Origin of the sequence: Candidatus Nitrosopumilus salarius BD31 (genome assembly GCF_000242875.2) — an archaeon.
Taxonomy (GTDB): domain Archaea; phylum Thermoproteota; class Nitrososphaeria; order Nitrososphaerales; family Nitrosopumilaceae; genus Nitrosopumilus; species Nitrosopumilus salarius.
In genome coordinates this window covers 1-57,671 of sequence record NZ_AEXL02000090.1, presented here as the reverse complement: position 1 = coordinate 57,671, position 57,671 = coordinate 1, and the positions used below count along the sequence as shown (strand labels likewise).

General features: G+C 35.5%; 65 protein-coding genes, 1 tRNA gene and 3 pseudogenes (1 of these 69 running past the window's edge). 30 read left to right on the top strand and 39 right to left on the bottom strand.

All coding sequences use genetic code 11. From position 1 onward, the window contains the following. A protein-coding gene (locus BD31_RS04720) for a hypothetical protein (protein WP_008299419.1) crosses the window boundary here: on the top strand, positions 1-21 show its final stretch. Its footprint begins 255 nt before the window's first position; only the last 21 of its 276 coding nucleotides appear in the window; its start codon lies beyond the left edge, outside the window; the stop codon is at positions 19-21. Positions 22-63: 42 nt separating this feature from the next. Here the strand turns inward: BD31_RS04720 and BD31_RS04715 are convergent, their stop codons facing one another. The 7 genes from BD31_RS04715 to ilvB all read right to left on the bottom strand — a co-directional run bounded on the left by BD31_RS04715 (position 64) and on the right by ilvB (position 7,472). After that, positions 64-747, bottom strand: coding sequence for a hypothetical protein (locus BD31_RS04715; RefSeq protein ID WP_238536069.1), 684 nt, complete (start codon positions 745-747; stop codon positions 64-66). 243 nt (positions 748-990) lie between these two features. Then, positions 991-1,956 carry a matrixin family metalloprotease gene (locus BD31_RS04710; protein ID WP_008299412.1) on the bottom strand — a complete coding sequence of 322 codons (966 nt, stop codon included), beginning with the start codon at positions 1,954-1,956 and terminating at the stop codon, positions 991-993. A gap of 5 nt (positions 1,957-1,961) precedes the next feature. Continuing rightward, positions 1,962-2,171: a hypothetical protein gene (locus tag BD31_RS04705; protein ID WP_008299274.1), complete on the bottom strand. Its 210-nt coding sequence runs from the start codon at positions 2,169-2,171 to the stop codon at positions 1,962-1,964. Positions 2,172-2,732: 561 nt separating this feature from the next. Continuing rightward, positions 2,733-3,746, bottom strand: coding sequence for an isocitrate/isopropylmalate dehydrogenase family protein (locus BD31_RS04695; protein WP_008299424.1), 1,014 nt, complete (start codon positions 3,744-3,746; stop codon positions 2,733-2,735). A gap of 25 nt (positions 3,747-3,771) precedes the next feature. Further along, complete coding sequence (locus BD31_RS04690; RefSeq protein ID WP_008299176.1) at positions 3,772-5,286, bottom strand: 2-isopropylmalate synthase; 1,515 nt, start codon at positions 5,284-5,286, stop codon at positions 3,772-3,774. Beyond that, the gene (gene ilvN / locus BD31_RS04685) at positions 5,283-5,765 is read right to left on the bottom strand and encodes an acetolactate synthase small subunit (RefSeq protein ID WP_008299418.1); all 483 of its coding nucleotides are present in this window, start codon (positions 5,763-5,765) and stop codon (positions 5,283-5,285) included. Before ilvN ends, BD31_RS04690 begins: the two co-directional genes overlap by 4 nt. Positions 5,766-5,774: 9 nt before the next feature. Then, positions 5,775-7,472 (bottom strand): biosynthetic-type acetolactate synthase large subunit, encoded by a 1,698-nt coding sequence (gene ilvB, locus BD31_RS04680; protein ID WP_008299181.1) that lies wholly within the window; start codon positions 7,470-7,472, stop codon positions 5,775-5,777. 217 nt (positions 7,473-7,689) lie between these two features. Between ilvB and BD31_RS04675 the strand changes: the two genes are divergently transcribed. Further along, positions 7,690-8,100 carry a YybH family protein gene (locus BD31_RS04675; protein ID WP_008299281.1) on the top strand — a complete coding sequence of 137 codons (411 nt, stop codon included), beginning with the start codon at positions 7,690-7,692 and terminating at the stop codon, positions 8,098-8,100. Positions 8,101-8,104: 4 nt separating this feature from the next. Here the strand turns inward: BD31_RS04675 and lsrF are convergent. From lsrF to BD31_RS04660, 3 genes and pseudogenes are all read right to left on the bottom strand, one after another. After that, a pseudogene (gene lsrF / locus BD31_RS04670) lies at positions 8,105-9,028 on the bottom strand (3-hydroxy-5-phosphonooxypentane-2,4-dione thiolase); the annotation flags it as partial. Positions 9,029-9,062: 34 nt separating this feature from the next. Beyond that, positions 9,063-10,091: a zinc-dependent dehydrogenase gene (locus tag BD31_RS04665; protein WP_008299437.1), complete on the bottom strand. Its 1,029-nt coding sequence runs from the start codon at positions 10,089-10,091 to the stop codon at positions 9,063-9,065. A gap of 41 nt (positions 10,092-10,132) precedes the next feature. Continuing rightward, positions 10,133-10,426, bottom strand: a complete 294-nt coding sequence (locus BD31_RS04660) for a V-type ATP synthase subunit F (protein ID WP_008299335.1) — start codon at positions 10,424-10,426, stop codon at positions 10,133-10,135. 87 nt (positions 10,427-10,513) lie between these two features. Here BD31_RS04660 and BD31_RS04655 point away from each other — a divergent pair, with 87 nt between their 5' ends. Next, positions 10,514-10,810 carry a hypothetical protein gene (locus tag BD31_RS04655; RefSeq protein WP_008299178.1) on the top strand — a complete coding sequence of 99 codons (297 nt, stop codon included), beginning with the start codon at positions 10,514-10,516 and terminating at the stop codon, positions 10,808-10,810. Here BD31_RS04655 and BD31_RS04650 read toward each other — a convergent pair whose 3' ends face one another. Beyond that, entirely contained in the window at positions 10,811-11,062 is a 252-nt protein-coding gene (locus BD31_RS04650) for a hypothetical protein (RefSeq protein ID WP_008299165.1), read from the bottom strand. It lies immediately after the preceding gene. 48 nt (positions 11,063-11,110) lie between these two features. Beyond that, positions 11,111-11,413, bottom strand: a complete 303-nt coding sequence (locus BD31_RS04645; protein ID WP_008299185.1) for a hypothetical protein — start codon at positions 11,411-11,413, stop codon at positions 11,111-11,113. Positions 11,414-11,447: 34 nt separating this feature from the next. Between BD31_RS04645 and BD31_RS04640 the strand changes: the two genes are divergently transcribed. Further along, complete coding sequence (locus tag BD31_RS04640) at positions 11,448-12,197, top strand: metallophosphoesterase (protein ID WP_048097453.1); 750 nt, start codon at positions 11,448-11,450, stop codon at positions 12,195-12,197. On the opposite strand, the gene BD31_RS04635 is transcribed toward BD31_RS04640, so the two are convergent. The 6 genes and pseudogenes from BD31_RS04635 to BD31_RS04610 form a co-directional block, all read right to left on the bottom strand. Then, positions 12,194-12,646: a hypothetical protein gene (locus BD31_RS04635; RefSeq protein ID WP_008299160.1), complete on the bottom strand. Its 453-nt coding sequence runs from the start codon at positions 12,644-12,646 to the stop codon at positions 12,194-12,196. The two genes, BD31_RS04640 and BD31_RS04635, sit on opposite strands and share 4 nt — an antisense overlap. Before the next feature lie 47 nt (positions 12,647-12,693). Continuing rightward, positions 12,694-15,811, bottom strand: a pseudogene (gene carB, locus BD31_RS10465) (carbamoyl-phosphate synthase (glutamine-hydrolyzing) large subunit). A gap of 131 nt (positions 15,812-15,942) precedes the next feature. Continuing rightward, positions 15,943-17,058: a glutamine-hydrolyzing carbamoyl-phosphate synthase small subunit gene (gene carA / locus BD31_RS04625; RefSeq protein WP_193353383.1), complete on the bottom strand. Its 1,116-nt coding sequence runs from the start codon at positions 17,056-17,058 to the stop codon at positions 15,943-15,945. Positions 17,059-17,204: 146 nt separating this feature from the next. Then, a complete protein-coding gene (locus BD31_RS04620) occupies positions 17,205-18,398 on the bottom strand; it encodes an AAA family ATPase (RefSeq protein WP_008299143.1) in 1,194 nt (397 codons plus the stop codon). Between the two features lie 9 nt (positions 18,399-18,407). Next, positions 18,408-18,893, bottom strand: coding sequence for a hypothetical protein (locus BD31_RS04615; RefSeq protein WP_008299303.1), 486 nt, complete (start codon positions 18,891-18,893; stop codon positions 18,408-18,410). A 2-nt stretch (positions 18,894-18,895) separates the two neighbouring features. Next, complete coding sequence (locus BD31_RS04610; RefSeq protein ID WP_008299482.1) at positions 18,896-19,456, bottom strand: hypothetical protein; 561 nt, start codon at positions 19,454-19,456, stop codon at positions 18,896-18,898. Positions 19,457-19,615: 159 nt separating this feature from the next. Here BD31_RS04610 and BD31_RS04605 point away from each other — a divergent pair, with 159 nt between their 5' ends. The 4 genes from BD31_RS04605 to BD31_RS04590 all read left to right on the top strand — a co-directional run bounded on the left by BD31_RS04605 (position 19,616) and on the right by BD31_RS04590 (position 22,540). Beyond that, positions 19,616-20,776 carry a TrmB family transcriptional regulator gene (locus tag BD31_RS04605; RefSeq protein WP_008299208.1) on the top strand — a complete coding sequence of 387 codons (1,161 nt, stop codon included), beginning with the start codon at positions 19,616-19,618 and terminating at the stop codon, positions 20,774-20,776. 26 nt (positions 20,777-20,802) lie between these two features. Beyond that, positions 20,803-21,258 (top strand): RidA family protein, encoded by a 456-nt coding sequence (locus tag BD31_RS04600; protein ID WP_008299377.1) that lies wholly within the window; start codon positions 20,803-20,805, stop codon positions 21,256-21,258. Positions 21,259-21,326: 68 nt separating this feature from the next. Continuing rightward, positions 21,327-22,151 carry a PEFG-CTERM sorting domain-containing protein gene (locus BD31_RS04595; RefSeq protein ID WP_238536068.1) on the top strand — a complete coding sequence of 275 codons (825 nt, stop codon included), beginning with the start codon at positions 21,327-21,329 and terminating at the stop codon, positions 22,149-22,151. A 20-nt stretch (positions 22,152-22,171) separates the two neighbouring features. Then, positions 22,172-22,540: a PPOX class F420-dependent oxidoreductase gene (locus BD31_RS04590; protein WP_008299403.1), complete on the top strand. Its 369-nt coding sequence runs from the start codon at positions 22,172-22,174 to the stop codon at positions 22,538-22,540. Here BD31_RS04590 and BD31_RS04585 read toward each other — a convergent pair. Then, the gene (locus BD31_RS04585) at positions 22,537-23,637 is read right to left on the bottom strand and encodes a DHHA1 domain-containing protein (RefSeq protein ID WP_008299285.1); all 1,101 of its coding nucleotides are present in this window, start codon (positions 23,635-23,637) and stop codon (positions 22,537-22,539) included. The two genes, BD31_RS04590 and BD31_RS04585, sit on opposite strands and share 4 nt — an antisense overlap. 47 nt (positions 23,638-23,684) lie before the next feature. After that, positions 23,685-23,876 (bottom strand): hypothetical protein, encoded by a 192-nt coding sequence (locus BD31_RS04580; RefSeq protein ID WP_008299180.1) that lies wholly within the window; start codon positions 23,874-23,876, stop codon positions 23,685-23,687. Between the two features lie 118 nt (positions 23,877-23,994). Here BD31_RS04580 and BD31_RS04575 point away from each other — a divergent pair, with 118 nt between their 5' ends. Continuing rightward, positions 23,995-25,158, top strand: a complete 1,164-nt coding sequence (locus BD31_RS04575) for a citrate synthase (protein ID WP_008299523.1) — start codon at positions 23,995-23,997, stop codon at positions 25,156-25,158. Positions 25,159-25,161: 3 nt separating this feature from the next. On the opposite strand, the gene BD31_RS04570 is transcribed toward BD31_RS04575, so the two are convergent. After that, on the bottom strand, positions 25,162-25,422 hold the full coding sequence (locus tag BD31_RS04570) for a hypothetical protein (RefSeq protein ID WP_238536067.1): 261 nt from the start codon (positions 25,420-25,422) through the stop codon (positions 25,162-25,164). Positions 25,423-25,444: 22 nt separating this feature from the next. On the opposite strand from BD31_RS04570, the gene BD31_RS04565 reads away from it, so the two are divergent. Together BD31_RS04565 and BD31_RS04555 are read left to right on the top strand one after the other, a co-directional pair. After that, entirely contained in the window at positions 25,445-25,825 is a 381-nt protein-coding gene (locus BD31_RS04565) for a hypothetical protein (RefSeq protein ID WP_008299489.1), read from the top strand. 318 nt (positions 25,826-26,143) lie between these two features. After that, positions 26,144-27,436: a cupredoxin domain-containing protein gene (locus tag BD31_RS04555; protein ID WP_048097469.1), complete on the top strand. Its 1,293-nt coding sequence runs from the start codon at positions 26,144-26,146 to the stop codon at positions 27,434-27,436. Between the two features lie 22 nt (positions 27,437-27,458). Here BD31_RS04555 and uvrC read toward each other — a convergent pair whose 3' ends face one another. Genes uvrC through uvrB form a run of 3 tightly spaced genes read right to left on the bottom strand, consistent with a single transcriptional unit; the run spans position 27,459 to position 33,800 of the window. After that, positions 27,459-29,045: an excinuclease ABC subunit UvrC gene (gene uvrC, locus BD31_RS04550; protein ID WP_008299345.1), complete on the bottom strand. Its 1,587-nt coding sequence runs from the start codon at positions 29,043-29,045 to the stop codon at positions 27,459-27,461. After that, the gene (uvrA, locus tag BD31_RS04545; protein ID WP_008299191.1) at positions 29,042-31,861 is read right to left on the bottom strand and encodes an excinuclease ABC subunit UvrA; all 2,820 of its coding nucleotides are present in this window, start codon (positions 31,859-31,861) and stop codon (positions 29,042-29,044) included. Before uvrA ends, uvrC begins: the two co-directional genes overlap by 4 nt. Continuing rightward, positions 31,848-33,800, bottom strand: a complete 1,953-nt coding sequence (uvrB, locus tag BD31_RS04540) for an excinuclease ABC subunit UvrB (RefSeq protein ID WP_048097468.1) — start codon at positions 33,798-33,800, stop codon at positions 31,848-31,850. Before uvrB ends, uvrA begins: the two co-directional genes overlap by 14 nt. A 136-nt stretch (positions 33,801-33,936) precedes the next feature. On the opposite strand from uvrB, the gene BD31_RS11015 reads away from it, so the two are divergent. Then, positions 33,937-34,059 (top strand): hypothetical protein, encoded by a 123-nt coding sequence (locus BD31_RS11015; protein ID WP_008299521.1) that lies wholly within the window; start codon positions 33,937-33,939, stop codon positions 34,057-34,059. Between the two features lie 41 nt (positions 34,060-34,100). Here BD31_RS11015 and BD31_RS04535 read toward each other — a convergent pair whose 3' ends face one another. Next, complete coding sequence (locus BD31_RS04535) at positions 34,101-34,733, bottom strand: pyridoxamine 5'-phosphate oxidase family protein (protein ID WP_008299147.1); 633 nt, start codon at positions 34,731-34,733, stop codon at positions 34,101-34,103. A 76-nt stretch (positions 34,734-34,809) separates the two neighbouring features. Between BD31_RS04535 and BD31_RS04530 the strand changes: the two genes are divergently transcribed. Continuing rightward, positions 34,810-35,034, top strand: coding sequence for a hypothetical protein (locus BD31_RS04530; protein ID WP_008299355.1), 225 nt, complete (start codon positions 34,810-34,812; stop codon positions 35,032-35,034). A 207-nt stretch (positions 35,035-35,241) separates the two neighbouring features. Beyond that, positions 35,242-35,661, top strand: a complete 420-nt coding sequence (locus BD31_RS04525; RefSeq protein WP_008299223.1) for a hypothetical protein — start codon at positions 35,242-35,244, stop codon at positions 35,659-35,661. Here the strand turns inward: BD31_RS04525 and BD31_RS04520 are convergent. The 3 genes from BD31_RS04520 to BD31_RS04510 form a co-directional block, all read right to left on the bottom strand. Next, entirely contained in the window at positions 35,656-35,886 is a 231-nt protein-coding gene (locus BD31_RS04520) for a hypothetical protein (protein WP_008299522.1), read from the bottom strand. The two genes, BD31_RS04525 and BD31_RS04520, sit on opposite strands and share 6 nt — an antisense overlap. A 60-nt stretch (positions 35,887-35,946) precedes the next feature. Then, positions 35,947-37,053 (bottom strand): LLM class flavin-dependent oxidoreductase, encoded by a 1,107-nt coding sequence (locus BD31_RS04515; RefSeq protein ID WP_008299212.1) that lies wholly within the window; start codon positions 37,051-37,053, stop codon positions 35,947-35,949. A 92-nt stretch (positions 37,054-37,145) separates the two neighbouring features. Next, the gene (locus BD31_RS04510; RefSeq protein WP_008299420.1) at positions 37,146-38,090 is read right to left on the bottom strand and encodes an iron-containing alcohol dehydrogenase; all 945 of its coding nucleotides are present in this window, start codon (positions 38,088-38,090) and stop codon (positions 37,146-37,148) included. 52 nt (positions 38,091-38,142) lie between these two features. Between BD31_RS04510 and BD31_RS04505 the strand changes: the two genes are divergently transcribed. After that, positions 38,143-39,420: a glycerate kinase type-2 family protein gene (locus BD31_RS04505; protein WP_048097467.1), complete on the top strand. Its 1,278-nt coding sequence runs from the start codon at positions 38,143-38,145 to the stop codon at positions 39,418-39,420. 379 nt (positions 39,421-39,799) lie between these two features. After that, positions 39,800-39,949 carry a hypothetical protein gene (locus tag BD31_RS10720; RefSeq protein WP_008299353.1) on the top strand — a complete coding sequence of 50 codons (150 nt, stop codon included), beginning with the start codon at positions 39,800-39,802 and terminating at the stop codon, positions 39,947-39,949. Positions 39,950-40,029: 80 nt separating this feature from the next. On the opposite strand, the gene BD31_RS04495 is transcribed toward BD31_RS10720, so the two are convergent. Continuing rightward, entirely contained in the window at positions 40,030-40,992 is a 963-nt protein-coding gene (locus BD31_RS04495) for an MBL fold metallo-hydrolase (RefSeq protein WP_008299152.1), read from the bottom strand. 76 nt (positions 40,993-41,068) lie between these two features. Between BD31_RS04495 and purN the strand changes: the two are divergent. Then, positions 41,069-41,685, top strand: a pseudogene (purN, locus tag BD31_RS04490) (phosphoribosylglycinamide formyltransferase). Here purN and BD31_RS04485 read toward each other — a convergent pair. Then, positions 41,682-42,002 carry a cupin domain-containing protein gene (locus BD31_RS04485; RefSeq protein WP_008299415.1) on the bottom strand — a complete coding sequence of 107 codons (321 nt, stop codon included), beginning with the start codon at positions 42,000-42,002 and terminating at the stop codon, positions 41,682-41,684. The pseudogene purN and the gene BD31_RS04485 overlap by 4 nt on opposite strands. 1 nt (position 42,003) lies before the next feature. Further along, entirely contained in the window at positions 42,004-42,288 is a 285-nt protein-coding gene (locus BD31_RS04480; protein ID WP_048097466.1) for an antibiotic biosynthesis monooxygenase family protein, read from the bottom strand. A gap of 92 nt (positions 42,289-42,380) precedes the next feature. On the opposite strand from BD31_RS04480, the gene BD31_RS04475 reads away from it, so the two are divergent. Together BD31_RS04475 and BD31_RS04470 are read left to right on the top strand one after the other, a co-directional pair. Next, on the top strand, positions 42,381-43,250 hold the full coding sequence (locus tag BD31_RS04475) for a bifunctional 5,10-methylenetetrahydrofolate dehydrogenase/5,10-methenyltetrahydrofolate cyclohydrolase (protein WP_008299233.1): 870 nt from the start codon (positions 42,381-42,383) through the stop codon (positions 43,248-43,250). After that, positions 43,234-43,797, top strand: coding sequence for a 5-formyltetrahydrofolate cyclo-ligase (locus tag BD31_RS04470; protein WP_008299369.1), 564 nt, complete (start codon positions 43,234-43,236; stop codon positions 43,795-43,797). Before BD31_RS04475 ends, BD31_RS04470 begins: the two co-directional genes overlap by 17 nt. Here the strand turns inward: BD31_RS04470 and purD are convergent. Then, a complete protein-coding gene (purD, locus tag BD31_RS04465; RefSeq protein ID WP_008299477.1) occupies positions 43,788-45,050 on the bottom strand; it encodes a phosphoribosylamine--glycine ligase in 1,263 nt (420 codons plus the stop codon). The genes BD31_RS04470 and purD overlap by 10 nt on opposite strands. Before the next feature lie 86 nt (positions 45,051-45,136). Here purD and ileS point away from each other — a divergent pair, with 86 nt between their 5' ends. The 6 genes from ileS to BD31_RS09810 all read left to right on the top strand — a co-directional run bounded on the left by ileS (position 45,137) and on the right by BD31_RS09810 (position 51,677). Next, the gene (gene ileS / locus BD31_RS04460) at positions 45,137-48,334 is read left to right on the top strand and encodes an isoleucine--tRNA ligase (protein WP_008299307.1); all 3,198 of its coding nucleotides are present in this window, start codon (positions 45,137-45,139) and stop codon (positions 48,332-48,334) included. Positions 48,335-48,386: 52 nt separating this feature from the next. Then, positions 48,387-48,971, top strand: a complete 585-nt coding sequence (dps, locus tag BD31_RS04455) for a DNA protection during starvation protein (protein ID WP_008299439.1) — start codon at positions 48,387-48,389, stop codon at positions 48,969-48,971. Between the two features lie 116 nt (positions 48,972-49,087). Continuing rightward, on the top strand, positions 49,088-49,417 hold the full coding sequence (locus BD31_RS04450) for a hypothetical protein (RefSeq protein ID WP_048097465.1): 330 nt from the start codon (positions 49,088-49,090) through the stop codon (positions 49,415-49,417). A 40-nt stretch (positions 49,418-49,457) separates the two neighbouring features. Then, the gene (locus tag BD31_RS04445; protein WP_008299279.1) at positions 49,458-50,564 is read left to right on the top strand and encodes a succinate--CoA ligase subunit beta; all 1,107 of its coding nucleotides are present in this window, start codon (positions 49,458-49,460) and stop codon (positions 50,562-50,564) included. Then, complete coding sequence (locus BD31_RS04440; RefSeq protein WP_008299271.1) at positions 50,561-51,478, top strand: succinate--CoA ligase subunit alpha; 918 nt, start codon at positions 50,561-50,563, stop codon at positions 51,476-51,478. The genes BD31_RS04445 and BD31_RS04440 overlap by 4 nt, the downstream gene beginning before the upstream one ends. 31 nt (positions 51,479-51,509) lie before the next feature. Beyond that, a complete protein-coding gene (locus BD31_RS09810) occupies positions 51,510-51,677 on the top strand; it encodes a 50S ribosomal protein L40e (RefSeq protein ID WP_008299211.1) in 168 nt (55 codons plus the stop codon). A gap of 2 nt (positions 51,678-51,679) precedes the next feature. On the opposite strand, the gene BD31_RS04435 is transcribed toward BD31_RS09810, so the two are convergent. After that, positions 51,680-51,928, bottom strand: a complete 249-nt coding sequence (locus tag BD31_RS04435) for a hypothetical protein (RefSeq protein WP_008299153.1) — start codon at positions 51,926-51,928, stop codon at positions 51,680-51,682. Positions 51,929-52,025: 97 nt separating this feature from the next. Here BD31_RS04435 and BD31_RS10060 point away from each other — a divergent pair. After that, positions 52,026-52,123, top strand: a tRNA-Val gene (locus tag BD31_RS10060). A gap of 45 nt (positions 52,124-52,168) precedes the next feature. Next, positions 52,169-53,578 carry a site-specific integrase gene (locus tag BD31_RS04430; RefSeq protein WP_008299378.1) on the top strand — a complete coding sequence of 470 codons (1,410 nt, stop codon included), beginning with the start codon at positions 52,169-52,171 and terminating at the stop codon, positions 53,576-53,578. 204 nt (positions 53,579-53,782) lie between these two features. Here the strand turns inward: BD31_RS04430 and BD31_RS04425 are convergent, their stop codons facing one another. Then, positions 53,783-54,214 carry a hypothetical protein gene (locus tag BD31_RS04425; RefSeq protein WP_048097449.1) on the bottom strand — a complete coding sequence of 144 codons (432 nt, stop codon included), beginning with the start codon at positions 54,212-54,214 and terminating at the stop codon, positions 53,783-53,785. A 135-nt stretch (positions 54,215-54,349) separates the two neighbouring features. Between BD31_RS04425 and BD31_RS04420 the strand changes: the two genes are divergently transcribed. Then, positions 54,350-54,526 (top strand): DUF1059 domain-containing protein, encoded by a 177-nt coding sequence (locus tag BD31_RS04420; RefSeq protein ID WP_158641227.1) that lies wholly within the window; start codon positions 54,350-54,352, stop codon positions 54,524-54,526. Positions 54,527-54,680: 154 nt separating this feature from the next. After that, positions 54,681-55,004: a hypothetical protein gene (locus tag BD31_RS04415; protein WP_008299508.1), complete on the top strand. Its 324-nt coding sequence runs from the start codon at positions 54,681-54,683 to the stop codon at positions 55,002-55,004. Positions 55,005-55,032: 28 nt separating this feature from the next. Here the strand turns inward: BD31_RS04415 and BD31_RS04410 are convergent, their stop codons facing one another. After that, positions 55,033-55,269, bottom strand: a complete 237-nt coding sequence (locus tag BD31_RS04410) for a hypothetical protein (protein ID WP_158641226.1) — start codon at positions 55,267-55,269, stop codon at positions 55,033-55,035. A 21-nt stretch (positions 55,270-55,290) separates the two neighbouring features. Further along, the gene (locus tag BD31_RS04405) at positions 55,291-55,524 is read right to left on the bottom strand and encodes a hypothetical protein (protein ID WP_048097447.1); all 234 of its coding nucleotides are present in this window, start codon (positions 55,522-55,524) and stop codon (positions 55,291-55,293) included. Between the two features lie 495 nt (positions 55,525-56,019). Here BD31_RS04405 and BD31_RS04400 point away from each other — a divergent pair, with 495 nt between their 5' ends. Continuing rightward, on the top strand, positions 56,020-56,277 hold the full coding sequence (locus tag BD31_RS04400; RefSeq protein ID WP_008299293.1) for a hypothetical protein: 258 nt from the start codon (positions 56,020-56,022) through the stop codon (positions 56,275-56,277). 101 nt (positions 56,278-56,378) lie between these two features. Here the strand turns inward: BD31_RS04400 and BD31_RS10055 are convergent, their stop codons facing one another. From BD31_RS10055 to BD31_RS09675, 3 genes are all read right to left on the bottom strand, one after another. Then, the gene (locus tag BD31_RS10055; RefSeq protein ID WP_158641225.1) at positions 56,379-56,525 is read right to left on the bottom strand and encodes a hypothetical protein; all 147 of its coding nucleotides are present in this window, start codon (positions 56,523-56,525) and stop codon (positions 56,379-56,381) included. Positions 56,526-56,608: 83 nt separating this feature from the next. Further along, positions 56,609-56,797, bottom strand: coding sequence for a YlcI/YnfO family protein (locus BD31_RS04390; RefSeq protein WP_008299247.1), 189 nt, complete (start codon positions 56,795-56,797; stop codon positions 56,609-56,611). A gap of 107 nt (positions 56,798-56,904) precedes the next feature. Further along, a partial coding sequence (locus BD31_RS09675) for a calcium-binding protein (RefSeq protein WP_162470457.1) occupies positions 56,905-57,671 on the bottom strand: 767 nt, incomplete at its 5' end.

The following is a 57,671-nucleotide window of genomic DNA, read 5'->3' as shown; positions in this document are numbered from 1 at the left end:
CTCAAAAAGAGAAAAGATTAGACCAAAAATTCTCTTTAAGAAAAGTCCATAGTATAAGATCAGTTACTCTGCAATAAAAATAGGAATGCCAAATCCAGTCAAACCATCACATCCACCATATCCTCCAGAAGGATGAATTGTCCACAAAGCAAAATTGCCAACTGGCCCAGTCACATAAATTGAACCTGTCCATCCAGACTGTCCACCTAATTCAGAAATAGAATCAAGATGTTTAAAAGATCCTTTTTTACCTTTCCCTTGAATCACATCGTCACCATTTTCAAATGAGGGGAATTCTGATGGAATAAATCCATTAGGAAAAGACACCAAAGCAATTTGCCTGTTGTCATCATTTTTTTGTGAATTAAACCAAGGATTAGATATCACGGTACCGTCTATTGTCCAATCTCTATCAACATAAGGTATTGTTGAAAAACCAATCTTCATTGCGGCATCATCAAATGTATCACCACCTACATTATCACCGTCTTTTGGACCTAGGTCAACGCATTCATCTTGAATTTTGTAATCAATCTTTAATTTTTGATGATAATTGCCAGCATAATGCGCTTTTACAAAATAATCTGCATTTCCATCACCATTAAGATCATATCTACCACTATCAGAGTTTGACATGTATATTGGAGCATGCCCGTTTCCAAGAACTATCAGATCATCAGAATATACAGATGGAAACATCAACAGTATCAAAGCAAATCCTGCAAGCAAATATAGTGAAATGTTCACATTGCTAATGGATAAGGATTATTCTTAAAGAATTACAGAATTTCCCAAAGATGGAAAGGCATCTAGGCTTAGTTTTCAAAAATAGGAATCCAGCAAATCAAATTTTTTTTACTTTGAATGGGTTAAAATAAAAAATCAGTACTTTCTATGGATGTAAATTATGAGGCATTTTTGTGGATAATTCAAAACCAGAAGAGAATCCATGAAGACTATATCGCAAAAATATCTTAAACTATCAGAGAGCTAAGCAGATAGCCTCAAGATTCCATTTGAAATCAAATACTGGATTGCTAAAATAAACGAATCATCATCTATCGAACCATTTGCCCACCAATCTGCATTATTTTTAACCCATGCAGGAATTTCATTTGAATCAGAAATTGTATTTTGTACAGTATGTGGAATTGTTATAATTTTTTGATCAATCAAATATTTTATTCCTGAAACAAATGTCTCATCATCAATTTGATTTTCAGACCACCACAGTGCATTAGTCTTTATCCATTCTGGAATTTGAGGATTAGAATCAAGTGAATATTCTGAGTCATATTGTGATTCAATTGGCGCATAAAAAAATCCATTTGGATGTAAATCTGTAACTTTATCTACATCATGAGGAGTGATTCTTCCTTTGTATGGTATCTGTTCATAGATGGCATTCATTAAAGATGTTTCAGAAATATCATGTCCTAATCCTAAAGCATGGCCAAACTCATGTTTGAATATTGAGCTCATCTCATCAGTTGTAGCCAAGTCGATTGAACTTCTACATATTCCATAATAGATGTAGGATGAATCTCTATGTGTTTCACATCTATATGGAGTATAGTAATACAAGTTTATCAAATTACTACTAGAATAATACTCACCTAACACAAGATCTTTTTTCTCAGATGCAGGTTCTGCAATAAATTGGATATTGATGCTACAATCACTTGAAAATGAATTCACATTTTTCACATCAAGATCCCACTTCCAGTTCTCAGATCTTGGAAGTGTTGATTGTTGTTTTAGCATATTATCCCACTCAGTAATGCTTGCTTTGATGGCTTTAATGTAAAGGGTTTTTTTTATTGCAGATACAGAATCATCGTTTGGAAAATCTCTGATACAGATTATTGGCGAAGCATAGTATTCAGGAGGTTCTGCAAAAGTATCAATTGGAATCAGCAAAACTAGTGCAAGAATAATTACTGATTTTATCTTCAATTATTTCAAATCTTTTTTAAAATATCTAAAATTTCAGAGTTGCTCTTTATCCAAGTTTTAAGATATGCATTAAATAGATTCTCCAAATCATCAATTAGCCCATCTAGTCGAGGGTCTGATCTGAGTCCTAAAAGCGTAGTATCAATATCGTCTAAAATTCCACGTAATCCCTGATTGGAAGTTTCTAATCTCCTAATGGCTTCATCTATACCCATACCTAGATAAAATTAATGAAAGTAGCCATTAAATGATGTGTATGTAACAGCCGTACACACTAGTGAAATAGAGAAATGATCACATTTGTAAAAAAACAAGCAGGGTAAGGAGGCAGATACAAAACAGAACCCAAAAGTGTAACATTAAAAACGAACAAATCATTATCTAGTTTTTGCCATAATTATAACCATGGAAAACCAATTTGAAAGTAATTACAACATTTCAGATTTACGAAAGATGACAAATGAGATCTTATCAAAACTTACTCAAATCTCAATGAGTTAAGTAAACAAATTAAAATTTCCAGAAATTTTCATCTTTATGGGCTCAAAAATTAATTGTCAATGTTTAGAATGTTCTTGTCATGAAAAATTTGAAACCATAGAAACTGAAGAATTGATCAATCTGATTCAACATGGAAGATTAAGTCAGGATCAAATCTCATTCCTAAAGACCAGAATAGGAAGTAAATTATGCAAACAATGTTTTGTCGGAAAGCATCAGAAATAAAAAATCAAAGATTAAGGGTGTTTTTCTTTCCAAAACGGGGCTTTGCCTTTTTAGAGATTGTCAGTAATCTGTTTTGTAAATTCTTTGGTGGTCTTGTCGCCACCAATGTCTTTAGTCTTTACACCTGTCTTTACCAAATCAAAGATGGTGGATTCTAATTTCTCTCCCACTTCAATACATTTTTTATCATTGTGTTTGTTGCCAAGCCAATCAAGCATCATTTTAATTGAAAGTAAAAATGATGATGGATTTGCAATGTTTTGTCCTGCAATATCAAATGCAGCACCATGAACTGGCTCAAAGAGTGCAAAGTTATCTCCAATGTTAGCAGCAGGTGCCATTCCCAATCCACCAACTACTTGAGATGATTCATCAGACAAAATATCACCAAACAAATTTGTCGTAACTATAACATCGAACTGTTCAGGCTGACGAATTAGATTCATTGCACATGCATCAACATACATCTGCTCAAATGTAATGTCGGGATAATCTTTCGAGATATCAATACAGGCTTTTGCAAACAATCCATCAGTTACTCGCATGACATTTGATTTGTGAACACATGTCACTTTTCTCATAGAATCACGTTGCTTTGCAGTCTCAAAAGCATATTTTGCAATACGTTTTGAGGCATATTCTGAAATTATTCTCAATGCAACTGCGGCATTACCCAAGCTAAATTCCTTGCCGGTGTAAAGATCTTCAGTGTTCTCTCGGACTATTACCATATCAATATCATCTCGTAATGCAGGCATATGTGGATATGATTTCGCAGGTCGGATATTAGCATACAAATCAAGTAATCTCCTCAATACAACAATAACATCAGCTGCACTCTCTCCAACAGGAGCTTTAAGGCAAACATCAGATTGTTTTATTGTGGAAACAACTTCATCAGGAAGTGCCTTTCCGGTTTCAGCCAAAGCCTTGTCACCAGCTGACAATTTTGTTATATCAAATTTCAAGTCAAGCTTGTCATGAATTGTATTTAATACAGATATTGCAGATTCTGATAACTCAGGACCTATTCCGTCACCAGTAATTAATGAAATTTTGTACATTATACCATCATCATTAAAGATTGATTTAGCTTAACTGTTTTTCGCCAAGCATTTTTTTGAGCATTATTCTATTAATGGCATCAATTACTGCTTTAACTGAAGTGGTTACAATGTCCTCACCAACTGATTTTGCAGATACCTTATTTCCTAATGCATCTTCAACTTTTACTGTGACTTCACATAGTGCCGAAGAACCGCCGGAGATAGATGCCAACCCATAATCTTTTATCCTAATCTCTGAAATCTTTCCAGTAATCTTTTGAATTGCATTAAGTGCGGCATCTACCGGACCAACACCATAATCAGTTCCAATATGATCTTGACCATCAATGTTTAACTTTACAAATGCGTAAGGCATTGTTCCAATACCTGTTGATACTGAGAACCCAGTTAACTGAACAATTCTTTTGAGTTCTTTTTCTCCCAAAACATCACTTGCGATAGAGAGTAACTCAACATCAGTGATTTGCTTTCCTTGATCACCTAGCACTTTGACTTTGTCTAAGATTTGTTGTGATTGCTCTTCAGTTGGTTTTACCCCATATTCTGCAAGCATTGCATTCATTCCATGAACTCCAGCATGTTTTCCAACTTGAAGCCATCTCTTTCTTCCAACTAATTCAGGACTGATAGGCTCGTAAGTGAGGGGGTTGCTCAACACACCATGCGTATGAATACCTGATTCATGACCAAATGCGTTAGCACCAACAATTGCCTTGTTTGGTTGGACCATAATTCCTACAGTCTTCGAGATAAATCTAGATGTCTCGTAAATTAATTCAGATTTGACATTAGTTTCATATTTTTGTTCATAGGGTAAACATTTCAATGCCATAGAAAGTTCTTCCAACGATGCATTTCCTGCACGTTCACCAATACCATTTATTGTCACATGTGCACATGATGCTCCGGCATGAATTCCAGCCAAAGAGTTTGCAACAGCTAATCCAAAATCATTATGACAGTGAACACTAACTGGAAGTTTTGTAGCTTCTATTGTATCTCTGGTAATTTCTGCCATATATTCAGGAGTAGCATATCCCACAGTGTCAGGAATGTTAACTCTATCAGCTCCTGCTTTTGCTACTTGACCAAATACTTTTTTTAAAAAATCTCTTTCTGTTCTCGAAGCATCTTCAGCTGAAAATTCTACTTGAAGACCACGTGATTTTCCATATTCTACTGCCTCAATTGCTTTTGCAAGGGCTTGATCTCGGGTCATTTTGAGTTTATGCTCCAAGTGAATGTCAGATGTTGCAATGAATGTGTGGATATAATTTAATCCAGCATCAACTGCAGCGTCAATATCTTTTTTTATAGTTCTTGTCAATCCTGCAATCTCACAAGATAATCCTTCACTTGTGATCATTTTGACTGCTTTGAATTCACCTTCTGAAATTACTGGGAACCCAGCTTCAATTGCATCAACGCCAAGCTCGTCAAGTTTTTTTGCAATTGCAAGTTTTTGATCTGGTGATAATGATACACCAATTGTTTGCTCTCCGTCTCTTAATGTTGTATCAAATATTCTAATTTTCATGCTCCACTCCTTTGTAAAGCTGCAACACCTGTTCGTGCAACATCAAGGATTCCAAATGGTTTTGCCAATTCTTCAAATGCTGCAATTTGATCTGGAGTTGCAGTCAATTCAACCATTATTGATTCCTTTCTTACATCATGAACCTTGGCGCCATATGCATTTGCGAGTTTGTTAATTTCCATACTATCATTAGCATTACTTAGTTTTATCTTAAAAAGACTGAGTTCACGGTATACTGTTTTGTGCTCATCAAGACGCTCAACTTTGACAGTATCTATCATTTTATCGAGCTGTTTTACAATCTGCTCAATTTGTTTTTCATCACCATATGTAGTGATAGTCATTTTAGAATATTCAGGATTTTCAGTAATACCAACTGAGATGCTATCAATATTGAAATTTCTAGATCTGAAAAGATGTGTTACCTTAAACAAGATTCCAGGTTTATTTTCAACTAGAATAGAAAGAATTGCCCACATAATTAATCACTAAGAGGGTAATATCATATCCGAAAGTGAAGTTCCAGGTGCAACAAATGGCAATACATCTTCTTCAGGATCAATTGGGATATCAATTACAGTTGCAACATCACTGCTTAATGCATTCTTAATTGCTTTGTCTAGTTCGTCCATTGATTGTGCACGAATTCCTTGAGCACCGTATGATTCAGCTAGTTTAACATAATCAGGACAATGACCTTGGTCAACTCCAATCATACGTCGGTTATAGAAAGTTCGTTGCCATTGAGCTACCATGCCCAATGTAGAATTGTTTAAAATAAATACAATTACTGGGATGTCTTCTAAAACTGCAGTTGCAAGGGAATTTTCAGTCATGCTAAAGCTGCCATCGCCTGCAATATCTACAACTGGAACGTCAGGTCTTGCAACTTTGGCACCAATTGATGCAGGAAACCCCCAGCCCATAGTACCAAGTCCAGTTGAGCTAAAGAAAGTTCCAGGTTGAATTACGTCATAGAATAATGATGCCCACATTTGATGTTGTCCTACTTCAGTAGTTACAATAGACTCTTTTGGCAATAGTTCTCTGAGTTTTCTCAAAATCTTTGCAGCACCCATCTCTCCAGGATGAAGTTTTAAGTTTTCTTTCCAATATGCTTTGGTTTCTTTGACATGTTTAACCCAAGGACTTTCTGCAGATTTTTTTATTGATCTTTGTAAGAGTAATTTTACCATGATTCTAAGTGATGCACGAACGTCACCTACGACTGCAATTTGCGCGGTCTGGTTTTTGCCAATCTCTGCAGGGTCAACATCCATATGAATAATTTTTAATCTCTTTTCAAAAGCCTCAAAGGTTCCAACCGATCTGTCTGAAAATCGAGTTCCAATTGCCAAAACACAATCAGCTTCTGCCATCATTTTGTTTGCCTCTGCATGTCCATGCATTCCAATTGGACCTAATGACAATGGGTGATTTTCAGGAAATGCACCTTTGCCTTTGAAAGTAGTAACTACTGGAAGCATTAAAGTTTCAGCTATTGCTTGGAGCTCAGCAAATGCTGATGAGATAATGGTTCCACCGCCAGCTAAGATAATTGGTTTTTCAGAATGAAGAAGCATGTCAATTGCTTTTTCGACATTAACGATATCAGGATCAGCCCATGGATGATAACCGCGAATCTTAAACTCATCAGGAAAAACCATCTCAGCTTCATTTTGTTGAACATCTTTTGGAATGTCAATCAGAACGGGTCCTGGTCTGCCAGTCTCTGCAATGAAAAATCCTTTTCTTACAACTTCAGGAACTTCAGCAGCGGTTCTTGGTTGAAATGCATATTTTACAACAGGGTTTGCCATTCCAATAATATCACTTTCTTGAAATGCATCTCGTCCGATCATTGCTACTGGTACTTGACCAGTTACTGCAATCATGGGAGAAGAATCAGCTTGAGCTGTTGCAATTCCAGTTAAGATATTTGTAGCACCAGGTCCTGATGTTGCAAAACAAACACCAGGTTTTCTGCTGACTCTTCCAAAACCATCTGCCATATGCGCAGCTGATTGTTCATGTCTTGTCAAAATATGTCTAATATTACATCTAGCAAATTCATCATACATTGGAAGATTTGCACCTCCAGGTAATCCAAATACTTCTTTGACGCCTTCTTTTTCCATTGCGACCATCAATGCCTTTGCGCCAATCATTTTTTCCATTTTATTCATCAAATCAATCTCCATAATTTTAAGCTAGTAAATTTTTGAGCACACTTTACAGTGAAACTACAAGAGGCAAATCATTGCCAATAAATTCAGTTAATGTGCTGCTCATTCAAATCAAAAAAAATCACCAACTGATAATTAATAAAGATTCTCTAAATAATAATCGTAATTTTGTTTGCAATCATACAGAAGACTTAAACTGAGAATTTTCATATTCCGAATGACTGTTTTGACAGACAATGAAGAAATTATAAAAATTATTGAGTCGTTATTCGAGGCAGGAATAACAAAAGATTTAGGCATTCTAAAAGATATTCACCTAAACGATCCTAGATTTTCAAGCTTTAGTGATTTACCACCTTATGATCTTAAAGATTATCAAAACACGATAGAATTAGAAGAGTTACGATTTGTAAGCATCTCAGACTATACCTATGAAATTAAAAATCCAAAGATCAGCATATTTGGGGATGCTGCAGTTGTTGCATTTGAATTGATTCAAAAAGGAATGCTAGTAGATACCAAAGCATACACGGGAGAGCACATGATAGTTAACGGAAGAGCAACATTTGTACTAGTAAAACAACCAACATGGAAAATTGCACACATTCACCTATCAAAGATTAATTGATTTTCTATTTCTTTGAAGGATTGGGGTTCTTTGATTTGTTTTGATTAGGATTGTTTGGTTTGTTTTTGTTCTTTGATTTGTTTTGATTAGGATTGTTTGGTTTGTTTTTGTTCTTTGGTCGATTTTTGGATTCCTCACTGACTAATTTTTGATATAGTTTGAATGCTTGATCAACATTTGAGTTTCCATGTACTATAGATCGTACTGCACGAATCATTGCAACTGGATGTTCTGATTGCCAGATGTTTCGACCCATATCAACTCCAACTGCACCACCTTTGATTGCATTAAATGTTAATTGTAAAGCATCACGCTCAGGAATTTTCTTTCCACCTGCAACAATGATTGGAACAGGACATGATTGAACAACTTTTTCAAAATTATCACAGTAGTATGTCTTGACAATGTGAGCACCTTGTTCTGCTGCAACTCTGCAAGCAAGTGAGAGATATCTTGCATCCTTTCCTAGTTCTTTTCCAACCGCAGTAACAGCTAAAACTGGAATTCCATATGATTCAGCCTCACTGACTAATTTTCCAAGATTTACAATAGTTTGATATTCATATTTTGAGCCAACAAAGATAGACATCGCAAGTGCGCTTGCATTAAGTCGGATTGCATCTTGGATTGATACTGTAATGTCTTCTTGAGATAGATCCTCACCTATAATGCTAGAACCGCCAGATACTCTCAATACCATTGGAGTATCAGTAGTTGCAGAAACAGATGTTCTCTGAACACCGCGAGTGACCATCAATGAGTCACAGTATTTCAAAAGTGGTGCAATGACCTTCTTTGGGTTTTCTAATTTTTCAGTCGGGCCAAGAAAGTATCCGTGGTCTACTGCAAGCATTAGTGCGCGGTTATTTTGTGGTTTAATTATACTAGATAATCTGTTTTGTAATCCCCAATCCATATTTCTTCGATTTTTTTTGAAAAGAAATACCTTTCTTAAGCCTTTCTTATTTTGTAATAATTATTTTCATTGCATTCTCACCTGTACGTGCATGATCAAATGCTTTTTGGGAATCATTTATGGAGTAAGTGTGAGTGATTAGTTGCTTGACATCAATCTGAGATGATTCGATTAAATTCAATGCTTCAGTTGTGTCCTTGTCAGATGCAGCGTAGCTAGTAACCAGAGTTATTTCTTTAGAGTAAATTATACTCATATCCAAATTCATCATTGCACCTTTTGAAGGTACGCCGAACATCATTACAGATCCTCCTTTGCGAACAATTCCAATTGCATCTTCTAGTGCTTTGAGGCTACTTGTTGCAACAATTGCCACATCCACACCTAGCCCATCAGTAGTATCAAGAATCTTTTGTTTTCTGTTTTCATCCATAGAGTTGATAGATTCAGTAATGTTGAATTTTTTTGCAAAATTCAATCGAAAGTCATTGACATCCAAACAGAAAATTTTTGAAAACTTTTTTGCATGAGCTAACATCACATGCATCATGCCAGTTGGACCAACCCCAAAAATGGCAGCTGAATCACCTTGTTGGTAAGGGAATTTAGTCCACGCTCTAACACAGCAAGCAAGTGGCTCAATCAGTGCTGCTTCCTCAAAACTTGTCTTCTCAGAGATTTTCAATACACCATCATGAGAAACATTCCAAGCTGGAACAATATATTTTTCAGATAAACCACATGGAGAAAGATTAGTTTCATAATATTTTGGACACATTGTTTCATTGCCGTGATTGCAAAAATGACAATCATAGCAAGGGACGTGGTGATGTGTGAAGACTCTATCACCTTTTTTGAATGATGTTACATTGGACCCAACATCTAAAACTATACCAGCTGGTTCATGACCTAAACGCATCGATGGTTGACCATAGTGGCCAAAGACTTTTTCCAAATCAGAACCGCATATCCCACAAGATTCCATCTGGATTAGAATATCTCCAGAGTTTAGCTGTGGTGTCTCTACATCATCAACTGAAATTACACCAGATTCTTTGACAGATGCAGTTTTCATGGTAGAGCATTAGAGAGTTGATTATAAGTAGATTAAAAGAACTATACACCGAGGATTTTCTTGAGCATTAATCTATAGTCGACTTCAGATTTTTCACTTCCAGCTGCAGGCAGTGCAAATACAAGAGTCGATTTTTCAGATCTGAGGGATGTTAATTCATCATTGATTGATTCTGTGATATCGTCACTTACCAGTACCAACCCAACATCAGAATCATCAGTTAGTGTTCTAATTTGGTCCAATGCCTTTTGAGGAGTTTCAGAAATTATTCCTGGAATTCCAGCTAATTGGAAACTAGTTACAAAGGATTTACTGCCAACGGTGAAGATTTTCACAGTTATGAATTTCGTTCATTCTAATTTAACCCTTTTTGGCGTATAAGTTCAGGAAAGATTGATTTACTCTGAAAAACCAGTGAATTCATGACAGAAATTGATACTGGAAAAGATGTCTATTTGTTCCTACATGGAAGAATGGATCTTAGAGAAAAAGCAAACACAGCACTTGGCTCAAAGGGATTTGCAAGTGAGAAAATCATCATGGCATTACCAAATAAAGTTGGAAATGTAGGAGATTACATGGCAATGTTATGGATGCCACCGAATCCAGATCACATAAAGATTCAACAAATCACCAAGATTGAAGAAGTAAAACCAGAAGGAATGATCGGTCTTTGGAAAGGCGTCTCAAAAGAGGATGTTGACACTGTTACGTTATAGTTAACTGAATCCAGCACCAAAATCAGTACCTTTCTCTAGTAGATCACCAGAGTCAGCACTTTTTAGTTTTCTATACAACAAGGTTTCAAAAACTAACTTCATTGCATCATCATCATCAAGGCTACAATCTTCTTTGATTAGATTTTTGTATTTTTCCAGTTTAGTAGTATCTTGTTCATCAAATGAAATATTATCATGAACCATCAGGTTTGCTATTTTTTCAATTTCAGTATTTTGTTGGTCGTCATCCATAATTTTGTATATTTTTTCTAGTTATTAACACGTTCGAATAACAAATCATTACAAATCAGAAATTAATCCTGAAAGAAAATCAGAAAATTCATCATCAGAAAAAATAATTTTTTCAACTAAATTCTCCTTCCTAGCTAGTTCTGTAGATTCTAGATGATAGCAAGAAGTTTTTCCAGTTAATTGCCCAAAATAAAATCCAGGACAAGAGCAATATTTGTCATCAGGATCTATCCAATGCTCTTCTCCGACACCAACTACGGTCCATATTTTTCTCTGACTAGGCTCAAAAATATGCAGTTTGACGCGTTTTTCAGAAACTATTGATTGGATGCGTCCTAGGTCTTTGTTCATAAGGGTTTAATCACATATCCAAGGTATAACTTTGATGCCGCAAATTAGAATATTGTCAACAAAGCCTGCATTAATCATAGAGGGAGAAAAAAAGAACATTGTAATCACAGATTTGCACATAGGATTTGAAAGTAACATGACATCAAACGAAATTTTTGTTGGAAAAAATTCCACAATCAATGAAACAATTCAAGAAGTATTAGAGATAATAGAATCAGAAAAACCAGACTCTGTAATTTTATTAGGGGACATCAAATCAAGTATCAAAAGCATTTCAAGAAACGAATGGGATGAAGTTCCAAGATTTTTCAAAGAGGTTGGAGAAAAATGTGAAGTGATACTAATTCCAGGAAATCATGATGCCAATATTCAGAGATTGATTCCAGACAATATATCTATGATCAGTTCAACTGGAATGGTGCAAGATAATGTGTTATTAACACATGGACATACAATGCCTTCAGAGAATTTTTCACATGTAAACAAAATTATCATGGGTCATATTCATCCGGTGTTTTTCCAAGAAGAATCCATAATTAATGGTCAAAGAGTTTGGGTGTCAATAAAGACGGAAAAAGAAAAAATATTTCCAAATAAATCTGGAGAGATAGAAATAATCATCATACCATCATTTAACAGATATTTTTATGCAACATACAGAAAACATTACAAAAAATCAATCTCACCAATCATCGACAAGATAAAACCAGTGACTTCTGCAAAAATAATAACACTTGATGGAACAATTATTGGAAATGAATCAAATATAGAGCAAGTAATTTAAACAGACTTTGTAACAAACGTTGCCTTATGAGCACAATTATAGCATCTTTGAGATTTTGCCCAGATTTTTACGGTCTCAGAATATACAACTCGAACTTCATAAGAATAACCACAGTTTAGACACAAGACATTTGCTAGATAGCTATTCTTATTCCAATCATCATTAGGATCACGGTTAAATGTATCAACTAGCTTGCGTCCTTTTTCAGATATTCTGTACAGAGTCAAATCATGAAAGCCAGGTTTATCATCAAAAGGAATTCTTTGAACCAATCCATTTTCATCAAGAAACACCAAGATGTCTTTGAGTTTGAACTCTGCAATCTTTGTGTTGACATAATTTTTTTTCACACTATTTTTTAGATGAACAAATCTTATTCCGTCATTTTCAAACTTCTCAATCTTGTTTAAGACTTCATCAAGCTCATCATCAGAGAACTTTTTTGCCATATACTAAATTGTAGTAAACAGGTTTATCTTTTTTCATAAATGTAGAATCATTCGTAATGATCATAGGGTTCAATGGGCTCAATTGTAGGTTTATTGTTTTTTAGCCAATCAAGAGTCTTTACAAAGGAATCAGCTAATTCTATTGTAGTAAGTACTGGAATTCCCAACTCCAAAGACTTGCGTCGGATTTGATATTCATCATCAAGCATCCCAACATATTTTTCCAGAGTGGAAGTACTTGGAATGTTTATGATAAAGTCAATCTTTCGCTCATAGAGAAGATCTGCAATATTTGGTTTTCTGTCAGGTTCTGAAATTTTGTGAACTATTTGTACCTCACCAATTTTTTCTTTAAAGAACTCTGCAGTGTGCTCTGTTCCCAGAATATCAAAACCAAGTTGTTTGAGTTTTGCAATGGTAGATACTAGTTTCTCCTTATTTTGAGCACCGCCTACTGTTACTAACGCAGTTCCAGATTTTGGCAGAGTGTATCCTACTGATATCAATCCCTTTGATAGTGCATCATAGAAGCTGTTTCCGAAGCATGCAGCCTCACCAGTAGACTGCATTTCTACTCCCAGTGCAATATCTGCCCCTTCTAATTGCATAAAGGAAAACTGTGGTACTTTGATACCATAATTGTGAATTCTCTGCCACTTGTTTTCAGGGATTTTAGGCAAGGGTTTGTCCAAAATTGCCTTTGCTGCAAGTGATATGAGGTTCGTTTTGACTAGTTTTGATACAAATGGCATTGAACGTGATGCTCTAATGTTAAGCTCAATCACATAGACATGATCATCGGAGATAAGAAATTGTAAGTTGAATGGTCCTTTGACATTAAATGTAAGTGCAATCTTTTTTGTATAATCATTTATGATTTCAATTATTTTGTTACTTAGACGCCATGGTGGAATGCACATCATTGCGTCACCAGAGTGAACACCTGCACTGTCAATGTGTTCAACTATTGCACCAATTACAACTTCCTTACCATTACTGATTCCATCAACGTCTACTTCAAGGGAATTTAACATGAATTTCGAGATAACTACAGGATGGTCCGGAGATACATCTGTTGCTTCTTGGACATATTGTTTTAGTTGTTCTTGAGACCAGACAACTTTCATGGCAGCACCTGATAAAACATACGATGGTCTAACAATTACTGGAAATCCAACATCTTGGGCAAAAATTTTTGCCTCGTTAAGATTGGTAAATGCTTGCCATCGTGGTTGCTGTATGTGAAGTTTGTCAAGCTCTGCACTAAATTTTGAACGGTTCTCTGCTCTATCAACATCATATGCACTAGTTCCCAAGATATGGATTCCATGTGCTGCAAGTCCAGGAGTAAGATTATTTGCAGTCTGTCCTCCAACACAAGTAATGATTCCTTTTGGATGTTCAAACTCATTGATGTCTAAAATTCGCTCTTCAGTTAGTTCTTCAAAGTATAGTCTAGTACAAATATCATAATCAGTAGAGACAGTTTCAGGATTACAGTTTACAACAGATACGCTCTTCTCTCCATTTTCTTGTAGACCCCATACCATGTTGACTGTACCCCAATCAAATTCAACACTACTTCCAATTCGGTATGGACCTGCACCAAGAACTACAATTCCTTTTTCATCAGAAGGAATAATGATGTCATTTGAGTGTCCTCCATATGTAAGGTACAGGTAGTTTGTCACGGCAGGCCATTCAGCAGCTAATGTGTCAATTTGCTTTACAGATGGCAATACACCGTATTTCTTGCGTAACGCACGCACATCATCAGGGGTTTGGTCTTTGGCTCGAGCAATTTGCTTGTCTGAAAAGCCCATCTTTTTTGCCTCCCATAGAAGCGATTCATCAAGTTCCGATTGTTTTATTTTTGATTCTACATCTACAATATTTTTATTTTTCAATAAACCAAGGATCAATGGTAGAGAGTTTATAGATTCTCTCAACAGAGATCCCCATTTTCAAGGCAATTGCAACATTGTACATAATGTGATCATCATGGTGAGAGAGTTTGTCTTCAATTTCTTCTTCAGAGTAAGTTTTTCCGTTTACACGATTCAAAACTAGTCCGTCATTTCCAATGTCAAGCATTCGAATTGCTTTTTGAAATGATTCCTCAAACGTTCTTCCAACTGCCATTACTTCGCCAACCGATTTCATTGTAGGTCCGAGTCGTCTGTTTACTAGTTCAAACTTTTCAAAATCCCAACGAGGATGTTTGCATACAATGTAATCAAGTGAGGGTTCAAAACAAGCTGTAGTATTTTTTGTGATTCTGTTTACTAGTTCAGATAAGTTGTAACCAAGTCCAATTTTTGCAGACATGTATGCAAGTGGATATCCAGTTGCCTTACTTGCAAGAGCAGAAGATCGAGAAAGTCGTGGGTTAATTTCAATTGCAACATATCGGTCAGAGTTTGGTTCAAGTGCATATTGGATGTTGCATTCGCCGACAATTCCAACATGCTTAGTTGCACGTAATGCGGCAGAGCGTAACATATGGTATTCATGATTGTCAATTGTTTGTGATGGTGCAACTACAATGTTATCACCAGTGTGTGCTTTCATGGAAAGAATGTTTTCCATGTTACATACAATTACGTTATTTCCATCATAGTCTTGCATTACCTCATATTCAATTTGCTTCCAGTGTCCAATGTATTCTTCAATCAGAACTTGGCCAACAATACTTGCCTTGAATCCTCGCTCAACAATTTCATGTAGTTCAATTTCATTATATGCAACTCCGCCACCTCGTCCACCCAGAGTGTATGCAACTCTAACTATTACAGGATAGGCCAACTCTTCTGCTGCCTTTTTTGCATCTTCAAAATTTGTGACAGTCTTGCTTCTCAATACAGGTACGTCGCACTCAGACATTGAATCCTTGAACAACTGTCGATCCTCAGTCTTTTGAATTCCTTTGATTTGGGTTCCCAGTACTTGTACTCCATACTTTTGGAGTGCGCCAGATTCCTCTAGGCTAACCCCACAGTTTAGAGCGGTTTGACCACCATATGCCAGCATAATTCCGTCTGGCCTTTCTTTTTCGATAATAGATTCCACATACTGCTGGTTTACGGGAAGAAGATACACTTGATCTGCAAATCTAGTATCAGTCTGGATTGTAGCAATGTTCGGATTGATTAAAACACTCTTCAGACCATCTTCTCGTATGGCTTTGAGGCATTGGCTTCCGGAGTAGTCAAATTAGCGGTCGTTTTTAGCGACTCTCGCCGGCTTCTCCGATTTTGATAGCCCCACTTCCAAGTACAAGAATTTTCTTTAACGATTCATTCTTTGGCAGATGTTCCTTCCTCCATAAGGTGTTGTAGCTCTTCAAAGACGAACTTGCAATCGTAAGGACCAGGTGCAGCTTCGGGGTGAAACTGTACTGCAATGCACTTTTGTTTTTTGTGTTTTATTCCTTCAACTGTTTTGTCGTCTGCATTTGTAAACCATAAATTAAATTCAGACTTTGCAAGAGATTCTGGAGTAATCCCATACCCATGATTCTGACTAGTCACATAAACTTGATTGTTCTCTAAATTGACACATGGTTTGTTTTGTCCACGATGCCCGTACTTTAGTTTGTAAGTGTCAGTGTTTCCTGCAATGCCAATAATTTGTGCGCCCAAACAAATCCCCAACGTAGGAACATTATTTTCAATTAATTTTTTAGCAGTGTTAATCGTGTCAGGGCATTTTTGAGGATCACCAGGACCGCTACTTAACACGACGCCTTTTGGATGGTAAGACATTATCTTCTCATATGTAGTATCCCATGGAAGACGAATTACTTTGTAACCAATTTCACGAATGTTTCGAATTATTGCATTTTTTGCACCAGTGTCAACTACAACCACAGACTGGATTTCATTTCCATATACTTTTTCTTGTTTAGTTGACACATCATCCATAAATTGCTCAGAATCATATTTTGGAGCAATTGTAAGCTGTTTTTTTATCTCATCTACATTAATTTCAGAATCAGATACAACTAGTGCTGCCATCATGACACCGCCAGTTCTAATCTTCTTTGTTAGCTCACGTGTATCAATTCCAGAGATTCCCGGAATCTTTTCGTTGTATAACCATTCATCTAGTGTCATGGAAAGATTCCAGTGACTTGCAGTAAGGGATAGTTCATGAACTACGAGACCCCGAACCTGGATTTTCTCAGATTCAAAGAACTTTGGGATTCCATCGCTATCTTTAATGGAAACATCAGGAACGCCATAATTTCCAACTAGTGGATATGTAAGTGTAAGAATTTGACCACAGTATGAAGGGTCTGTGAGGGCTTCAGTATAGCCGACCATTCCGGTATTGAAGACAATTTCGCCAAAAGTAGTTGTAGAATAACCAAAACCTTCACCATCAAGAACAGTTCCATCGTCAAAAATCAGCTTTCCAAACTTTTTTGCGTGGTTTGATTTCTTTGTAGTAATTGTGACCCTCGATAAGTCCGCTAGAAAGCGAATTTAAGTTTTATGTGAAAATTAAAATGTAAAAATTGATCGCAATATTATGAAAATTTAAAGATTTTTGAGATCTACAGTGCTTGAAACTCTTCGCTCCACTTGTGATATGCACGAATCATTTCAAGAGAAACACTTGGTTTTCTTCTTGCCATAATATCTTTAAAATCAGCGGTTGTAAGATCTCTTGGTTGTTTTGGAGTCTCACCTTCTACGGGTTCATGGTATTCTGGATCATTGAAAATTTCATGTACTGTTTTGATTTGGGCGGCTTGACAAACATCTTTGATATCACTTGCACTATAACCGTCAAATAATTTTGCAAGTTCAGTATTATTTACATTGTAATTTTTGCTTAGGGGTGCAGTGTATTGCTTGAAAAGATTTTCTCTTGCGGCTTGTGTTGGAAGAGAAACATAGATTCTCTTTTGGAATCTTCTAAGGAAGGGCCAATCAAGACTCCAAGGTTTGTTTGTTGCACCAATTACATAAAGCATCAGTTGTTTACCTTTGCCGTTTACACCATCCATCTCGGTCAGGAATTGATTTTTGGTTCTAACCTCCCCACCTACTTCACTATTTCTTGAACCAAGTAAGGAGTCAACTTCATCCACAAACAAAATCACAGGTTTACCTTCTTTTTCTGCATGTTGTCTTGCCATTGCAAATAGTTTTGAGACATTCTTTTCTGCCTCACCAAGCCATTTGCTCATCATGGACGATGCATCAACATTAATGAAATAACCATCCATCTCATTTGCAGTTGCTGCTGCAAGCATTGTTTTACCAGTTCCTGGGGGCCCATAAAGCAACATTCCTTTTGGCCAACCTAAAGGAAACAAGTCGGGTCTCTTTGTAGGATACACTATTGATTCACGCAATGCGCTTTTAGCTTCATCCAAACCAATTACTTGATCCCAAGTAACATCTGGCTTTTCTTTCATGATTAATTCTTCAAAATCATTTTCATTTTCTTGTCTTTGGACAGATGCCTTTTGTTCAGAATCTGTAGCCTTTGGATCAACTGCAGGTTCTATTCCATGTGCTTGCTGGAGCGCACCTATTCTGTTATGATAAGAGTTACATCGGTCTTTGTAAATTTGGTTTAGTTTGTTGTTTGGGTATAATTGCACTAGTTTAACGAGAGTATCAATGGCATTTTGATAATGAGATATTGCCATTCCACGTGCACCTTGAGAATCACATTTGATGGCTTCAGAAGCATATTTGCTTGCTGTGTTCTCTAATTCTTGGGGGGCTAAACTCATCTTAATTACCTACGCAGTATCCTCTTGAGATTTTTCTTGGTATCCTAGAGGGTGAATCTGTGTAACAAAAGTTGTTAAATTTATTGCACTTGTTTCATACTCGTTATAGTCAGGTCCATCATGATACTTTTTCTTAAAATCGGATTTATCTGAGATGTTAGTATGCATGTCCTTGACTTTGTTAATAGAGTCTTCTGCAGCAAGAATTAGTTCAGAGACATCATCATCAATTTCTATTATGGAATTTGCAGTATCAGATATAACAGATTTGAAATATTGTAAAATTGACTGGAGTTCCTTTTTGTCTGAATGTTTACATAGCAGGAAATCGGCAATTCCAACTAGCTTGTTCAAATCTTGCAGTTCTTCAAAGGTAAGATGATCAATAGTATTCTCATCAGATGGCTTTATCTCAGATAATTTCTTGTCAATTTTAGAAGAAATAGATTTTATTCTTCCAATATCCTTTGAGAAATCACGAATAGAGTTCAACATAATTAATTATTGCATAATTTCGAAAAATCAAGATTAGGGTACTGCTTACTTAATTTAGAGTCTGCCATCAATTTTACTTCATCAAGAATACTCGCAGATTCCTCGTTTGACTGACTAAAATCAAATCTTGCTTTAGTAAGAACTGCAGAATCAAGCACTATGCTACCAAGATGAACAGATAGTTCAGAGAGTTTCTGGCTGCAGTGCGGAATAATACCAAAGAGTTGTGCACTTACAGTCCTAATCATAGGAATAGAGACAGGCAGAACCTCAGGAATACTGTGAATTCCAGTGATACAACCAGTTTTCTGTTTGATGTGCAAGAGAATATCAAGGGAGCGGATCATGATTTGCTCTAGTCTTATAGCATTTAGATGAAGTTTATCATATTCATTAAAATCTAAAATCAAGAATTTGTTTGATTCTTTTAGCTCATTTCGTTTTTCCTCAAGAATTTCAATCACACCATTTAACAAATTAAATGAATACTCTAGTCTTGGAACAAGAGTTACAGAGTGAGAGATAGTTCCTTGTTCTAAAGGAATACTGTATTTTACCAACATAACAGACAATTCTTCTAGATTTTGTATATGAGGACAGCGTATCATCTAATTTAGTAACCGCAGTGACACCTGTCCGCAGATACAATTTGAATTTTTTTTGAGTATTTGTGTAAAGGAATTTAGCTCTCAATTTTACCTAATAACAAATCAAAGAAATACATGGTAAATGAGAAAGTACTGACAGTAAGCTTGGAAGAATTTGGACTGAGCAAGTATGAGGCACAAGCATATGTGGCATTAATTTCAAGAGGTGCAGTTTCAGCTGGAGAACTGGCGTATCATTCAGAGATTCCACGAACTAAGATATATCCAACTTTGTTAAAATTGGAAAGCAAAAAACTGGTAATCATTTCAAAAAGTAAGCCAATCATGTGTACTGCAATTGCGCCAGAGGATGCATTTGATGGAATAATTCACGAGCAAATAAACAAGGTAAATGCAATGAATACACTAATCTCAAACTTGAAGAAAGCAAGTGAGGAAAGTAGAAAAACAAGAGGATCAGAAGAGAGAAGATATTTCCACATGAGTGCAAATAATGTTGTAACTCAGCTTCAAACTATGATTGAAGGTTCAAAATCATCAATCAAAATTATGGCAGACCAATGGGGGTTTGGGTTGTTAGCAGAATGCAAAGACCAACTACTATCAGTTTTGCGTCGCAATTTAGATGTCAAAGTTCTTGTCACTCCCATACAAATTGGTTCTGAGGCTTTCAGATCTATTCCAGATGGAGTTGAAATTAGGGCATCGGAGATTTGTCAGAACTGCTTTATTTTTGATGAGACAGAATTATTGATGGTGAATAACGATAATGGGAAAGGGGCAATTTTTTCATCAACTGAAATTCTTGGAACAAATCAAGAGAGAGTATTTTCAAACATTTGGAAAAATGCAATGAAAACAAAAGCACTTGCAGATATGTCAAAAGTAGAAGCTCAAGAGATCTGCAAGATAATCAAAACAGTAAATGAAACAGGTTTGCACCACATTCTTAGTGCATCAATAATATCAAAAAAACCAGAATTAGAAATGTTCAAGATGCTAGAAAAAAATGGAATATCTTTGAAATCAAAATCACTAGACGACGTTATTGAGATAATGGATGCAGTAATGCAAATTACGTGTTCTGGACATGTCAACTTTGAAGCAAATACAAAAAATATTACAGTAGAATCCAAACTTAACAGCGGTCATTCATTACCATGGGTATCAATTCTAGACGGGTGTCTGCAAAACCAAGGTTACAAAACTAGAACTGTTTATCAAAATAACTCAAACAAAGGCGAAAAAGTCCACATCAAGATAAGTAAAAACTAAAATCACCAAAAGACGCCACCATATTTGTGATAGAAGAGAAACTAGAGTCATTGGGAATTAAACTTCCAAATCCACCGACACCAGCAGGATCTTATGTTCCAGCAGTAAAAACAAGTAATTTGCTTTTCATCTCAGGACAGATTCCAATGGAGGATGGTAAGATGATTTTCACGGGAAAGGTATCAGATGATAATTTAGAGACTGCCCAAAAATCTGCAAGGATGTGTGCTATCAATATCTTGGCTCAGATAAAAAAAGAGTTAGGAAATCTGGATAAAGTAAGTAAAATAGTAAGATTGTCAGGATTTGTAAATTCTGTTCCAGAATTTTCCCAGCAACCAAAAGTAATCAATCCAGCTTCAGATTTGTTTTTTGAGATATTTGGGGAAAAAGGAAAGCATTCTAGAATTGCAGTGGGTGTTGCTAGTCTGCCATTAGATGCCATGACAGAAATTGACGCCATCATTGAATTTTCGGGATAAAAAAGATTCAAAGATATGATTATTACTATAAAATCATATATACAATTCATATATATGCAATATTCAGAATGTATGTGTTTAGGGTTTCATTATTAGCATTAATCGCAGTTTCAATATTTTCAACTTCGGTGTTTGCAGAATCAACAATACAAGTTAGCGTCTCTGAGGAAAACATCAAGTCTTTGGATTCAATTTGGATAACTGGAAAAATAACTGATGTCTCACAATGGAAATCAGTAAGAATTACCGTAACTGATCCAGATGGAATTGTTGTGTATAGACCATCAGTGGCAATAAGTGATGATGGGACATTCAGAGATCTAATGCATCCAACTCTTCCAAGTTTCAAAACAGGAACATACACCGTAATTGCAAGTCAGGAAGAAACACAAGTTACAGCAAAAACACAATTTACAGTAACATCTGAGGCAATGCCAAGAAACCAAATTACTCAACCATCTCCAGAACCAGCAGTAAGCACACCGCAAGCAACAGGTTCAAGTAAGATCACACTTACAGCAGACACAGTTAACGGATCAAACATTATCAAAATTAACGGATATACAGAAATTAGAAGTACGGATATTACATTTATCGTAAATGCACCAAGTGGAAACATAATTTCAATTGGGCAAGTAAGTCCAGATGCACAAGGAAAATTCCAATTAGAAATTAAAACAGGTGGTCCAATATGGAAAGAGAATGGAATGTATTCAATTACAGCAAACCAAGGATCATCATCAGAGTACAAAAAATCGATTCAGGTTGAAATCAAAGACGGGGTAGTAGTTCCAGAATTTGGGACAATAGCATCGCTGGTTTTACTAGTATCAGTAATTGCAATAATCATGGTTTCATCAAAATCAAAAATCAGCATAATTCCTAGATTTTAAGATGAGAACAGCAACAAAATATGTCAACTTTAGACGAGCTAAAATCACAAAAATATATCTCACTTGAATCATACAGAAAAAATAATCAACCAATAAGAACACCAGTATGGTTTGTAGTAGAAAATGATTTGATCGTCATAGTTACAAGAGAATTGACAGGTAAAGTAAAAAGGATTAGAAATAATCAGCAAGTAAAGATTGCAACATGCACAATGAGGGGAAAGATTACTGGAAAATGGATATCAGGTATTGCAAAATTTTTGCCAGATGTTCAGACAGGTAACGTAGTAAAGTTGAGAGATAAGAAATATGGCATTGCAGCAAAAATTGCCAAATTTGTAACTAGAAACAAAGGTGATTTTGTGGCTTTTACAATTAAACTAGATTAAGCGATTTTTTTGTTTAATTCTGTAATGAATTTTTTTATTTTTGGTTTTGGAATTACTGCACCACATGCCTTATCATGACCCCCTCCAGAACCACCAAGATCAGTAGCTAAGATATTAACAATTTTTCCCAAGTGAACTTTACAGTCTTTAGAACCACGTACGGATACGGCGTAAATTCCATGATCAATTCGTTCCTTGTATGCAACACCAACGTCTTTTCCAGACAAACCCATCACAAAATTAACAGCGCCACTAGCACCAGCATCTAAAATTTCCATATAACCAAGATTTTTCATAGTTTTCATTCCTTGTTTTACTTTGGCAATCATTTGAGATAGTTTCTCTACTTGTATTTGTGCAAACTCAAAAGTGTTAGGAATTGCATGTGGGAATTTGGATTCAGCTAGTTCTTCCACCAAATACAGTAGATAGTCAGGTTCTTTTTGATGCCCCACAATATTGTAAGTAAGAACAGTTGCGCTAATCAATGCAAATTGCCTATCATAAATCTGAAGTAATTTTGCCCCAATTGGTCTGGTTTCCATGTAATCAGTAATGGCAGCACATGCTGCAACAAAGGATGCATGATCATTTAGTTTTGATTTGAATGCAGCATAAGCTAAAACCGCAGTACACTCATTAATATCATGTATTACCTTCACTTTAATTTTATTTAATGCCTTTACAACATTAGGATCTATATCATGATGGTCAATGTAAGTTACTGAAACTTTGTTTTTTCTCAATGTTTTCATAATATCAATAAACTCATCTTGAGTTTTTTTGCTTAATCCTAAATCACAGATAAATAATGACTTTAATTTTTCATCAGATACAACCTGATTTAATGCCTCCATTTGGCCAGGATAATCAACAAGAATAGCATCACCACCAAAGGCTTGTCTAATAAGTGCAGCAGAGCTAATTCCATCACAGTCTTCTTTGTGAGATATGCAAATCACCTTAGTTCGCTGTGAAGATGTTTTTTTGGTTGTTGTTTTTTTAGTGCTAGTTTTTTTGGTTGTTGTTTTTTTAGTGCTAGTTTTTTTGGTTGTTGTTTTTTTCTTTACAGATTTCTTTGTTTTTGATGCTGCCAATATATTTAGAAAAATTATAAACCCTCATTTAAAGTAAGAATGAAAAATTAAGATTCTCTGAAAGGCTTTCTTGCTGTTTGATTAATCAAAGAACTGGAATCCAAATACACATCATAAAATGATAGTCCCTCCATCTGAGTTTGCTGATCAATTTCTTGAATTTTTTTTAGTTCCTCAGATGATGCACCAAGCACTAATTCATCTAATTTTTTGAGATGTTCTCGCTCTTTAGGAGTCATTTAATTTTTGATTAAAAATTCTCATTTATGACCGAAAGTTGGCATATTAGACTAACTACTAAACTTCATAGACACGATTTTGGAGAAAATATAATAAAACAATTCTTGTAGGCTCAGTATGGAGACCAAAAACATAGGCTTGCGAGGAATCGAGGTAGCAGATACTAGGATCTCAAATATTGACGGAGAGCGAGGCAAGCTCATTTACAGAGGATATGACATTTTAGAACTTACCAAAAATTCAACATTTGAAGAGACAGCATACTTGCTTCTATATGACAACTTGCCTACAAGGCAACAATTAGATGAATTCAATACAAAATTGATTGAGGCAAGATTCATCCCAAAACAGATGCAGAAAAACATGGGGAACTGGAGAAAGGACGCAGACCCAATGGATATGCTCCAGGCATTTGTAGCTGCGCTTGCAGGATACTACGATGAAGAATTTGCAAACAAGGAAGCTAGTTACGATAAGGCAATCAATCTAATTGCAAAGGTTCCAACAATCATAGCAAGTTGGAACAGAATCAGAAACGGATTAGAAATTGTAGATCCTGATCCAGCACTTAGCCATGCAGCTAATTTCCTATACATGATGTCAGGGGAAAAACCAGATCCGGAAGTTGAGAGAATATTTGATGTATGTTTAATTTTACATGCAGATCATACTTTCAATGCATCCACATTTACAGCAAGACAAGTTGCATCAACTAGAGCACACATGTATTCTGCATGCAGTGCGGCAATTGGAGCCCTGAGCGGAGAGTTGCATGGAGGTGCAAATACTGAAGTGATGAAGATGCTTCTAGAGATTGGAGACATAAACAAAGTAGAAGAATGGATTAAAGAAAAGATGAATGCAGGTGAGAGAATCATGGGAATGGGTCATGCAGTTTACAAAACATATGATCCTAGAGCACAAGTACTTAAGGAATTATCAAGAAAACTTGCAGAAAAAACAAAGGATCCATGGTATGCAATTACTGAAAAAATTGAGACTGTGACTATAACAGAAATGAAATCACAGAAAGGTAGGGATATTTATCCAAACGTGGACTTGTATAGTGCATCATTATACTATATGTTAAAAATCCCAATGGATTTGAACACACCAATCTTCGCTATTGCGAGAGTTGTTGGATGGGCAGCTCACATAATTGAAGAGAAATTTGCAGAAGCTGCGCCAAAGCCAGCATTGTACAGACCAAAGGCAACCTATGTTGGAAAATATTGCGGACCTGAAGGTTGTGAATACAAAACACTAGACTTGAGAAAATAATTTTTAATTTCTTGTACTAAGCCATTCTTTAGCTTTAGAATTTACATCGTGTTTATACAATACTTCAAAAACCATATCGTAAAATGTGATACCTTTCTTCTGTGCCTGATCATCAAGCCACTTGATTCCATCTGCTAATTCTGGGTCATATTCTGAAAACTCTACTAATTCATCTACCATTTTTGAGAAAAAGGCGTGAGACTCTAACATATGTAGACCTTTCAATCTTTGATCATAAGTGGGGGATTCAAAATATATTAACAAAAGACCACTTTTTGGTTGACAATTGAACCATGTTATTTATTCAAATGGAGATGCTCAAAAAATAACATGGGTTATTCAAAATGAGGATTCATCATTTGTTGAAAATCGAGAGCATGTGGATATGTACAAAGACAAAGTGACAAAATTACAATCAAAATATGTAGCACTGCATGTTGGATTGTTTTGGGGAATTGGAACATTCATAATCAAAAATGAAGATACCGTCAAAATAAAATTAGATGAAAAAATCATGTTTGATCAATTTACCAATGATTTAAAAATCGAAGATTCATTTATACAAAAACGTCTACGATTTATCAAACAGTTAATTGATCAGAGAAAATTAAAAATTAGATTTGAGTTAATTGATCAAGATGAAAATATTGCTAAAAATAACATCTAATTGCAAAAGAGATTAAGACCAAAAGCGATTAGCTACTTGGTGACATCTCAATTGCAACCTATGAAAATCATAAAGAGTCATTTTCATAAAACAATTAGTTGTTCAATAACATTGACAATATCAAGTTCTCAATTAAAGCGATCATATGGAATTTTCAACAGAAATTTATAATTTTTGTAAAAATTTCAAAAATATGGTTAAATCGACATTCAGAATTAATTAAAAACCAGTACAAAGAGTTCGGAGAGAAGAAGTTAAGAAAATTGAGCAAAATGACAATTAGATTTATTTAGCATGTACGGAGCCAATGGATCAATTATGGCAGGTATAGACAAAGCTGCAATTGCATTTTCAATTGCAATTGTAGCTGTCGGTGTAGGATTTGCATTCTATATGGGTGCAGTTCAAGATGCCGGTCCAGTCGTTTCTGCTCCAGTAGCTTCAAAAACTGTTGAGCCAAAAACTCAAGCAGACCCATTTGCAGATATTGCAGATAAGGTAAAAAGTGAAGCACCAACAAAACCATTGAAAGCAGGTTGGGAAAGAGCAACATCAGCACAAGATCCTGGTGTAGGTCATGAAGCTCATCAACTAGCAATCATTTTGGCACCAAGTAACAAAGTATATTCAGGTACACTCATGTATGATGCATCTGAACCAATTCAACTTGTTACATTACATGGTCCATTAAAGGCTGGAGAAGATGCAGGACAAGCAACTTGGAGCCCTGATGGAAAAACAAAGTTTGCATTAACATTTGTTGATCCAAAGAATGCAAAAGGCGAATGGAAATTTGCCGGTAATGCTTTAGCAGTACACACAATGAAAACCGAACCATTCACAGTTGATTACAAAGTAGACTACAAAGAAAAAGCCATGTCAGATACTGTAAAGACTGCTACAACAAAGTCAGTACAGGATCCAGGTATGGGTCATGAAGGTCATCAACTTGCAGTGCTTTTAGCACCATCAAGTGATGTTTATTCAGGAATTCTTTCATACTCTGCTTCTGAAAATATTCAACTAGTCTCACTAAGAGGACCAATCGGCGCTGATGAAAAACCAGCAAAGACTTGGACTCCTGATGGTGAAACCGTCTTTGAATTAACATTTGTTGATCCAAAGAATGCAATGGGTTCATGGGAATTCTCAGGTAATGCTTTAGCAGTTCACACAATGAACACAAACCAATTCACTGTTAGTTATTCTGTAAGTGCAACTGCAACTGCAGGAAAAACGATGGAACTAAAAGAAGACGTAACCATGAAAGAAACAAAAGAAGAAACCATGGCAAAAGAACCAGCAGGGCCACAAACTCATAAAGTTTCAATCCCAGCAGGCACTTCAGTTCCAGGATGTGAAAGCAACAAATCATGCTTCTCACCAGCAAGCATTACAATCAATGCTGGAGATACAGTTACATGGAATAACGCAGACACAGCCGCACACACAGTAACTGGTGGAAGCCCAGCAGATGGACCTTCTGGCGTATTTGATAGCAGTTTAGTTATGGCAGGTGCAGATTATGCATTTACCTTTAATGACAAAGGCAGCTATGATTACTTCTGTATGGTACATCCTTGGATGACTGGCAGTGTTACAGTGAACTAACCAAAAACTTTTTCCTTTTTTCTTATTTTATTTGATTTTTCCTTATTGTTCTGTTGTATGATACACCAAATCTATGAGCCTCATCTCGTGCATGTTGTAAAATTTTCAGAGAAGGTTTGTTTTTTGGGATTACTATAGGATTTTTACTTTTTGGAGTATAGACTTCCTCGTTTTCTTTTGCAAGTGAGATACATGGTAATTTCAATCCAAGTGAGATCAATGACTTTATAGCAGAACTAAGTTGTCCTTTACCACCATCAATTACTATCAAATCAGGCAGTTCAGAGTTTTCTTCTAATAATCTATAATATCTTCTTTTAATGATTTCACCAATCATTGCAAAATCATCCCTGCCAGATACTGTTTGGATTTTGAATTTTCGATATCCAGATTTGTCAGGAATCCCATTTACAAATCTAGACATTGAACCTACTGCAAAATCCTCACCGTGATTTGAAATATCAAAACATTCAATGATGTTTGGAATTACAGGAAGATCAAGCAGATCTTTGAGTTCTGCCAATCCAGGATCACCACCTGTAGAATGAATTAATTCAATATTTTTGATGATCAAACTAATTATGTTTTTTCTTTTTCCTTTGGATGGAACCAAAATCTTCACTTCAAATCCAGATTGCTCAGACAGTAAGGACTCTAACAATTTATAATTCTCTGGAAGATCACTGACAAGAATGAATTTTGGAATTTTGTGTGTTGTGTAATATTGGTAAAGAAAATTTGAAAATGAATTGTCACCTACCAAATCAAAAAAGAATTTGTCGCTGTCTCTTATCACGCCATGAATCATTCTAAAATTCATCACAGTAGCAGTATGTTCTTTTATCCCAATTCCAAAATATTCCTCATCAGAATTGTCAACATATTCCATTTTTTGCTTGGTTTGAAGACTTCCAAGTCTGATCAGGGTATCACGGATATCTTTAGCCCTCTCAAATTGCTGCAAATCTGCAGCTTGATGCATCTCGTCCTCTAGTTTTTTTGTAAAAATTTTCATTTGATTTTTACCTTTAAGAACATCCTCTAATGCAGAGACATGCTTCGAGTATCTTTCTTGAGCATCTTTGAATTCACACGGACCTTCACAATTTCCCAAATGGTATTCCAAACATACTTTTTTTGGAAGTGTTTTACAGATTCGGATTTGAAATGATTTTCTCAAAGTACCAATTGTTAGCAACTTTGAGCTGCCTTGAGTAAATGGCCCAAAGATCTTTCCTTTTCCCAAAAACTTTCCATCTCGTGTTCTTCGTGCTACTAAAAGTCTAGGATATTTTTCATCAGATATTCTAAGGTACGTGTATCTTTGTTGGTCTTTTAGTTCAATGTTAAATCTCGGGCGATATTTTTTGATCATGTTTGATTCTAAAAGAAAAGCTTCACTTTCATTATCAGTTAAAACAAACTCAATATTTGCAATATTTTCAACTAATTTCTGTGTCTTGTAATTTTGGTTTTTTAGAAAATATGACTTTACTCGATGTTTTAGATTCTTTGCCTTTCCAATGTAAATAATTTTTGCATCAGAGTCTTTCATCAAGTAAATTCCAGGATCAGTCGGAATTTGGATTTTAGAGATGTCAAAAGTCATTTTTTTAGTAATTTTTTCAGATACTTTCCAGTATAACTTCCAGGTGCCTTTACGATATCCCGAGGAGTTCCAGTAGCTACTACCATGCCACCTTCGTTACCACCTTCTGGTCCAAGATCAATTAACCAATCAGAATTTTTGATCACATCCATGTTATGTTCAATTACCACCACAGTGTTTCCTAAATTCACCAAACGATTCAGAACATCCAGTAATTTTTGAACATCGGCAAAATGTAATCCGGTTGTAGGCTCATCTAAGATATAGAAAGTCTTGCCAGTTCCACGCTTTGATAATTCTGATGCAAGTTTTACTCTCTGAGCCTCACCACCTGAAAGAGTAGTTGAAGACTGCCCTAGTTTGATATAACCCAATCCAACATCATATACTGTTTGTAATTTTCGTTTAATTGCAGGAATATTCTCAAAAAAGTTCAATGCCTCATACACTGTCATGTCTAAAACATCTGAAATATTCTTACCCTTGTATAGAACAGATAGTGTTTCAGTGTTGTATCTTTTTCCTTTGCATTCATCGCACTTTACATATACATCAGACAAAAATTGCATTTCAATTTGTTTTACTCCATCGCCATCACATGCAAAACATCGCCCATCTGCAACATTAAATGAGAACTGTCCTGGAGCATATCCTCTTTCTTTCGATAATGCAGTATTCGCATATAATTCTCGAATAGGAGTAAATGCACCAATGTACGTTGCAGGGTTTGAACGAGGTGTTCTTCCAATTGGAGACTGGTCAATTGCAATAACCTTGTCAATATTTTCTAAACCAATAATTTCTTTGTGACTTCCAGAACGTATGTTTGATTTATTAAAATGATTTTCTAATGTTTTAAGCAAAATGTCATTAATCAATGTAGACTTTCCTGAACCTGAAACTCCCGTAATAGATACAAAAAGCCCTAATGGAATTTCAACATCTATATTTTTTAAATTGTTTTCAGATGCATTCTTTATTAATAACGAGCCATAATGATTTCGTGTTTTATCTTTTAGAATAATCAAAGAATTATCTTTCAGATATTTACCAGTTACAGATTTTGTGTCTTTAAGAATATCATTAACAGTTCCTTCAAAGACTACATTTCCGCCATGCACACCAGCACCAGGACCTAAATCCACCATCCAATCTGAATTTCGTATAACTTCTTCGTCATGCTCCACTACAATGACGGTATTTCCTAGATTTCGTAGCTTATGTAGCGTTTTAATAAGTCGGGCATTATCACGCTGATGTAATCCGATTGTTGGTTCATCAAGGACATACAAGACGCCAGTAAGATTAGAACCAATTTGAGTAGCAAGACGAATTCTTTGGGATTCACCTCCAGACAATGTAGAGCTTAGTCTGTTTAGTGTAAGATAGTTCAACCCAACGTTCATTAAAAACTCAAGACGCTCCTTAATCTCCTTTAGAACATCCCTTGCGATGTATTGTTCATTTTCAGTTAATTTCAGAGTCGAGAAAAAGTCATAGCAATTATCAATAGACATGTCACAGACGTCCATAATTCCTTGTTCATTGATTTTCACAGCAAGTGATTCAGGTTTTAGTTTTTTACCATTACATACATTACAAGGAGTATCTCTCATGAATTGTTTAAGCCATTCACGTTTTGATTCAGAATCAGTTTCTAAAAATACCCGTTGTAGATTTGCAAGTACGCCTTCAAATGCATTTGTGTATTGCCAAGAAGAGTCTCCAGATTTCGAGCGATAATTAAAATCAATTAGATCATCAGTACCGTCCATGATAATTTTGAAATGTTTTGGTTTTATTTTTTCAATAGGAGTCATTAAATCAAACCCAAATTTCTTTCCAACAGCCCTTAACGCTTGTCTTCTAAATGATGAGAAACGCCCACTCCAAGGAATTATTGCACCGTCTAAAATGGACTTTGTCTTATCAGGAACTACAAGATCAGCATCAAACTCCATCTTTACACCCAATCCATTACATGTCTTACACATTCCAAATGGAGAATTGAAAGAAAATGATCTTGGCTCTAGTTCACCAACAGTTAATCCACAATAAGGACATGCATTGTTTTGCGAGAAAATTTTTTCTAACTTTTCAGTTGCAATCATTACATCTCCTTTTGATGCTTTGATAGAAGTCTGAATGGCCTCAAAGAGTCTAGATCTTTCTGATTTTTCAGTAGTAATTCTATCAACTACAATCTCAATATTATGCCACTTTTGCCTATCAAGGGGCGGAATTTCATCATCCAGGCTCAAAATTTCGCCATTTAGACGTATTCTGGAATATCCATCCTTTTTGATTTGTTCAAATAATTTCTCATACGTTCCTTTTTTTCGCTGAATTATTGGAGCTAGAATTAGAATTTGTTTTCCTGAAAAATCTTTGAGTACAGAATCACATATTCTCTCAACTGATTGAGTAGAAACTTTTCTTCCACAATTTGTACAGTATGGAATTCCAATCCTTGCAAACAACAATCTCATATAATCATAAATTTCAGTGGTAGTTCCAACAGTTGAACGGGGATTTTTGCTCGTTGTTTTTTGCTGGATTGCAATTGCAGGAGAGAGACCATCAATAGAGTCAACATCTGGTTTATCCATCATCTCTAAAAATTGTCGTGCATATGCAGAAAGTGATTCTACGTATCGTCTCTGACCCTCAGCATAGATAGTATCAAAGGCTAATGTTGATTTTCCAGAGCCAGACAATCCGCTAATTACTACTAGTTTGTTTTTTGGAATGTCAATATCTATATTTTTTAGATTATGATGTCGGGCTCCACGAATTTTTAATTTATTTTCTGTCATCTTTGTATTGAATCTCCTTTTCTATTCTTTTTATTCTATCTCTGCACTCTATTGCTTTTTCAAAGTCTAAATCTTCAGAGTATTTTTTCATCTGTGCTTCAAGATCAATAATATCATTTGTAAGATCATGAAGAGATTTTAATTTAGAATCATCTAATATTGTTTCTTGTTCAGGAACTGATTTGATTATTGTTCTTGGGGTAATATTGTGTTCTTTGTTATATTGAATTTGTTTTTCTCTACGACGATTAGTTTCATCAATAGTATTTTTCATGGATTGCGTAGTGTTGTTGGCATACATAATCACAGTTCCATTAACATTTCTTGCAGCACGACCACATGTTTGAATCAAACTGGTAAAATTTCTCAAAAATCCTTCCTTGTCTGCATCCAAGATTGCAACTAGAGAAACTTCTGGAATATCCAGTCCTTCTCGAAGCAAATTAATTCCAACTAAGACATCAAATTCGCCCATTCGTAATTGCCTAATTATCTCAGTTCGTTGCAGTCCATCAATCTCTGAGTGCATATACCTTACTCTGACTAGCTTTGTGGAGAGATATTCTGCCAGATCTTCGGCCATTCTTTTGGTTAGAGTAGTAACTAAAACACGCTCAGAATTGTCAGATCTTTTCTGAATTTCTTTGATTAAATCGTCCATTTGGTCTTTTGTAGGTCTGACCTCAATTTTTGGATCAAGCAAGCCAGTGGGTCTAACTAGCTGCTCTGCGATGGTAGAGGAGATTTTTCGCTCATATTCAGAAGGAGTTGCAGAGACAAAAATTGTATTTTTGATATAATCTTCAAATTCTTCAAATTTCAGAGGGCGGTTATCAAATGCACTTGGCAGTCTGAAACCATATGTGACCAGTTCATTTTTTCTTGAATGATCACCTTTGTACATTCCATGTAGTTGTGGTAAAGTAACGTGAGATTCGTCAATTACCAAAAGATAATCATCCCCAAAAAAATCCATTAAACAAAATGCCTTTTCTCCAGACTTTCTGCCATCAAAGTGTCTAGAATAATTTTCAATGCCAGAACAATATCCCAATTCTTCAATCATTTCTAGATCATATTTTGTTCTCATCTCAAGTCTTTGTTTTTCTAATTCATTTAATTCAGGTAATCTTTTTTTCAATTCATCTTTGATTGATTTTACAGCTCTTTTTCGAACATCTTTTGCAATAAGATAGTGCTTTGCAGGAAAAATTTTTATTTGAGATAGTTTCTTTTTTTCTTTTAGTGACACATGATCAAGTAAAGTGATTTTTTCAATTTCATCACCGAACATCGAGATTCTAACTATATCTTCAGAATATGCAGGAGTGACATCAATCGTATCACCTTTAACTCTAAAATTTCCAGGTGCGACTTCAGTGTCATTTCTCTCATATCTTGCATCTATGAGTTTTCGAACAACATCATTTCTCTTAATCACATCGCCTGTGTTAATCATTATAGCAAGATCTTTCCAGTCTTGTGGATTTCCTAGAGAGTAAATGCATGATACAGTAGAGACAATAATGGTAGGTTCATCTGAGAGAAGCATTGCAGTTGCTTCTAATCTTAATTTTTCGATCTTTTCATTGATTTGGGTATCTTTTTCGATGTATGTATCAGTCTGTGGCAAGTAACTTTCAGGCTGATAATAGTCATAGTAGGATACAAAATAACCAACGTTATTTTTTGGAAAAAATTGTTTTAATTCTGAATATAGTTGAGCTGCCAAAGTTTTGTTATGTGAAATCACCAGAGTATTTTTGCCAGTCCTTGCAATAACATTGGCAATTGAGAATGTCTTGCCGCTTCCAGTTACCCCCAATAATGTCTGAACTGTTCCTTTCTTGACACCCTCAACTAGGGCATCTATTGCCTGAGGTTGATCCCCAGTAGGTCCATATTCAGATACCAATTCAAAATGTAGTGATTGTTCCAACAGATCCAATCATCAAAAACTGAACTTATAGCTAACGCTTGTTTGATTAAAACTACAGGTCAACATATTCTCAAAATTGGGAAAACAAAGAGGTGCTTAAATTGTTTTTTTGTGAAAGAACGTCAGATTGAAAGAGATGGATCCTGAAAAGGAATTAAGAGAAACAGAACAAGAAGTAATGATTGAATTAAAGCTCAAGACAGACGAATTTCTCAAAAAACTCAGGGATCAAACCAGAAAGAACAGAGTCCAAATGTGATTAACGGAATTGTTTAATTGAATTTGGAATAAATTAATTTGTCACCACATAGGTTCATCAACCATTTTAAGACCACCATCAACAATCTCAAAACCCATAATTTTCAGAGTCTGCTCTGCAGTAGAGGAATTTCTTTTCAAGATATTTTGTGCTAGTTTCACCTTATCTTCAGATTTGAGATGTTGTCCTATCTTGTATTTTCCATGAAGTGTTTGAGGAACGATCTTAATTATACTGACTGCATCCAAAACCCGCATATCAGATTGAATTGGATCATAGTTTCCTTCAGGTTGATATTTTTCCATCAGTCCATTTAGTGCAAGTGTTTTTTCTTCCCTATCAGATACAAATGATGCAATTCCCTTAATTACAACACTGATGTATAATGTATCTGCAAGAGATGCATTATGAGGATCTTCAAAATACGAAGGGAGGAATTCCAATTCCCTGTCAGCCTCAAAGCCTACCTTGTTATTTCGAGAAATATTATCTAATTTTTCACCTCTAACATGAGAGTGCATGTAAATTGCGTCATCTAGGAACACAAAATTCATTGGAATTATTTGTGGAAATCCATTTGAATCAATGCTTGCTACACGTCCAACATGTTCTTCATTGAGAAATTCTTTTATTTTTTCATATGATCTAATCTGTAGTATCCCAACTAGCTGCATGAATTAATGTAGAGAAATAATATTATAAATCCAGATCATTGAAATCCCTAAAATACCAGACATACGAAAAATTATTGTGAGAGATCCATATCTTGATGAACTAAAAGATGACTTTGATACATATTCAAATCAATTAAAGAAATTAAAAGATAAACTTCTAAAAACAAAATCTCCAGAATTACAATCAAAAATAGTCAAACAGATAGATTCACTGGCAAACAAGATGGAAAATAATCAAAAGCAGTCAGTCAAGGTAACGAAATCAAGAATAAAGGAATTAAAGAAAAAATCAAAGAGGTAAACTCAATCTACCTCATCCAGTTCTTTAGCAAGTGCAGATATCTCTAAAATCCTGCATTCGAGTTTAGAGTATTCATTTAATTCCACATCCATGATTACTAGTTACTAAAATAATCAAAAGAAGTCAGCATTTCAAAAACTTGACTTTTTTCATTCAAATTATTCATCAATGTAAATTGCTAAATTTAGGATCAATTCAAGATAAACAATGAATGTAATTGATGAAGGGTATGAAGAGGCTACACTAAAAGTTCTAAAAACTCTAGAAGAATGGGGTGCGGATTCAAGATTCATCTGGTTTAGAGAATTACATAGGATTACAGATATAGAGAAAGGCATTTTGCGAAATATTCTCAACGAATTAAAAAAATCAAAAGAAGTCAAAGATATGCACGGGACAAACAATAGAATATTTTTTTGTCTATCAAAATACTATGTCAAATGTAGAGACATAGAATTTAGATTCAAAGGAAAAGAGATCATGCTCAGAGATGGGAGTAAAACTAAGATTATTCAGGGGGCAACAAACGCAACAGAACGTACAAGAAAAAGAATAGAAAAACAGAGAAACAAACGCAAAGTCAAGGCGTTTACAAGAGCTAAAAACAAAAGACCGCACAAATCATAAAGAATCTTCAGACTGCCTTCGGGCAAGATTCGATTCAGCACGTTTGATTTTTGCGGATTGTGCAACATCTTCAGTCATATCATACAGATTGTGAAGTTCCATGTTTGGAGTCAATTCATCTTCCTTTTCATCATCCAAATTAAACTCAAGATCTGCCAAGATTTCGACATTTTCATCTAAAATATCAAGGCATTTTCTTACAGATTCTGGAAGGTCGTCATCCATCACACATCATAGAAACAAGTAAAGTAAATGATTTGCTGTATGTTATATCATAAAACGCCCTTAATGTTTGGCTTTTTCTCTTAATACAGGCATTACATGGCTTGCAAATTTATCAATAGAGCCAAAGTAGTTCTTGCCCCAGAATCTAATTACAAAGTGATTCACACCTGCATCCATGAATCTCTCAAAGGTTGGAATGATATCCTCTGGAGTTCCAACGGCAGTAGATGAACGTGCTACTTTGTCAGGGATTTTTGTTGCAGCCTCTCTCATCTTTACAATCCAACTTTGATCAGACATTGAATATTCTGTAAAGTATTTTACAAAGTCAAATCCTTCAATCTCTTTTAATCCGTGAACTCTCAAAACTTCAGGCTTGAACAAACTAACTTTTACAGCCTCTTTCATTTTTGCCCATGACTCTTCTGCATCTTCTGAAAAATACACATCAATGTCAAGCGCATATTGGAAGTTGTCTTTTTCTTCTTGAGTTCTATTGTGTTTATCCATGGATGCATTGATTTGACCAGCATGATCTTCAAAGAGTTCAGGCGTATATCCAATTGGTAACCATCCATCACCGAGTTTTCCAGTTAATTCAAGTGTTCTCTTACCACCAGATGCCATGTAAGTTGGAGGACGTGGTTTTCTAATTGGAGGAGCTTGCAAACATGCTCCTTCAAGTTGATAATATTTTCCTGTGTAATCTACAGTGTTATCAGGAGTTGAATCATATAATGTATGAATAACTTCAATTTGTTCTTCCCATTTTGAAACAGGTTTTTCAAATGGGATACAGAATTCTTTTAGGTTTTGTGCTTCACCTGCTCCAATCCCAAGTATCGCTCTACCTTTTGAAATTCTATCAAGAGTAATTGCAGCTAGTGCAATGTTAGATGGATGTCGCCTAATTGCATCAGTAACACAAGTACCCAACTCGACATTATTTGTAACTGCAGCAATTGCAGATAGCATGACCCATGGGTCCAACACGGTTGCATTTTTCCATTGTGGGACATTTGTGTGATCCATATAGAAAATGGAATCATATCCGGTTTTATCAGCAAGCATACAAGCTGTTAGAATTTGATCTTCAGTATAACCGGCTCTTGCAACATTTAGTCCATTTTGTATACCAAATTTCAGTTTATTTTGAGTCAAGTACATCTAGGTCAGAGTATTAGAATAAAAAGTTTAACCAAGCTGCCAATTTCGCAGTTTATCAAGAAAAATGAAAAAAGGTAAAAAAATTGAATTTTTTACAAATTACCTGCTTTGATATCTTCAAGACATTTAATGACGTCTTCTTTTGATATTGGGATTGGATTTGGATCCAAGTGACCTCTATCAGTCATTACAGTATCTGCAGCTTCTGAGACATCAGCTTTGAGGTCTAACTTGTCAAAACCGAGTTTGTCCATAGCTTCTTTGAATCTATCATAAAAGATTGACTTGTTATGCTTGTGTGCAACAGTAGTACAAGAGGATAGAGAATATCCATGAGGTACACCTTCATTTGAGAACACGTAGGACAAAGCATGTCCTAGAGTCGTAGAGCAGTTTCCAAATCCCATACCAGATAACATAGAACCATATGGATAGTTTTCTGGTTTGTCATTCATAATTGCATCATAGAGAATCTCAAATGCTTGTTTACATAGAGTTCTTGTCAAGTCATTACCGAGTTTGCTATCATAGCCTTCAGTAGCTTGAGCACATGCATCACAAACAGAATTTTTGATGACTTGTTCAGGAGTGCCGTCCATAAAGTATGAATCGACTACTGCCATGTCAGCTAAAAATCTGTCTTCACGTAACAGTTTCTTTTTACCATCAAATTTTAGAACACAATAAGTTGTCATTTCAGCTCCAGTTCCAAATGTTGTTGGAATTAAGATTTTTTCTTTTTTCATCTCTGGTGCAGCATATTTTACTACATCCATAGAACTTCCACCACCCAATCCGATTAGAACAGATGGGTTTTTGTCTTTGAATTGTGAAATTACAGTATTGACATCGTCAATTGATGGTTCAGGTTTTACTTGATCATACAACATGTAATCCTGGATTCCCATTTTTGCCAACCATTTATCAGAGAGTGCTGGTGGAACGGTTGTGACAACAAGGGCATTTTTTGGATACTCTGTTTCACCAAGTGCATTTTCTCCAAAGTTGATAACTTTTGGAATGCGTACTGTATTCATGAATGAAAGCCGTCATTGATTATTATTATATCTTGCATTACTGATGTACAGCGTGATTATACAAAATTTTAATGAATTGGCAACAACGGACAAGAAAAAAGAGTGTCTTCAAATTTTAGAAGCAGGTCTTCAAGCAGCAAATCCAGAAAACATCATTCCAAAATATGTCACACCTACTCAAATCAAAATCAATGACAAAGTATTCGACATCAGCAAATATTCCAATATTTACTCTGTAGCATTTGGAAAAGCAGGAGACTCGATGACTAGAGCACTTAATGCGATTATTCCAATAAAAAGTGGAATAGTTGTAATTCCCAAAGGTTCCAAATCAATAATCAAGGGGAAGAAATTTCAGATTTTTAATTCAAGGCATCCCAAGCCAGACCAAACAAGTGTGAAGGCAGCAAAGGAAGTAATGAAGTTTGTTCAAAATAAGCGAGGAGATGAATTAATTATTTTTCTTGTATCAGGAGGAGGTTCATCGCTTCTTGCAATGCCAGACAATATCACATTAGATGACAAAATTCATGTTACAAATGTCCTGTTAAAATCAGGAGCAACAATTCAAGAATTCAATTGCATTAGAAAACATCTCTCAAAGATCAAAGGGGGCAAATTAGTGGAAAACATGAAATGTGATGGGATTAGCTTGGTAATGTCAGATGTGGAAGGAGATGATCTATCATCTATTGCATCAGGTACAACATACATGGATGACACAACATATGCGGATGCTCTAGAAATTTTAGATAAATACAAACTAAAATGGAAAATACCAATAGAGGTTTTACAAGTATTAGAAAAAGGAGCAAAGAATGAAAAATTGGAAAGTTCAAAAAAATCAAAGATTGAAAATTTCATTATTGCAAATAACAGTGATTGTTTAGAAGCTATGAAAAAAACAGCTGAACAAATAGGATACACAGTAGACATAATGCAGATTTTTGGAGATCTAAAAGATGCAGTGAAAGAAATTCTTGAAAAAATTTCAGAGAGTGAAAAAACTTGTTTAATTTTTGGCGGAGAGACAACAGTCAAAGTTCTTGGCAAAGGAATGGGTGGAAGAAATCAAGAGTTGGTTTTAAGAATGCTAAAAAATTCAAGGAGATCAAAACCGATGGTAATTGCATCAATAGGAACTGATGGCATAGATGGGAATTCAGTATTTGCAGGAGCAATTACAGAGAACATCAAAATAGATTTGGACATAATGAAAGAGTTTCTTAAAAATAGCGATTCAGGAAGATTCTTTCAAAAACAAAAAGGAAACATTGTGACAAACTTTACACATACAAATCTAATGGATATAGGTGTCATTCTAAGATAAATCAAGTATCATGTATGACATTCACATCTGCAACTGTTAGGAATACATCTATGAGCAAGACAGTCTTTGCACCCCTTACTTCTTCCACTTTTGACTCGAAGCCACTCTTTATCCAATTATACCACTAAAAGATTTGTAGGTATGCAAACTTAAGCATATAGACAATTGGCATTCAATAACATCAAAAATCTGAAAAAAATATTCAAAAAATTGGTTTAAACTAAACAAATGATTACTAGATGACGGAGGGGCTTCAAATATCAGAATCACCTATAAAGAATATGTCAAAAAATGAGAAAGGGTTTTGTGAGGATGAATCTTGTAAATGTAATTGCCATGAAGGATCAAGTTTTAGAAGAGGAAACGAGAAGAGACAATATTGTTAGAAAAACAATTCAACCCTGATTTGTTATACAACCGAATCGTTCATTTCTACATGGACAAAAAAGGATATTCTAAGGATAAGGCAAATTCAATTGCACAGGCAGTAGTACAAAAAGAAGCACAAAGAAGAATTTGTAAAAAATGAAAAGTGTAAACATTTCTCACATGATCATATAAGAAATACAGGAACATGTCTATCTTCTGATTGTGAGTGTAGTGGATTTTCTAAGTAAAATCATCTAAAGAATTTTCAAGTAAGGGTTGAGCACTAATCCCTAGTTTTCTCAAATCGTGTGCAAATTCATCCACAAAACCATGAATAGTGTAAACTTGTTCTGCTCCTGATTTTATCACCATATCGAGGAGTTCATTGTAATCACAGTGGTCGCTCATTGGGATTGAATAGTCAGTTCTTCGCCCAAATGAGAACCGTGATGATTGGGCCCAGCCACTAAATCCAATTGTCACTGCACCGTATTTTGATTTCATTTCTTGAACAAATTTGTTTTTGGCAGATAGCATCGGTGCAACCATTATCCAAGGTTTTTTCTCAAGCAACCCCTTCTCTACAGCTTCTGAATGACCTATACCATTATTGAGAAGTACACCAAATTTCTGGTGAAGTGAATTCATATCTTTTACAGAATCATGGAAATAAAGAGGACCCCAATGACCAAATAATTGAGTGATAGTTTGGGCTTTACCTAATTGATACCCCATCAATATTACAGGGATGCCCTTGCCATAAAGTTCGGAGATTAATTCGTTGACTTGTTGTAGTGTTTCTTCAAGTTTAGGAAAAACAAATTCAGGCAGACCAAATGTACATTCAGTGATCAAAGTTTTGCATTGGGGGATTTTTGCACCTTTTAGAAATCCACGATCTCGAGTACAGATATCCCCAGTGTAAAAAATATCATCAAAGAGAAGTCCTTTTGCGCCAAGAATATGACCACTGTCAATTAATGAAAAATCATCTAGTGACTCCACATGATTTTCCATCTTAAATCCACGAAGATTAGCTATTTCGTTTGTTTCAATCGAAGAGAGTATCGTTCCTCCATTTTTCGAAGGAAGATGATCAGAGTGTGCATGAGAGACAAAATTGATTCCCCTGACATCTGAGTTTTTGGGATCTAAGTAGACACGTTTATCATTAATTTCACAAAGGATTCCATTTTTAGTCATCCTAACTTGTCTTGGCAATGAAGATGAGACCAGTTGGATTTGATATAAATTGCAGGTTTGATCTAGTATTGACTAGTTGCTAAATTTAGGAATTTTAATCTCAGGTCGTGGAAGCAACATGGAGTCCATTCTAAAATCAATTAAAAAAATAAGATCCCAATTAAACCAGCAGTTGTAATCTCAAACAAGTATGATGCAAAAGGACTAGAAATTGCAAAAAAGCTCGGAGTCAACATAGAAGTAGTTGAAAGTAAAGGATTCACAGGAAGCAGGGCAGAGTATGACAAAAAAATTATGAGGATGCTATCAAAATACGGCGTCACACCAAAAAACGGACTTGTTTGCCTTGCAGGATTTATGAGAATTATTAGCCCAGAATTTGTAAAAAAATATAAAAATAGAATTATCAACATTCATCCGGCATTATTACCTGCATTTCCAGGACTTGATTCTCAAAAACAAGCACTAGAGTACGGTGCAAAATATTCAGGATGTACAGTTCATTTTGTAGATGCAGGAATGGATTCAGGGCCAGTAATCATTCAAGCAGTTGTAAAAGTTAAAGAAAATGACACAGAAGAATCATTATCGAAAAGAATTCTAAAAGAGGAACATAAAATTTATCCAAAAGCAGTGAACTTGTTTGCTAGAAAAAAGATAAAGGTTTTGGGTAGACGAACAATAATTAGTTAAGAATCAGGACCGCCAAAGAAATACAAAACTTTGAGTTCTGCAGTATTGCCGTGAAAAAAATGCTCAACATCTTTTGCAACAAAAAATAGTTTCCCTGTAGATACTGCATAGTCTTTATCTTTGATTTTCAAATAACCGTTACCTGAAATTACATAATAAACCTCATCGCTTTCATGAGGCTCTTGCGTATCTTCTTCACCTGGCTGAAGCACCAAAACGCCTGCAGCTAAACTATCTCTATTGATAAAAGTATGAAAAAATGAATTTCCATTTTTTATTTTTTCAACATAATCATCCAGATTGAATTCAAGCTTCAATCTATTCAGCAGCTACAGTGAATGTTTTTCTTACAGGATCTGCACTCATGAATGAATGTCCTTTTGGATGAAGTTTTTCATGTTCAGGACTTTGGTGCATTTTGATAAAAGTCTCTTTACTTTCATGTTCTACAATTATTCTATAACTTCCATCGTTAGATTTTAGAAATCGTCTAGAGACAAAACCAGGAAAACTTGACAAAACTTTGTTTGATTCAGAGAACCAACTTTTAAAATCTTCTTCTGCACCTTCTTTGAGTTGCACATCTGCCATCATTACAAACATACCATGACTAGAAAAAACACCATTTAATTTCTTTTCTAAGATTTTCATCAAAGAACTCCAAGAATTAAATATCTATAAATCAAAAATATCCTATGACTGGAATTAGGATTGACGGTATAGTTATTGCAAAGTCAGTCAAAGAAAGAGTCAAAAAAGCAGTAGATGAACTCAAATCTCAAGGCATCAACCCGTGTTTGGCCACAGTCCTAATCGGAGACAATCCAGCATCAGCAACGTATGTCAGAAATAAGCACAAATCATGTGAGGAGGTAGGGATTCTAACCAAAGATCACAAACTTGATGCAAATATCACTCAACCAGAATTAAACAAAATTATTGATGATTTGAATTCGGATAGTTCAGTTCACGGAATTTTAATTCAACTACCTCTGCCAAAACAGTTAGATGAGTTTTCCACCATATCAAGAATTTCACCAATTAAAGATGTTGATGGCCTTACCCCACATAATGCTGGGTTACTTGCAATGAAAAAAGCAGTTCTAGTTGCATGCACACCATCAGGAGTAATGGAAATGTTTGATTATCACGAAATTGATTTGGAAGGAAAGAATATCGTATTGATTAACAGAAGTAATCTTGTAGGAAAGCCACTATATCATTTATTGCTTGAAAAAAATGCGACCGTTTTGACATGCCATTCTAAAACTAAAAACTTGAAAGAGATATGTCAATCTGCAGACATTATCATCACAGCAGTTGGAGACAGAAGTAAGTTCACTCTAACTCCGGACATGATAAAAGAAGGCGCAATAGTCATCGATGTTGCAATATCTCGATTCAATGAAAAATTGGTAGGAGATTCAGATTTTGATCAGATTATTCAGAAAGCATCATTTGCAACGCCGGTTCCTGGAGGAGTTGGACCCATGACAGTTGCAATGCTATTAAAGAATACAGTTACAGCAGCATCATTGAGCAGTAAAATTGGAAGGCAGTCCTGAAAGAAAATCACTTAGAAATTTTCTTTTAGATAAAAGAGATAACACATCTTTTGATCTAATGAAAATTGCAAGTGATAAAATTCAGAAAAAATTAAGAAAAGTGTATGCATTTAAAAATGCACAAAAAATTGGAGCCTACTATCCAATAGGAAGTGAAATAATGACACAGGATATTATTCAAGAATTAATCAGTGAGGGGAAGGATGTCTTTTTGCCAAAAGTGATTGGAGACAAAATGGAGTTTAGAAAAATAGAAGACTTTTCAAGCCTAGAAAAAGGGAATTTTGACATCATGGAGCCAAAAGATGATTGCCCAGTAGACAATAATCTGGATGTAATTTTAGTTCCAACTGTAGGAATTTCACAAAGTGGTGTCAGATTAGGATACGGGTATGGATTTTACGATAAATTTCTAGCAGAAAACAAAACTGTAACAATATCTCTAACATTGGAAAAACAGATCATAAAAAACATTCCAAAATTAGAGCACGACATAATTATAGACTGGATTGCAACAGAAGATAGAATTTTTCAAACTCAGAAGTAAGATAGTCCTTTTTGACCAATATCTTGTCTGCAGTATTTGTGAGGCCAAGATATCTTCTCAACTGCAGCATATACGTTTGAAATTGCATCTTCTAATGAAGCGCCTAACGCAGTTACGCCCAAAACACGTCCACCATTTGAGAGTATTTTTCCATCAGTCTTTTTTGTACCTGCATGAAATACACACACATCATTTGAGATAGAATCAAATCCAGATATTTCCTCATTGCTAGGATACGATTCTGGATATCCTTTAGATGCCAAAACAACACATACTGCGGATTGCTTTTTCCAAGTTGGCGTAGGCATTGAGGATAGTTTACCGCCAACACTTGCTTCAAAGTAATCATACAAATCAAAATCCATCCTCATTGTAATTGGTTGACATTCAGGATCACCCATTCTAACATTATACTCTAAAACAAATGGTTCGTTATCACGAATCATTATTCCAGCATACAAGAATCCCTTGAATAGAATTCCCTCATTTTTCATCGCATGAATAGTTTTATCAATGATTTCCTCTTGGATTTTTTTTGCAAGTGAATCATCAATAATAGGAGTGGTGGAGTAGGCACCCATACCACCAGTGTTAGGGCCTTTATCACCATCAAAAATTCTCTTATGATCTTGACTTGTTGCCATAGGTAGTGCAACATCACCGTCAGAGAGTGCAATGTAAGATGCCTCAATTCCATCAATTCTCTCTTCAATGATAATTCGATTTCCTGCATCACCAAATGTCTTTTTTATCAAAATTGTCTCAATTGCAGATTTTGCCTCATCATCACTACTACAAACGATCACACCCTTTCCAGCGGCAAGGCCATCAGCCTTTACAACCACATTGTAATCAAGAGATTCTACATATTTTTGGGCTTTCTTAGCATCATCAAATATTTCAAACCTAGAAGTAGGAATATTGTTGCGTTTCATGAAGTTCTTTGCCCAAATTTTACTGGATTCAAGCTGTGCTGCTTGTTGAGTGGGGCCAAAAATTTTGAGATTATGATCATTAAATTTATTGACAATTCCTGCAGCCAATGGAGCTTCAGGACCTACTACGGTAAAACAATTATTTTTTTTAGCAAAATCTACTAAACCATCTAAATCATCAACATTGATTGGAACATTGTTTGGAGTCCCACCATTGCCAGGTGCAGTGAAAATGGTTTCAACCTTTTCACTTTGAGATAATTTCCAGGATAATGCATGTTCGCGTCCACCGGAACCGATTATCAGGATGTTTACCAATAGGAATTATCTTTTTACCAATTATATAATCCAAATCTTGCAGAATCAATTTAGCTTTATAATGCCACCCATATATCAAAATCCAGATGGAACTTTCTACTAAATTTGATGCAAAGGAAATAGAATCCCAAATAAAGGAATACATAAAATCTTTTGATTTAGAAAAACAGATTTTTGCATCAGATAAACCTGAAAAGATCAGATTTATCGAAGGCCCACCTACAATGAATGGAGTTCCACATGCGGGTCACCTAAGAGGAAGAGTCATCAAAGATTTGTGGTATAGATACAACACACTCCAAGGAAAAAAGATAGAGTTCAACGGAGGTTGGGATACTCAGGGACTGCCAGTAGAACTTCAAGTGGAAAAAGAGTTAGGAGTTACTGGTGGAAAAACTGAGGCAATCAAACAATTTGGAGTAGAAAGAATTGTTTCGGAATGTAAAAAAGTTGTAGAAAAATTCAACAAGTCATGGGTCAAGGTTGATGAATTACTTGGCATGTCATTTAATCATAAAAAAGCATACTGGACATTTAGAGATGAATTTATTGAGAGAGAATGGCAGATATTAAAAAAAGCACATGAGAATGGGATTTTAGAAGAAGACTTTACGGTAATTGCATATTGTCCAAGCTGTCAGACATCACTTAGTCATGCAGAAGTAAATCAAGGATATGAAGAAGTAAAGGATCCTTCTCTGTACTATAAAGTAAAATTAGTAGATGAAGATGCATTTTTGATTGTATGGACTACAATGCCATTCACACTAGTTACAGATGCAATGGTTGGGCTACAACCTGAAGAAGACTATGCACATGTCAAAGTGGAAGATGAAACATGGGTAGTGGGCAAAACTAGACTAGAAGAATTAATGACAGAGTTGAAGATTGAAGATTACAAAATTGAAAAGATTTTGAAAGGATCAGAGTTTGAAGGAAAAAAATACATCCATCCTTTATTGAATCTAATTCCAGAACTAAACGAATGCTCAAAGTTGGAGAATTATCATGTTGCAGTATCTGAAACATTTGTTGATGCAAGTACAGGAAGTGGCCTGGTTCACCTCTCACCTGCAAACGGTGAAGAAGATATCAAGATTGCAAATAAAAGAAATGTGAAAATTTTTAGCCCCATAGATGACGAAGTGAAATTCACAACAAAGGCTGGAAAGTATCAAGGGATGTTTGTAAGAGATGCAGACAGAATAATAGTTGAAGATCTAAAAGAGTGTAAGGCATTAGTGAAGATTGGAAAAATAAAACACAAGTATCCGCTTTGCTGGAGATCACACCACCCAATAGTATGGCTTGCAAGAAGAGGATGGTTTTACAAATTAGACAGACTAGACAACAAAGCAATAGAAGCTGCAGAGAGTGTAGAATACTTTTTTGAGCAGCCAAAAAATAGATTTCTTGGAATAATCAAAGAAAGACATCCATGGTGTATTTCTAGAGAAAGAATTTGGGGTTGTCCTTTACCTGTCTGGAATTGTGAAGACTGTGGTGAGAAGAATTGGTTCTTTACCAGAGAGGAAATTGTAAAAGCTGCAGACCAGTTACCGGACGGTCCAGACTTTGAATTACACAGACCATGGATTGATAACATCACAGTAAAGTGCAAAAAATGTAACAGTGTAAAAACAAAAAGAGAAGAATATGTTTTAGACACTTGGCACAATAGCGGATCTGCACCTTATTCATCTTTGACTGATGAGGAATACTCAAGGGAGATTCCAGCACCATTTTTCACTGAAGGGATTGATCAAACTAGAGGGTGGGCGTACACATTACTGATTGAAAATGTAATTTTGAACAATGCTGCGACTCCACCATACAAGGCATTTTTGTTCCAAGGACATGTTCTGGATGAAAAGGGAGGAAAGATGAGCAAGAGTCATGGAAATGTATTGGATGGTGAAGAATTACTAGAAAAATATCCCGTAGATTTGATTAGATTCTACTTTATGTGGAAAGCAAGTCCAATAGAACCACTTAGTTTCAGCACCGAGGAGTTAATGTCAAGACCATATCAAGTAATTAACACACTATTCAATCTTCATCTATACTTTAAACAAAATAGTCAGTATGATAATTTTGATTCAACAAACACAATTGAATGGGCAAAGCAAGGCAATTTATTAACATCGCCAGACATTTGGCTTTTATCAAAACTCCAAAAACTCATTCAAAAAATTACAGAAAAAAATGAGACATGCAAATTCCATGAAGGTGCAAAGGCAATAGATGATTTCATAATTAACAATCTAAGCCAGATTTACATTCCAATTACAAGAGGAGAGTTATGGGATGAGGATGAAGAAAAGAAGAACAGACGTCTGGCAATTTATGCAGTGCTTAGCAGTGTTCTCAAAACTTTAGATATTTTGATTCATCCTTTCTGTCCATTTACTAGTGAGTATTTGTATCAAGCAGTATTTGATGGAAAGCAAAGCATCCTACTTGACAAGTGGCCTCAATCCCAAGAATCTCTTGTAAATGAAAAAATTGAAGAATCATTTGACATTATGAAAGACATTATTTCAATATCAGCTGCTGCAAGAATGAAAGGAAAGCTAAAGAGAAGATGGCCACTAAACGAAGCACGAATTTGTGTAGAAAAAGGAAAGAAAGCTAAACTGGAATCACTGTCAGATTTATTGCAATCCCAATTAAATGTAGAAAAATTCAGTATCTTCGAAACAGAAAAAGAATCAGGGTTAGAACAAATTTTGGAATTAAAACAACTGGGATTACCAATCAAAGCTAAAATTGAACTTGAAAGAAAAAAAATAGGACCAAAAGCAAAACAGCACATGGGAAAACTAGTTTCCACATTTAATGAAACAAATCCTGATGAAGTTATATCATCATTACAAAAAGATGGAAAATATGATTTTAACATAGATGGCGAAACAATTTCACTAGACAACGAAGATTTTATCCTAGACTTTGATGCAGATGAAAACTTTGCAGCGTCAAAAAGAGACAACTACATTGTATTGATCTCCACTGCAAGAAACAGGGAGATGATGGCAAAAGGGTTGGTAAAAGATGTTGCAAGAAGACTGCAAACATTGAGAAAAGAGAGAGGATACAACCCTACCGATGTTTTAGGTGTGGCATCAATTTTGGATTTAGACGAAGAGTCATTAGAAATGATGAAAGAAAGAACAGAAGAACTGGCATTTTTGGTCAGAGTGAAACAGGTAAATTTTGAAGACTCATGTAAGGAATACAAGGATGATGATATTGACGGTCAGAAAATCAGAATATCCGTAGAATAAATTTTGGAATTCAATGCAATATTTTTATTACAATTACTAATCACAAAATCAAATGTCCGAATCAAACCCAAATGTTGTTGGAATTAACGTTCTAAAACAAAACGGCCTAGATGTGGATGAGTTGTTAAAGGAGCTGATCAAGAATGCAGCAGTTGAATTTACTGCATACTATTACTTTACCAACCTCAGAGCACATTGTACAGGCATGGAAGGAGAAGGGTTGAAAGGGATTATTGAAGATGCAAGACTAGAAGATCTTAGCCACTTTGAATCATGTCTTGAAAGAATCTACCAATTAGGTGGGGCTCTTCCAAATGATGCAACAGAATTTATCAAAATTTCTGGTTGTGAATTCCTACAACTTCCAGCAAATCCAACAGACCATAAAGCAATTCTAGAGAAATGTCTCAAAGCAGAGCAGGGTGCAATTGTCAACTGGAACAAAATTTGCCAGATGACATTAGGAAAAGATCCTGCCACATACGATATTGCAAAAGATATCCTAGCTGAAGAGATTGAACATGAGTCTTGGTTCTTAGAGTTAATCTACGGAAGACCATCAGGACACATGAGAAGAAAGTATTCTGGTGAAAGACCACACACAAGAAAACACTCTAGAGCACTAGATATGGCATGATTGCCAATCATCATTTTATTTCTTTTAGATTCATAACTAGTGTGACTTTATTGACGACAAGTTGTGAATATGCGTTGTTTTATTATGGTTAAATAGAAAAAATGCGTAAAGAATTTGTGGTAAAACAGATCAGTTTGGATGCATGGCAGATACAGCATTTATCAGATCTGTTAGAGAAGGGATCAAACATTGTTGCAAGAACAAACAAGCCAATTGTTTTGTACAGGCAAACTCTTGAAGAGGAAGATGAATCATATGAAGAAATTGTATGTACACTTACCAAAGGATATGTCATTGAGCAGATGGTAACATCAGGGGGAATTCTTGTTCCAAGTTTTCACCAACAATTTGTATTTACAATTGAGGAATATCCCCAAGAACTATTGAGAAAAAGTAAAGACAGATTTTTAGAAATGGTAGATTTTCTCGATGAGCAGTTAAGATAACATCATAGTTAATAAAGACCGTAAAATTCAAGATTTTTGCATGCAGTTACTCGAGTTTCAGGCAAAAGAATTGTTCCGAGAATATGGCATTAACTTGCTTGACAGCATATCTTCTACAAATATCGAAGAGGGTAGAAAGCATGCAAAAGAGTTAGGATACCCATTTGTAATAAAAATCCAAGTTCCAGTAGGAGGCAGAGGAAAGGCTGGAGGTATTCAGAAATGCCAAAATGACGATGAATTTGAGCTAAAGTATCCCCAAGTGATGGATTTAACAATCAAAGGTGAAAAGGCAAGGGCAATCTTACTTGAAAAGATGGCAGACATCAAAAAAGAGCTGTATCTGTCACTATTTTTGAACCGCTCAAAAAGGTGTTATACAATTATCGCATCAGCTGAAGGCGGAGTTGAAATTGAATCAGTGAAAAACCAAGTAATCAAAGAGGTAGGATTAGGCGATGTCTCAGATGAACTTGCAAAAGAGGTTGCAAAAGAGATTGGATTGGAAGGAAAGACTGCTGACGGATTTGTAGACACATTAAAAAAATTATCAAGACTTACGATTGAAAAAGAAGCAGAACTTGCAGAAATTAATCCACTTGCAATTATGCAAGACGACACAATTATGGCACTGGATGGAAAATTTGTAACAGATGACAATAGTAATTTTAGACATCCAGAGTTACAAAAATATCAAGAAAAGACAGAGATCGAAGAGCAAGCAGAGAAGAGTGGATTTTCATTAGTTGAGCTAGATGGCGATATTGCAGTTGTTGGAAATGGTGCAGGACTTGTAATGTCTACATTAGACATGCTATCAGATAACGGAGGCAAGCCAGCATGTTTCTTGGATGTTGGTGGCGGTGCAACTACAGAATCAGTGTATGAAGCATTGACTTTGATCAGTAGAATTAGGAGAGTAAAAGGAATTTTAGTAAATCTCTATGGCGGAATTGTTAAGACAACAGTAGTAGCTGAAGCATTTCTCAAAGCATATGAAGATAATTTAATTGACTTGCCAGTTTTTGCAAGACTGAAAGGAACAGAATCAGAAAAAGCTAAAGAGATGCTCGAAGGATCTAGAACTAAAATTTTCACTTCAGTAGAAGAGGCAATTAATGCAGCAGTTATGGGGATAAAGAAATGACGGATATTTTTGGACTACTAAAAGGAAAGCCTGAGGATTTAGATTACAAGAAAAAAGGAGTAATCGTTCAAGGAATCACAGGAGCATATGGTTCACTACATGCTCACAACATGATAACATACGGAACGAATGTTGTTGCAGGAGTCACCCCAGGTAAAGGAGGTCAGAAATTTGAAGATAAAGTTCCAATTTACAATACAATGCAAGAGGCTGTAGATGCAACGGGTGCAAAAATTTCAATTGTTTTTGTTCCAGCAAAATTCTTTCTGGGCGCAGCAAAAGAAGCACTGGAATCAGGAATCAAGCTACTCGTTGCAATTCCAGAACATGTTCCAATCAGAGATACAATGGAAGCACTAGATCTTGCAAATCAGAAAGGGGCAGTAATTATCGGACCAAACACTCCTGGAATTATGATTCCAGAATTAATCAAAATTGGAATTATGCCTGCCATGCCATTTAAGGCTGGAAAGATTGCAGTACTATCAAAGAGTGGAACATTACTTTATGAAATCTCAGATGCGTTAACTAATTCAGGATTTGGACAATCAATTACAATCGGAATTGGAGGAGACCCAATTAACGGAACAAGGCTGATTGACGCATTTGATATGGTTAAAGACATTTCAGATTTGGAAGGATTAGTAATTGTGGGTGAAATCGGTGGAGATTCTGAAGAGATGCTTGCACAAAAAATTATTGATAGCGGATTTAAGAAACCAACAGTCGCATACATTGCAGGAAGGGCAGCACCCAAAGAAAAGAGAATGGGTCATGCAGGAGCAATTGTCATGGGAACTTATGGTTCTGCAGAATCCAAAGTATCAATGTTTAACAAGGCAAACATTCCTGTAGCAAAAAGACCTGCAGAAGTACCAGTATTACTAGCAGGAAAGATGGAAAAATCCGATTAAAATAAAAGAGAGAGATTCAGGAGACAGTTAAATGCCCATTACAGACCCAGAAAAGAAACGAATTGCACAACAAGCACGTCTTGTAATGAGAATCTGTTTTAAATGTGGATGTAGAAACGATATCGGGGCATCAAGATGCAGAAAATGCAGAAACCCATACCTGAGACTAAAGAACAGAAACCTAGGCGTCAAGAAATAAAATTAAAAATTCATTAATCTTTGCCTATAATCTACAATTGCTGATTTTAATTCTGATTCATATTTAATGATAAATGATTTTGCCATCTCAGGATTATCTAGTTCTTCAAAATTCAGCTGAATTTCATCAGGCAATTGATCGTTTATTTGATAGAGCACTTTGACTGCCTCCACATATTGACCAAGATTATATGCATATTCAAAAGCCAACTTCATTCTATCCATTACAGAATCAAATTCTTGTAAAGACATGATTGATTATTTTCAAAATCAGTAGAAAAGGTCAAGGTAATTACAATATATTCATTCAACCTAAAGGTAAAAAAACGCGTCTTTTAGTAGATTTGTTGGACCGGTCGTCTAGTTTGGTTTGGATGACGCACTCACACTGCGTAAGGAAAATATTTCCCGCAAAGGTCGTGGGTTCAAATCCCATTCGGTCCACCACTCTCATGGTGCTTTTATGGTTCCACCCACATGAGTAATTAGAAAATGAAGATAACAAAAGAAGAATTTCAGAGGATTGGCGAGGAAAGCCCCCTAGAGTTATTCCACCAAGGCATCAAAGCCAAAGAGACCCGAGAGAAATACACCAGAACCCTACGCCAAGTATTGTGCAATATTTTTGAAGATCTCTTTGAAGGGGATTTTGAAGACAGAGTAAACCAGTTTGTTAAACTTGCAAAAGAAGATCCCGATTGGATTCGTGATCTGTTAATCAATTTGTCAATCAAACTCAAAGAGAGAACCAAACTACCAAAAGAAAACTCTGAATATCTCAACCCAAGCTCAGTTGACAATTACTTCAAGCCAATCAAGAAACTCTTTGACATGTCAGGTGTAGTGATTTCTTGGAACAGGGTTTATGCAACATTTCCAGAGCAAAACAACGTTTCAGACTCTAGAGGATGGAGTAGAGATGAAATCCAAAAGATGTTAAAATTCACCAACGGTTCCATCGACAGGGCAATAATCCTACTCAGTGCAAGTTCAGGAATCAGGGCAGGAGGATTTGATTTGAACTGGCAGGACTTGACGCCAGTATATCATGTAGATGACCAGCTAAAGTTTGACATTACAGAATCCGAAGAAGAGAATGCAAGCGTAGCATGTGCAATGATTAGAATTTACCAAGGAACAAACGAAGGATACCCTGCATTTATCACGCCAGAGGCATATGATGCTCTAATAGATTACAAATCAGACTGGACTAGAGAAGTTGGAAGAGTGCCAAAACCCGAAGACCCAATCTTCAAAAAAGAGGGAACTCTGCTTAGAAGAATTACCACAACAGGGGTCAAAAGAAGAGTAGAGAGAGTCATCAAGAGAGCAGGGTTGAGAGAATCAATCAAGGGAAAAAGATACGAGGTTCCAATTATGAACGGATTTAGAAGATTCTGGAACAAGACATGCAAGGAATCACTATCAAGGGATTCACCACTAGGATCATTGATCAAAAAAGAGTTCATGATGGGACATACTGGATTGATAAAACTGGACAGGAATTATTTCAAGACCCACACTTTGGAGCTTGCAGAAGAATATCTCAATGCAATCCCAAACCTTACGATATCAAATGAGAAACGCCTAAGACATGAAAACAAAAAGAAGACTGAAAAAATTGAGAAACTAGAAAGACAGCAAAGAGAGATTGACATGCTAAAATTTGAAGTAAAACGAATAGATGCCAAAAATAAGATGACAGAAGCTATGAAGCAGAGACTAATCCAGTGGGCAGAAGAAAATCCTGACAAGGCAGATGCACTTCAAATGGCAAAAATAGATTCAAACACAATAGACATAGACGGTTTTCTAGAACACTACCTCAGAGAAAATCATGGGGAGTTGGAGGAATTTTTAGATAGCATATCTAAAACAAGAGTATCTGTTGCCGATAAATAATTGAAATTCCATGTAATTATCAACCATGTCAAATTGACCATAATTTTATGCGTAATTGTGTGGCATTAGACGGAAAAACCCCCACCGAAGCCTGCGGTATTGAAATCAAGGAGATATCAAATGGATAACGATAATCCAGAACAAAAAGAGAAAATAAAGAAACTAGCCAAACTAGGGGTGAAATGTATTTGGTTGGTTGAAGATTTACTTGCCCAATATTCCAAAAACAGATTTACATTCATAATGCAGTTTTGGGTTTGTGTGTTCAATAGGAATTGTATCACATTGTGATGGATTATCATTCACTAGAGTTTTACAATAAACAATCCATTGTTCTTTAGTCGGAGTATTTTCTACATAATCAAAAACATTGTATCTCTTTTGAGGGTCTGGAAGAGTTTGACAAATTGAAATATCTTTTGTTTCTTTTGCCTCTCTTAGTAATTCAACATATTCTGGGATCCCTGCCCTAGTTGTAGGTAAAATAGGAAGTATGTCTTTTTGATTTGGATCCAACTCATAAGTTGGTTCATTGACACCAATTCGAATTTTGTTTTCAGAAATGAAAAGAACTCCAAAGATGATGGATAAACTTAGAACAATCAATCCAAAAATGATTAGAATTTTGGATAGCATACGCATGTTTTCTTAATTTCATAGTAAAAGAAAACACTTCCCATCAACCGAAGGGTAACAGGTCAATCAATCAACCACCAAGGTAACAACACTGCAAGTAGATAATCATAAAAACATCTAATGATAATTTCAGTTATGACAAAAAAATTCGCTTGTGGGGATGTTGTCACTGGTTGTGCATGGTCTACTACTGCAAATGATGAAAATGAATTATTTCAAAAGATATCAGAACATGCAAAAAACGAACATAATATGACTGATATTCCAGACGAAATTATCCAGAAAGTCAAATCAAAGATTCAAGAGGCATAATTCATCCTTTTTTATGCTCCATGAATCAAAGAGCATCACAGATTTATCACAATTATGTCCGTCCTCACATGGCTTTAGACAATAGAACTCCAGCTGAAGCTTGTGGGATTGAGATAAAGGGAAAAGATAAGTGGAAAACTCTGATAGAAAATTCGTGACTGTAAGCGATGATAAAAAATGCACATGCAGTCATTTTAAAAAAGATCATTTATGGGAACAAGAATTTGAACCAAATCATATGATAGGCTATGAACTTGTTGGTAAATACCACAGCACATCCCAAGAAGGTAGAGGGTTATGCAAAAAATGTACCTGCCCTAAATACAAATCACCAAGCATATTTCGTCCGAGATATATTGAATATCCAAAACGTCCGATAAGTGATAAGGATACAGAAAAAAGATGTTCTAGATGCGGTCAACTTTTATCAAATCATACTGATATTGATCATCCGTTTCAAGATCCTAAAACTAACTGAATTCATGCCCTGAGAGGCAACAGCATCTTTATTTTTTTATTTGATAACGGTACATACCTGATATTCCAATCACTGTTAATACTGGAAACGATACTACGCCTACAAATGTCCATGCAACGTGGTATCTATTGTCTATCTCTCTATTCCAAATATGAGCAATATTATCAATCATGAAAAATTCCCCCACTATCCCCACAACTATGAATACTGTTAATATGATCAACACTGTCCATGTAGTATTTTTTTTCATTTGATATTGTAACAATTTCATACTGGCTTAAAAGAACTATTTTAGATACTTGTTTGCTTTCCACATTCTAATTTGATAAAATATTGCAACACTACCTGCTACAATTAATACACCGCTTAGAAATATCCCGTACAAATAATCCCAACCGATTCCAATAATTTCTTCGGGTTTTTCATAACCATCAACAATAAAACCAACATTTGAAAACACTCCAAAAATACCAAACGATATGAAACCTATTGTAATTATCAATACTAAAGGTCTATTCAATATTATAGTAATTTCATACTAATTAAAAAATTAAGGTACGGTACCGCCAAAACCCTGATTCAGAACGCAAAGAAAAACTAATGCAAGTGCTTGAATGTGTTTACAAGTTTGCAACAATAATCAAAGTGATAGTTTTATTTTTTAAAATTTGTATTTTGAAAAAAATAATACTTCTATATAAAATTCGAAATTTAATAAAATTCAATCATATGTTTTTATATTAACAAAACAAACAGTTGACGACTACTGAGAAGTTTAAATGATTTCTTAGTTCAAAATGGGAAAATAAAGATCTACGAGATCCATACTTCCTCAGTAGTCTTTACCTATTCCAAGTTGGTGACTCACAGCATTTAAATTTTTAAACATTTTAAAATTTGAAATTCACGCCTGTAATCTGACACTTTATCGTACACTATCTGACATTTGACCTTTTTTCAGGTTGTGGAGGAAGTGATCAGAGTTATTACTTTCTTCTTTTGTGAAAAGTAGTCTGTGGAAAGAAAGAATAGAATTATTGTAATGTATTTGGTAGGTGCTGGGATTGTTGCCTTTTTTGGTTTATTGTTTATGTATCCGACTATAATGAGCGAACTAGGAGCTTCTTTGCTAATTTTTGGCGGTATTGGATATGGTATTTACAAACTAGCTAAAAAGAAATTGGATAAAAAAATAGCCATAATTATTGGAATAGTATTTGGCCTGATCCTGTATCTTATGTTTTCATATTATACATATTTACAAAACTCATGATGAAGGAAATAATCAATTTCATCTTATCGGGTATTACGTTTATCGTGGTAGGATATTGTTTGATACTTCTTGCAGTTTACATGCAAGATAAAGAATTTGGGTTAGTCATTGTAATTACTTCTATCATTTTTGCCGTTTTTGGTGTTATTGGTATTTTGAGATTTATTTGGAATAAGAAATGAAATTGAAAAAAGTACACCACCAGCAAAACCAAATGGAATACAAAGTAACGCTATGATTGTAGCCAATGATAGGCAGAGACCACCAACCGAGAGGTAACATGAAGAAATATCAACCACCAAGGTAACAGCACCCAAATTAGCAATAGATTTTAAGTTGTCTTTTTTTCGTCATTTTCATCTATCAATTCATCACCAAAATCAAACTCACATGAATTGTGCAGACCCACTTCAATGCAAGCAGTTACAAAATCATTGATAGATTCCCCGACAAGATTGCATCGTTCCCTTAGTTCTTCGTGCAGTTTTGTCGGAATACGGGCAGAAACAGTTCTAGACATTTGTTTACAGCAGTATACGGCTGTTTTGGGTTTTAAACACCATCAAAGGTGCGGAACGTAAGAGATTTGTCTTAAAAATAATTATTAAAAATAATACATGTTAAGAATTATGGAATACTAATTTCACAAAAAGTAAGAGTATCAGGCCCACCATTACCTATACAAACATCTACATCAAATCCACCATCTATAGTATCAGCATTAGGTCCACCAAAAAGTAGATCATCACCATCAAGTCCAAATATAACATCAGAACCTGCATCACCAGAAATAGTATCATTGCCGGAATCCCCGTACAAAATATCAGATCCATCATTGCCGGAAATAGTATCATTGCCGGAACCGCCAAAGATAGTATCATTTCCTTTTTGGCCAAATATCACATCATCATCACCACCACCAAAAATTAGATCATTGCCACGATCACCAAAAATGGTATCATTGCCGGAACCGCCATCTATAGTATCAGTCTGTCTCCCCCCATCAATAATATCATCACCATCATTTCCAAAAATTGTATCAGAACCACGTTGACCAAAGATAGTATCATTGCCGGAACCGCCAATTAAACAATCATTTCCGTTTTTGCCCTCAATAATATCATCACCATCAAGTCCAAGAATCAAATCAATTGAATTGGTACCGACCAAATTATCATTGCCATTTGTACCTATAATAACACTAGAATAATCAGTGATTGGAAGTCCACAGAAAAGCACAGGACCAGTTGCTCCTGTGGCACCAGTTGCTCCTGTGGCACCAGTTGCTCCTGTGGCACCAGTTGCTCCTGTGGCACCAGTTGCTCCTGTGGCACCAGTTGCTCCTGTGGCACCAGTTGCTCCTGTGGCACCAGTTGCTCCTGTGGCACCAGTTG

Coding starts and splice junctions, on each gene's coding strand:
- BD31_RS04705 (WP_008299274.1), bottom strand. CDS start 2,171: ATGGGTATAGATGAAGCCATTAGGAGATTAGAAACTTCCAATCAGGGA.
- BD31_RS04695 (WP_008299424.1), bottom strand. CDS start 3,746: ATGTACAAAATTTCATTAATTACTGGTGACGGAATAGGTCCTGAGTTA.
- BD31_RS04690 (WP_008299176.1), bottom strand. CDS start 5,286: ATGAAAATTAGAATATTTGATACAACATTAAGAGACGGAGAGCAAACA.
- ilvN (WP_008299418.1), bottom strand. CDS start 5,765: ATGTGGGCAATTCTTTCTATTCTAGTTGAAAATAAACCTGGAATCTTG.
- ilvB (WP_008299181.1), bottom strand. CDS start 7,472: ATGAATAAAATGGAAAAAATGATTGGCGCAAAGGCATTGATGGTCGCA.
- BD31_RS04675 (WP_008299281.1), top strand. CDS start 7,690: ATGACTGTTTTGACAGACAATGAAGAAATTATAAAAATTATTGAGTCG.
- BD31_RS04665 (WP_008299437.1), bottom strand. CDS start 10,091: ATGAAAACTGCATCTGTCAAAGAATCTGGTGTAATTTCAGTTGATGAT.
- BD31_RS04655 (WP_008299178.1), top strand. CDS start 10,514: ATGACAGAAATTGATACTGGAAAAGATGTCTATTTGTTCCTACATGGA.
- BD31_RS04650 (WP_008299165.1), bottom strand. CDS start 11,062: ATGGATGACGACCAACAAAATACTGAAATTGAAAAAATAGCAAACCTG.
- BD31_RS04645 (WP_008299185.1), bottom strand. CDS start 11,413: ATGAACAAAGACCTAGGACGCATCCAATCAATAGTTTCTGAAAAACGC.
- BD31_RS04640 (WP_048097453.1), top strand. CDS start 11,448: ATGCCGCAAATTAGAATATTGTCAACAAAGCCTGCATTAATCATAGAG.
- BD31_RS04635 (WP_008299160.1), bottom strand. CDS start 12,646: ATGGCAAAAAAGTTCTCTGATGATGAGCTTGATGAAGTCTTAAACAAG.
- BD31_RS04620 (WP_008299143.1), bottom strand. CDS start 18,398: ATGAGTTTAGCCCCCCAAGAATTAGAGAACACAGCAAGCAAATATGCT.
- BD31_RS04615 (WP_008299303.1), bottom strand. CDS start 18,893: ATGTTGAACTCTATTCGTGATTTCTCAAAGGATATTGGAAGAATAAAA.
- BD31_RS04610 (WP_008299482.1), bottom strand. CDS start 19,456: ATGTTGGTAAAATACAGTATTCCTTTAGAACAAGGAACTATCTCTCAC.
- BD31_RS04605 (WP_008299208.1), top strand. CDS start 19,616: ATGGTAAATGAGAAAGTACTGACAGTAAGCTTGGAAGAATTTGGACTG.
- BD31_RS04595 (WP_238536068.1), top strand. CDS start 21,327: ATGTATGTGTTTAGGGTTTCATTATTAGCATTAATCGCAGTTTCAATA.
- BD31_RS04590 (WP_008299403.1), top strand. CDS start 22,172: ATGTCAACTTTAGACGAGCTAAAATCACAAAAATATATCTCACTTGAA.
- BD31_RS04580 (WP_008299180.1), bottom strand. CDS start 23,876: ATGACTCCTAAAGAGCGAGAACATCTCAAAAAATTAGATGAATTAGTG.
- BD31_RS04575 (WP_008299523.1), top strand. CDS start 23,995: ATGGAGACCAAAAACATAGGCTTGCGAGGAATCGAGGTAGCAGATACT.
- BD31_RS04555 (WP_048097469.1), top strand. CDS start 26,144: ATGGCAGGTATAGACAAAGCTGCAATTGCATTTTCAATTGCAATTGTA.
- uvrC (WP_008299345.1), bottom strand. CDS start 29,045: ATGACTTTTGACATCTCTAAAATCCAAATTCCGACTGATCCTGGAATT.
- uvrA (WP_008299191.1), bottom strand. CDS start 31,861: ATGACAGAAAATAAATTAAAAATTCGTGGAGCCCGACATCATAATCTA.
- BD31_RS11015 (WP_008299521.1), top strand. CDS start 33,937: ATGGATCCTGAAAAGGAATTAAGAGAAACAGAACAAGAAGTAATGATT.
- BD31_RS04535 (WP_008299147.1), bottom strand. CDS start 34,733: ATGCAGCTAGTTGGGATACTACAGATTAGATCATATGAAAAAATAAAA.
- BD31_RS04525 (WP_008299223.1), top strand. CDS start 35,242: ATGAATGTAATTGATGAAGGGTATGAAGAGGCTACACTAAAAGTTCTA.
- BD31_RS04520 (WP_008299522.1), bottom strand. CDS start 35,886: ATGGATGACGACCTTCCAGAATCTGTAAGAAAATGCCTTGATATTTTA.
- BD31_RS04515 (WP_008299212.1), bottom strand. CDS start 37,053: ATGTACTTGACTCAAAATAAACTGAAATTTGGTATACAAAATGGACTA.
- BD31_RS04510 (WP_008299420.1), bottom strand. CDS start 38,090: ATGAATACAGTACGCATTCCAAAAGTTATCAACTTTGGAGAAAATGCA.
- BD31_RS04495 (WP_008299152.1), bottom strand. CDS start 40,992: ATGACTAAAAATGGAATCCTTTGTGAAATTAATGATAAACGTGTCTAC.
- BD31_RS04480 (WP_048097466.1), bottom strand. CDS start 42,288: ATGTTTGTAATGATGGCAGATGTGCAACTCAAAGAAGGTGCAGAAGAA.
- BD31_RS04475 (WP_008299233.1), top strand. CDS start 42,381: ATGACTGGAATTAGGATTGACGGTATAGTTATTGCAAAGTCAGTCAAA.
- ileS (WP_008299307.1), top strand. CDS start 45,137: ATGGAACTTTCTACTAAATTTGATGCAAAGGAAATAGAATCCCAAATA.
- dps (WP_008299439.1), top strand. CDS start 48,387: ATGTCCGAATCAAACCCAAATGTTGTTGGAATTAACGTTCTAAAACAA.
- BD31_RS04445 (WP_008299279.1), top strand. CDS start 49,458: ATGCAGTTACTCGAGTTTCAGGCAAAAGAATTGTTCCGAGAATATGGC.
- BD31_RS04440 (WP_008299271.1), top strand. CDS start 50,561: ATGACGGATATTTTTGGACTACTAAAAGGAAAGCCTGAGGATTTAGAT.
- BD31_RS09810 (WP_008299211.1), top strand. CDS start 51,510: ATGCCCATTACAGACCCAGAAAAGAAACGAATTGCACAACAAGCACGT.
- BD31_RS04435 (WP_008299153.1), bottom strand. CDS start 51,928: ATGTCTTTACAAGAATTTGATTCTGTAATGGATAGAATGAAGTTGGCT.
- BD31_RS04430 (WP_008299378.1), top strand. CDS start 52,169: ATGAAGATAACAAAAGAAGAATTTCAGAGGATTGGCGAGGAAAGCCCC.
- BD31_RS04425 (WP_048097449.1), bottom strand. CDS start 54,214: ATGCTATCCAAAATTCTAATCATTTTTGGATTGATTGTTCTAAGTTTA.
- BD31_RS04420 (WP_158641227.1), top strand. CDS start 54,350: ATGACAAAAAAATTCGCTTGTGGGGATGTTGTCACTGGTTGTGCATGG.
- BD31_RS04390 (WP_008299247.1), bottom strand. CDS start 56,797: ATGTCTAGAACTGTTTCTGCCCGTATTCCGACAAAACTGCACGAAGAA.